The sequence below is a fragment of the Caenibacillus caldisaponilyticus genome, from assembly GCF_002003465.1.
GTDB classification, from domain to species: Bacteria; Bacillota; Bacilli; order Bacillales; family Sporolactobacillaceae; genus Caenibacillus; species Caenibacillus caldisaponilyticus.
Genome location: NZ_BDDQ01000035.1, coordinates 1 through 57,671, shown reverse-complemented (window position 1 = coordinate 57,671; position 57,671 = coordinate 1). Strand labels below are relative to the sequence as shown.

Below are 57,671 nucleotides of genomic sequence, written 5' to 3'. Positions count from 1 at the left end.
TACTTGGAATGGCCTCTTTTTGAGCGGGTTGGCTTACGGCGCCATCCTCGGCATTCCCGCGGCATGGCTCGCTTACATTACCCTTATCAACGCCGGCGAGGCGAGCCGGGTGGCCGCGTTCACCTTCCTCGTGCCTTTGGTCGCCGTATTGTCGGGCACGCTACTGTTGCACGAACCGCTCACCGTCTCCTTGATCGTCGGATTAATCGCCATCGTCAGCGGCATCCTTCTTGTCAACCGCTCGCCTAAACCCGTTCCAAACACCAAGGAGAAAAGCGTCGGCCAAGGTTCATAGAAAAAAGTGAACGCGATGCGGTCCGCGGCGGAAAATGCTCGCGAGCAAAGGTAAAGCTCCTCCTAAACATTTAAAATAAAGCCATTTTTTTGCCGACTTTTATCATGTTATAATCATTGTAAAGCGGATGTTACATACCCGCACCGTCAATCAACGGGAAGGGGATGGACCATGGACGTGAAAAACAAAGACATGAAAGAGATCAAAGGCCCGAGGAAGCTCATCCTCAACACGTATTCGGCCTGGGAACGCCTATATTATCGGTTAGCCAAAGTCCAAGCGGACAATAAACAAGAAATGCTATACATAAGGCCGATCATTTATAAAGGGCCGACCATTCGGCTGGATGACGGCGTCACCATCGAAAAAGGTGACCCCGTGCTCCAATTGCATTTTAACAACCGCCTGCTCCTCGAAACGGCGCTGCAGTCCAAAAATACGATGCATATGATCACGACGATGCTCAAAATGCTGAAGACGACGTTTCACCATCTGAGCGAAACGGTCGCCCGCCCGGAATACGCGCACTACAAAGGATTGTACGGCATCTCTTTGATGCATCGCGGCGCCACACAGTTCGGGTTCAGCGTCATCGATCTGCCGAAGGGATTGGGGCGATCCTATCAGCAATTTTATTTGCGGATGTTGATGGGCATCATGCATCCGAACGGCCGGAAGCGATTGCGGCAAAAAACCGAACTGCTGTCGCCGAAAATCGTCGCCGTTTCCCGCCAACGTTTTTTGGAATACGCCGGCAAAAAAACTTCCGAACCGCTGCCCAAATCCAACCCCCCGATTAATTAACCTGTTTTGCGCCCGGTTTGCACACCCGGCTGTTCACAGCCGGGTTTCTTCTTGTTCGCCGCGCAAGATGGACCGGACTCTCGTGAACAAGCAGCAACAGCCGTCGGTCGAACGGATTCACCCTCATTTCAGCTCCCAAACCGCTTTTCAAATGCGTTCCTTAACCGGATATTGATCACATGCTTTTCCGATGAACGAGCGCTGATGCGATATTGACCACATTTTCTCTCCGGCGAACGAGCGCTTTTGGAAGCCGCCCGTTTCTCCGCCATCCGTCCCGATCATCCATTCCCAATCGGTCGAGCATACCATTGACGGTGCATCCGAATGTAGCGCCGAAGGATGCATTCCGACGACCATAGCCGCCCCCGCATCCGCTCGTTTCCGTTGCTCCTGATAGTTTTCAATGCTCTAAACGCCCCTTCTTGTATGTTGCCGAAGCCCTGCACCGTTTTGCCCCACGCTTTTCAATTCTCCACCTGTTCGCCTGCGCCATTTATCCAGAGCGTGGCCATCTTCTCGCCGGCCGGCACCGGCTTCTCAAGCCATGGGTGATACCGCCTTCCGCCCCACGTTTTTTAATATTTTTAAACAACATTGGCATACTAAGACAAGGATTCATCCACGTTGACGCTTTAGCGTTCGCGCTAGAGAGACGGGAACATCTCGCGGTATTTCCGACTGAAAGGAAGATGGCCATGACGGGAAGCAACTGGCTTGACGCCTTCAAAGGCAAACCCAAGCAACCCCTGACCGTCGCAGAGTTGAGCAATCTTTGGATCACCTATATGCGGGGTACCATGACCTTGTGCGGCTTGAAATATTTTCTCGCCAAAGTCGAAGATCCGGATATTGAAAGGATATTACATGAAGCGAAAAACCTTGCCTTATTTGATGTCCAAAAGGTGACCGATTTTTTTAGCTCGGAAAGCATCACCTTGCCCAATGGCTTTACCGACAAAGACGTCAATACGGATGCGCCGCGCCTTTATTCGGACGCTTTCTTTCTCGATTATATCTTGGACATGGCGAAATTTCTCTTGACGCAGACCGGCCTCATGCTCACCCAATCGGCGAGGCTCGACATCGTCGACTTTTACTCCAAAAGTTTGGTCATGGCGAAGGACTTACACCGTAACGCGAAAAAAACGGCCTTAGAAAAAGGTCTTTACGTTCGCCCGCCCTACATCACAAATTCGAAACAAAATCAGACTGTTGAAGAAAAGAGTTTTTTAAAGGGCTTGATCGGAAAAGCCCGGCCGCTCATGGCGCAAGAAATCACGAGCTTGGTATACAACATTAAAAGAAATACGATCGGAAAAGCCTTGTCGATCGGCTTCAGTCAAGTCGCGCAATCCGATGATGTCCGGGCGTATATGATCAGGGGCCGCGATATTTCCAAAAAACATATCGATGCCTTTTCGGATGTGTTGAACAAAGAGTTCCTTCGGGCCCCCATGCCTTGGGACGAACAGGTTTTAGATTCTACGGAACCCCCTTTTTCCGACAAGCTCATGATGTACCATATCGGCGCGCTTTCTGCATACGGAATCGGTGAATACGGCATGTCCATCGCTCAAAGCCCGCGCCCCGACCTGACCTTGCTCTATGCCCGGCTCGCGGCGGAAATCGGACGATTTGCCCACGATGGAGTGAAAATCATGCTCGATCACGGTTGGTTCGAGCAACCGCCGTTAACGGTCGATCGCGATGCTTTGACACTAAAAAGAAAAAATTGGTGAATGCCTGAGAACATTATTATTCAGGGGAAAGTGACATCCCTTTCTTGCACAAACGGTGGATTCAATCGGTAAAAGGTGAGACGCCGCCAATTTCGAATCATGCATTTAAGCCATTCGTCCTTTGCGAGGGTGAACCATGTTAGTAGCCGCCATGATCTACTCAATGTTTCCGATGTTTATACTCTTTTTCGTCGCGGTCCAATTCCGATGGGACGCTCTCGCCACCGCCTTGATCGTCGTCATCTCACTATGGCTGCTGGTTGTGCCGTTCCTGATGGTGCTCGCCGATGAATTGTCCAATCCACCGGAAAAAAGGAATAAGAAGGGCGGACACTCATGATGTGGTTTACGCGAAAAAGGAAAAAAAGGTCTATGGGCGATGAAACAGCCGGCCGGCAAGCGCCTGCCGATTCCGAACGCTCGCTCGCTGACTTGTTCAACGATTTGCGCCAATCAAAGGACTTCGTTTCCCGGGACCATGCCTTAAAAAATATGACGGTGCGCATTTCTTACGTCAAACCGCTCATCGACACCGAGACAATGCACCGCGATGTCACCCGCTATTTATTAAAATCGGAAGCGGCAACGCTCGAAGACTTGATTCCGGATTTGCCGTACACAACCGTCATTCACACCAAAGACGTCAAAGAAATGAAAGAAAAGCTGTTGCGGGGATACGTTCTGATTCAAGAAAACCAAAACGAGGCAAACGGGATCTTGTTAGAAACGGTCGCCAAAAGCGGCCGGCAAGTCGATGCACCGGAAGTGGAGTTCAGCGTCATCGGCCCGAAGGAAAGTTTCGTTGAATCGCTCGAGCCGAATTTATATTTAATACGCAAGCGCCTCCCGATCTCCGAGCTCAGAATCAAAGAAGTCGTCGTCGGTAAATTGACCAAATCGCGCATCGCCGTCATCTACATCGAAGGGATCGCGAATAAAGAAAACTTGAACACGCTCACGCAACGGCTCAAAGACATCCAATACGATCAAGTCATCGACAGTTCCTTCATCACGCAAATGGTCGCCGACAACAACCATTCCCCCTTTCCGCAGCTCCTCGACACCGAGCGGCCCGACCGGGTCGTTTCCGGACTGGTGGAAGGAAAAATCGCCATGCTCGTCGACGGCTCGCCGCTGGCGCTCATGGGTCCGACGACCATTGTCGAATTCTTCAGCGCGTTTGACGATTACGCGCTGACGTGGTATTTGGCGTCGGCGTTCCGCATGATCCGCCTGGCCTCTGTTGCGTTTTCGGTATTGGCGACCCCGCTTTATGTCGCCGTCTTAACCTATCATTATCAATTGATCCCGAAAAGCTTGATCGGCACGATCATTTCCTCGCGCATGGGCATTCCGTTTCCGCCTTTTGTCGAGGCGTTCTTCATGGAAATCACCATCGAAGTCTTGCGGGAAGCCGGTGTCCGCTTGCCGACCAAAGTCGGGCAAACAATCGGCATCGTCGGCGGCATCGTCATCGGCACGGCGTCGGTGCAAGCCAACTTGACGAGCAATATCCTGCTCATTCTCGTCGGCATGGGGGCGCTCGCCTCCTTTACAACGCCGAACTACAAGATGAACAACACCGTCCGCTTGCTGCGCTTCCCGTTTCTCATCGCCGCGGCCTTTTGGGGATTGATCGGCATCGGCGCTTGCTTCGGCCTGATCGTCGCGCATTTATTGACCTTGAAATCGCTCGGGCGCCCTTACATCGAACCTTTCTTTCCATATCGCGTCCGCGACTTAAAAGACGCCTTTGTCCGATTGCCTTACAACCAACAAGGCATCCGTCCCCAACAGCTCAGGCCCCTCGATACCTGGCGCTTAAGCCATAAAAAGAAAAAGGGCCGCGATATTGATGAATGACCGATCGCCCGGCATCCCGGCGTACCGCTCTGGCGCCTTCACCATGCGATGATCGACTGAGAACGCCTTTTTAAAAATGGAGTGAACATGGATGCGTGTCAAAGTACCGGAAGATCATCAAGTATCGCCGTTCTTTCTATTATTTCTCTTTGAGTCGGTCCTCGTAGGTGTCGGTATATTGGGTTACCAACGCGTGCTCAGCCAAGTGACCGGGAGCGACTCGTGGATGGTCGTGTTCATCGCCGGCTTTTGCGTCCAGATCATTCTCTGGATGATGTTTCGGCTTCTGGAAAGAGGCGGCGGCGATTTGATCACTCTCCACGAATCGCTGTTCGGCCGCTGGATCGGCGGTTTCCTCACTCTAGCGGCGGCCGGCTATTTCGCCCTCTCCGGATTGGTCGTGCTGCGCACGTATGTCGAAATCGTCACGGTCTGGATGTTTCCGAAAATGTCTTATTGGATGTTGAGCATCATCGTCGCCATCGTCGCCTATTCTTTTATTGCCGGCGGTTTTCGCTCGATCGTGGGCATCAATTTTTTAAGCGTCATCTATACGATGCCGTTGTTGTTCACCCTTTTCTTTCCGCTGAAAAACGCCGATTATTACAATCTCTTGCCGTACTTCAACCATTCCGCTGCCGATATGCTGAAAGGCGTGCAACAAATCACGTTGTGTTATGAAGGCTTCGAATTCTTGCTGATGTTTTACCCGTTTTTAAAAGAACCGAAGCAGGCAAGGAAATGGGGGCATTACGGCATCTGGACGGCCATCTTTCTTTATGAGCTCGTGCTGATCGTCCCCCAAGTTTATTTTAATGAAGAAGAACTGAACCATATTGTCTGGCCGTCGCTCGCACTATGGGAGATCGTCCAGCTGCCCTTTATGGAGCGGTTTGAATACATCGGGGTGACGATCTGGTTGTTCACCATCCTGCCGAACTTATGCTTGGCCATATGGTCGGCGTCGCGGGCGACGAAGCGCTTATTCGGGTTCAATCAACGCGTGACCGTCCTCATCATGCTCATCGCGATCGTCATCGCCGGCTATTTCTTTAAAAATCGCCAACTCGTCAACCAACTGAACATGACGCAAGCACTGATTGGATTTTACCTGCTGTACGCTTATATCCCCATCCTGTTCATCTATCAAACCATTCTGCAAAAAGTGAGGAAACGACATGGCCAAGGTTAAAGCCGCCCTGGCGATCCTGATGCTCATCCCGGTTTTGGCCGCATGCGAAGAACCGAAAGTCATTGATGACATCAAACTTGCCGAAGCCATCGGTTATGACTACGCGGGACAGGATAAAGTTTACGGCACGGTCGCCACGCCCGTCTACGCCCAAACCGGCGGGAGCGGACAAGTCCAATCGATGATCGACAGCTTTTCAGTCATCGTCTCCAAAGGCGTACAAGACCGGTCTCTGTTGGACTCCGAGTCGGAATACCCGCTTGAGATCGGGAAACTGCTCGTCGTCCTGTACGGAAAAGACTTGGCCAAACGCGGCCTTTATAAATACGCGGATCTCTTGAACCGTAATCCGGATATCGGCCGGGCATTAAATCTCGCCATCGTGGACGGCAGCGCCGGCGACATGTTAAAGGGACAGTACCGATCGGATCCGCTCGTTTCCATTTACTTAAGCAACTTGATCAGGAACAACATCAAAAGAAATTTCCCGTCGAACGACCTTCATGATTTCCTTTACAGTTATTACGGAAAAGGCATGGATCCGTTCATGCCGCTTCTCGAAAGGAAAGGCGACCATATCAAGATCAAGGGGATCGCCCTTTTTAAAGGCGACCGGTATGTCGACTACATCCCATTCGGAAAAGCGATGATCTTTAAGATGCTTTTCGAATCATTCAGAAGCGGATCGTTCGCCATTCCTTGGAAGAAGAAAGAATACATCACGTTTGAAAACATCGGTTCCAAGGTCAAATACCACGTCAAAAACGCCGATTCCCCGGCGCCGCTCATCCGTGTCGATATCCATATGCAGGGTTATTTACGAGAAACGGCCGTCCATTTCACCCCGCAGAAAATGAGGATTCTGAAAAAGAAGATGGAACAGACGCTCGAAAAAGAAGGCTTGAAAATGATCCGGCAGCTGCAAACCCTCGACGTCGATCCGCTCAGAATCGGCAACTACGTGCACAGTTATTCGCGCCACTGGGATCCGAACGATTGGAGGGATCGTTATAAAAACTGCCGCTTCGAAATCCACATCGACTTTAACCTAGCCCACGCCGGTCTCGTCGAATAAGCGCAGGCAGGCTGCGGTGCGATTCATTTTCGGAAGGGGATATTTTTATCCAGAGATCACATAATAAAAAAAAACGGAGTTTTTCGGGGGAATCGCACATCGATGCTTCGCTGCGGTCCCCGCATGATTCAAGAAACTCGCGCTGTAGTGCGCCTCCGGCGACCGAACACCACTAGCAAAGGATCATGGTCGTGAAAAAGTTCGAAAGATTATTTTGGTCCATCGCCTTTCCGGGCTTTGGTCAATTATTGAACCGCCATTTTTTCAAAGGCATCGTTTTTATCGTATTGGAAATGGTCGTCAATACCAACGCCCATTTTAACCGGGTGATTCAACTCAGCTTTAACGGCGAGATGAGAATGGCCGTTGCGGCAGCCGACATCGATTGGCTCATGTTTTATCCATGTATTTACTTTTATTCCATGTGGGACGCGTATAAAAACGCGGGCGAGCCGGTCGCGCCGCTCAGTTTTCTGCCCTTTGTGTTTTCCGCCTACAGCGTGACCGTCGGCCTCATCTATGCGGCGAGGGACAATTGGATTAGCGGGGCGATCGGTCCGGTATTTTTCCCGATAATGTGCGTCCTACCCGGCGTGGGCATCGGCCTTTTTTTAAAATGGCTTTTGGAAAAAATCACGGCGCCATCCCATCGCGATGGATGATCGCCTCGCTGCGGAAACCGTTCGTCGTTACACATGGAGTCGGAGGTCATTAAAAAACGGCGGACGCCTTTCTATCAGAATAAAAAATAGCCCTTCCGCCGGCTCGGAAAGGCTGTCCAAGATGAGTGACGGCCTGGCAATAGGTGATGATTACGCTTCGGTGAGGCGCCGCAAAAATTGCCGTGTCCGTTGGTTTTGCGCGCAGTCAAAGATATCTTCGGGCGTGCCCTGTTCGACGATGCGCCCGTCATCCATAAAAATGACGCGGTCGGCGACTTCACGGGCAAACCTCATTTCGTGGGTGACGACGATCATCGTCATCCCTTCGTTTGCCAAGTCTTTCATCACTTTGAGCACTTCGCCGACAAGTTCGGGATCGAGCGCCGACGTCGGCTCATCGAAGAGAATGACATCCGGATTCATCGCCATGGCCCGGGCGATGCCGACGCGCTGTTCCTGGCCGCCCGATAATTGGTGCGGATATTTGTCGGCATGCGCTTCCAGCCCGACCTTGCGCAAAAGGTCCATGGCGATTTCGCGCGCTTCTTCCTTCGGGCGCTTGAGGACGACGATCTGTCCTTCCATCACGTTTTCCAGCGCCGTTCGGTGCGGAAATAAATTATAGCCTTGAAAGACCATGCCCGTCCGCTGGCGAAAAGCCGTCACTTCCTTCGAACGATGGCGAATCCCCGGCTGAAACGTCAAAGCGCGGTCGCCGATTTGAATCGACCCGCTATCCGGAAATTCCAAAAGATTGATGCAGCGGAGAAACGTCGTTTTTCCCGAACCGGACGGGCCGATGATCACGACCGTCTCTCCTTTTTTAACCGTTAAATCAATGCCTTTGAGGACTTCATGGCCCTTAAAGGCTTTGTGCAAGTCGTGAATGGCGATCATGAGCGATGTCCTCCCATTTATTTGGCAACATGGCGGTCCACCCGTTTTTCCATTTGGGCTTGCATCACATTGAGGACCGAACAAAAGATGAGATAGATGAACGCCGCTTCAATGTACAGCCAAAACGGTTCATATCGTTCAGCGGCGATTTCTTGTGCTTTGCGGAACAGATCCCCCACGGTGATCGTTGCCGCCAGCGACGTGTCTTTGACGAGCGCGATGAAAGAATTGCCGAGGGGCGGAATCGCGACGCGCACGGCCTGCGGCATGATGATGCGCCACATCGCCTGCCTTTTCGTCATGCCGATGGCATACGCCGCCTCCCACTGACCGCGATCGATCGACTGAATCGCGGCGCGGATGATCTCTGAGGCATAGGCCCCCACGTTCAACGAAAATCCGATCACCGCGGCGAGAAAGGGATTCAGGAGGATGCCGATGCTCGGCAACCCGTAATACAAGATGAACAGCTGCACGAGCAGCGGGGTGCCGCGGAAAATCCATACATAAAATCTGGCGATGGCGGCCAGCGCCTTAAACTTCGACAAGCGGGCGATCGCCGTGAAAAACCCTAAAATAAGGCCGAGAATAAAAGTGATGAGGGTCAGCGGGATCGTAAAAACGATGCCCGCTTTTAACAACGGCCAAAACGAGTCAAGCAAAAGATGCCATACCTGCGTCGCGCGATCACTGAAGAACATGGCCGACCCTCACTTATTTCGACACGTCGGTGCCGAAATACTTTTTGGAGATCTTTAAGTAAGTGCCGTCTTTTTTCATCTCGGCAAGCGCTTTGTTGACTTGGTCCACCAGTTTTCCGCTTCCTTTGCGGAACATAAAGGCGCTTTGTGAGGCATGGCACAATTCATCGACCTTTTTCACGCCGATATTCGGCTGTTTTTTCAAAAGATCGTAATACGAGAGATTGTCGTTCACCGTCGCATCGACCCGCCCCGACGTGACCAGGCTGATCGCTTGGTCGAAGCCGTCGACCGGGGTGTTCACCGCCCCGTAACTCTCCGCGATTTTCACAAAGTTGCTCGTCAAGGACTGGGCGACCTTTTTCCCCTTCAAATCTTTAAACGAATGGATGGTGTGATTGTTTTTTGCGACGATCAACACCGCCCGCGATTTGATGTAGGGATCGGAAAACTCGTATTTTTTCTTTCGGTCCGGTGTAATGCCGACTTCATTGGCGATCATATCGTATCGTTTGGAATCGAGGCCCGCGATCATGCCGTCCCATTTCGTTTCGACGAACTTCGGTTTGACGCCGAGCCGCTTGGCGACTTCGCAGGCGAGCTCCACGTCAAATCCCGTAAGTTTTTGATGTTGGTCGCGGTACGTGAACGGCGGGTAGGTGCCCTCCGTTCCGATCGTGAGAACCCCTTTTTCTTTGATGGTATCATATAAGCTTTGTCCGCCCGTCTTGGCAGCGTTTTGACCGGCGTTCCCGCAGCCGGCGAGGCCGATGACGAGGAACAAAGCGGCGACAAACGGCATGAATTTTTTCATTCGTCTACCTCCCAGCAAACAGATAGGAATAGTGACTTTTAAACACACCCATCCAGAATAAACCGAGACACCCCCTCAGTCAAGGAATTTGAACACACCCATGCTGTATTAGGGTAACCTGAGCCTCCGCGTTTTATCGTCCGCCCGTTATCGTAACGGCGCTCCGCTTTGGCCGGGCCCATCGTCCGCACTCGAACCGTACAAACCACATGAATGTTACAAGATGACAGGCTTGTCATCGGAACGTAAACGACTTGTAAATGGAACGACCCTCAGCGATCCGGACGGGGGACGTATGATTATGACGGGTGATGCATAATGAAAAAAACAAAACCAATCATAGCGATGGCACTTGCTGTCGGTTTGCTGGCTCCCGGCGCCTCCGCGTTCGCCTATACGGCCAAACCGGGAGATTCGATGTGGAAAATCGCCAATGCGCACCACCTGACGCTTGACCAAATCATCCATCTCAATCCGCAAATCAAGGATCCCGATTTCATCATGGTCGGGGAATCCATTAACCTTGATACGAACAAAGTGAAAAAACCCGCTGGTGTAAATAGAGAAGCGCAAAAAACGGCATTATCCCCGTCTGACCGCCAACTGCTTGCCCAACTCGTGCACGCGGAGGCCGGCGGCGAGCCGTTTGAGGGGAAAGTGAAAGTGGCCCAAGTGGTCCTCAATCGCGTCAAAGACCCAAGATTCCCCGACACCGTCAAAGCGGTCATCGAACAACCCGGTCAGTTTACACCGGTGGCGACCGGCGCAATCCACAACACGCCGGCGCCATCCGATTACGAAGCGGTCGACCGGGCATTGGCGACCGAAAACCGCACCGATGGTTCGCTCTATTTCTACAACCCGAAAATCGCGAAAACGCGCGTCTTCAACAATATGACGACCACGGCGGTCATCGGTCATCACGTCTTTAAAAAATGACGCGGGCGCCCGGCAACTCTTGAGTTTCGAGCCGGGGCCGCAGCCAAACGCAAAGGGATTCAGGCAGAAGCTGCCTGAATCCCTTTTTTATCAGGTCCATTTAGTCAACCCCGCCGGCATTTTCCCATGGAAAAGCGAGGATTTTTTTACTCGCGGCTTACCGCGGTACATTTATAATACATTGCTATTAGCGCATTGCTTTCTTGTTGCGTATTATGAGGCCGGACAGGTCCCATCCTACTGCTTTCCATAAGCGCCGCGCGGCTCAGCGCCCCGCCGGCGCCGATTCCTCTTCGCCTTCGCGCAAGGCATCGCTTTCGCCTTGTTGCAAGGTGTACATTTTATGATACAACCCTTTTTTCGCGATCAATTCCTCATGCGTGCCGCGTTCGACGATTTCACCTTTGTGAAGCACGAGGATTTGGTCGGCATCGCGAATCGTCGACAGCCGGTGCGCAATGGCGATCGTCGTCCGCCCTTTTCGCATCTTTTTGAGCGCCTGCTGAATCGCCTCTTCCGTTTCCGTATCGACGCTCGCCGTCGCTTCATCAAGCACGAGGATCTTCGGTTGCAGCGCCATCGTCCGGGCAAACGACAGAAGCTGGCGCTCGCCGCTCGACAGCGTCGCCCCCCGTTCACCGATCGGTTCGTCGTATTGCTTCGGCAATTTTTGAATGAAGGCGTCGGCCTGCACGAACTCCGCCGCCCGCCTCACTTCCTCATCGCTGATCTCTTCATTGTTTAAGCGTATGTTGCTTTTAATATCCCCGACGAACAAAAAGGGATCTTGGAGCACGAGCCCGATTTTTTTCCGAAGCTCCTTGTCGTCGAAGCGTTCGAGCGGGACGCCGTCAATCGTAATGCGTCCGCGTTCGACCGGATAAAAGCGCATGAGCAGATTGACGATCGAACTTTTGCCGCTGCCGGTATGACCGACCAGCGCCACGGTTTCGCCGGGGCGGGCGACGAAAGAAATATGTTTTAAGACGTCGGTTTTCCCGTCATACGAAAAAGAGACATCATGAAATTCGATGAGCCCCTCGCGAATTTCCGGATGGTCGTGCCCGATTTTTTGCGGGGCCATATCGTCTTCGTCGAGAAGACCGAAGACGCGCTCGGCGCTGACGATCGCTTGTTGGAATCGGGTCAGCTGCACCATCATCGAGTTGATCGGCTCAAAAAAGCGGTCCAAGTAATTGACGAAAGCGTACAAGGTGCCGATTTCAATGACACCGCCGATAGAGCGGACGCCAAAAATGGCGAGCACAATGATGAGCGCGAGCAAATAAACCGAATAAACCGCTTGCCGTAAAAGCAAGCTGTTCAATCTTATCGCCCCGCGCTCCGCGAGGTAATGTTCCTGGTTGATCGTCCCGAATTCCCGGCGCAATCGTTTTTCCTGGCGCATCGCCTGAATGATGTTCATGCCTTGCAAGCATTCATTCAGTTTGGCGTTCAATTGGCTCAATTTTTGCCGGGTCGTCCGGTAAACCTTTGCGCTGAAATGCCGGTAAACCGCCATCTGCGCGATGATGAGCGGCGTGATCAAAAAGCAAAACGCCGCGATTTTGACGTCCAGGACGAACATGCCGATAAAAATGCCGACCATGAAGACGATGCTTTGCAGAAACGTCGACAGCACGTTGACGAACAAGTCTTTGATCGCTTCCGTATCGTTCGTGATTCGCGAGACGAGGCTGCCGCCCGGCGTCCGGTCAAAGAAGCGGAGCGCAAGATGTTGGACTTTGCCGAACACGTCGATGCGCATTTGCTGGACGATTTTCAGCGCCACTTTTTGAAAAAGGATCGTCGAGTAATAGCGCAAAACGACCGAGACGACATACAAAAGGACGAACGAAACCGCAAGCGCCGTCAGCGGGAGCGGATCAAAACGGCGCGGGGCCAGATAGTCGTCGATAAATATTTTCATCAAAATCGGTCCGAGCACGTCGCGCCGGTGCCGAGGATCAACATGATAAACGCGTAGGCCAACCCTTTCTTATGCGGCACCGCATAGCCGAGCAGTCGGCGAAAGACGCGCTGGCTCGTGATTTTCTCCTCTTTGAAAGCCGTGGTCATTCCGCCACACCTCCTTTGGCGACGAGCGATTCGAGCTGTTGCCGGCGGTACATGGCGCTGTACCAGTTGTCGCCGCGCATGAGCGTCTCGTGGTCGCCGCGGTCAACGATCCGCCCGTTTTCCAACACGATAATCAAATCGGCGTGTTGCACCGCGCTCATCCGATGAGCGGCGATCAGCGTCGTTTTATTGCGCCTCGTCGCCTTTAACGCGCTCAAGATCGCTTCTTCCGTATCGGCGTCGACCGCGGACAGCGAATCGTCCAGAATCAAAATTTCGGGATCCATGAGCAAGGCGCGCGCGATCGAGATGCGTTGTTTTTGCCCGCCCGACAGCGTCACGCCCCGTTCGCCGACGATCGTGTCGTAGCCGTCCTTGAAGCCGAGGATATCGTCGTGAATGCACGCGAGTTTCGCCGCTTCTTCAATCTCGGCCCGCGTCGCGCCCGGTTTGGCAAAAGCGATGTTTTCCGCGATCGTCGCCGAAAACAGGAAATGATCCTGGGGCACGTATCCGATCGCTTCCCGGAGCCTTGCCAGTTTATATTCGGTAATCGGCACGCCGCCGATAGCAATCGCGCCGTCATGCGCGTCAAACTCCCGGAGCAAGAGCTTCAACAGCGTCGTCTTGCCGCTACCCGTCTTGCCGACGATGCCGAGCGTTCCGCCTTTTTCCAGTTCAAAGCGGATATCAGACAAAGCCGGTTCCGCCGCCCCGCTGTAAGTGAAAGCGTTCAAATTGTAAGTGATCTTTCCGGACGGCACTTCGTCGCGCGCCCCTTCTCGATCGGCGATGTCCGGTTCTTCAGCGAGCAAGGTTTGGATGCGGTCGTGCGAAGCGCGGCCGCGTTCCACAATGTTGAAGAGAAAACCGAAGGCGAGCATCGGCCAGACGAGCTGGCCCAAATAGAGCGTAAAACTGGTGAGCTGGCCGATGGTCATCGTGCCGTGGACGACGAAGACCGCTCCGAAAGTCAACGACAAAAAGTAACTGATCGCGACGATGAAGGTGATGGTCGGATCGAAAAGGGCGTCGATTTTGGCGACGGCGATGTTTTTCTTGACGACATCTTCGGACAGCGCGGCGAACATCCGTTTTTCCGCTTCTTCTTGGCCGAAAGCCTTGATGACGCGCATGCCGGAAACGTTCTCCTGAACCTTGTCGTTCAAATCCGAAAACGCTTGTTGTGCCAGGTGAAAGCGTTCATGGAGCATCGAGCCGTACTTGCTCGTCGCCCATGCCATAAAAGGCATCGGAATCAAGGCGATGATCGTCAATTTCCAATTGAGAAGACCGGCCATCGCTCCGATGACCATCGCGCCCATGGTAAACGAATCGACGAGCGTCAAAATGCCGTCGCCCGCGGCGTCTTCGACCGCGCGAATGTCGTTGGTCGCGTGCGCCATCAAATCGCCGATGCGGCGGTGATGATAAAAGTTCGGCGACAAGCGGGTGAACAAGTGGAACAACTTATTTCTAAGAAGTTTTGAAAGCCGGACCGCCGAACCAAAGATCATCTGCCGCCACGCATACCCCGTCCCGTAGTAGACGGCGCCAACGGCGGCAAGAAAAAGAAGCCATTTGGCGAGAACCGCTCCCGTCAACGTGCCGGAGCGCATCTCGTCCACGACGAGCCCGACGACATACGGCGGGATCATTGACAAAAAACTGGAGCTGATCAAAAAGATAATGCCGAGAAGATACTTCCATTTTTCTTGTTTGAAATACCACCAAAGATCAAGAAATAAACGCATAGGAACCTCCTGACAGAATTTCTCTATATTTAAGCGACTTTTTGCCGCCGGCAAAAAATCGGCACGCCCCGCGTGCTTCCTAGAAAAAAATAACGCCACGGGTCAAAGCAACCCCGTGGCGAGAGACACCTAGCACCGATCTTCGGAATGCGGACGAGGACACATGTTCTCATCCGCCGGACGGCATGGGGGTTGCGCGGAACAGACCGACCATTTTCATGCTTTTTTTTGCGTCTGCGTGAAGTAAAATCATGGCACAACACCCCCATCGCTTGATTTGCTTAACTATTATATAAAATAACAAAAGAAAAAGTAAAGGATTTTTTTATATCTTTATTCCTCTTTTGCATTGGCCTCCGTTTGTCCCGCCGACTTCCTCCCGGCCGGCGCCCCGTTAATCAAATTTTAAGAAAGGGCGGATAGACTGGAAAGCGATGAAAGGAGAGATGGAGGCGAGAACATGAAAAAACTGCGCAAAATCCATTTATGGATCGGACTGGTGACATCGGTGCTCTTGCTGGTGGAAGCGATCACCGGCTTGATCTTGGAAGAGCCCGGCTGGTTCGGGATGAAAGGGGAACGTCCCGCGTTCAACCGCAACAATATCCAAACCGAACCGTTTATCGGCAACCCTTCAGACGGGGCCACGGTCAATAACGGCAGCCAAAACAACGGAACGGATTCAGGGACAACGGGCCGTTCCGGAGACGGAAATTGGCTAAACGGGCGGGAGAACATGGGACAAGGCGTTTTTCCCGGCCGCAGGGAAGGCGGATCGTTTCGAAGTTTTGTTGAACAGCTTCATCGCGGTGTCATCAACGGCGTGGATGTCCACTGGCTCATGGACGCGGCGGCTATCGCCATCATTCTTTTGACTTCCACAGGCATTTATTTGTCCATTCGCCTGTTGCTTGCCGAAAGGCGAAAACGAGCCGTCCTGAAGCGCCGCAGCACCCTTCAAGCCACCGACGGACAAAATTGAGGTTCCCCTTTCTTAGTTTTCATGTTGCGAGGTCTTACTTTACAAGCCTATCGATTTTAAAAAACAAAAAAACACCCCCGGAATCGGGTAAAACATCCGGAGTCGACCGGGGGTACTTTCGTATATAAAAATCGCGTGATTTCGCGGCAAGGCCTTCGCCGCTTGACCGCCTCGTGCACGCGCTTGGATTAGCGAAGCGGTCATGCTTTATATTTGGGAAAGGCGATTTGAAAACGCGTGCCCTTGCCGGGTTCGCTTTCCACCGAAATTTTCCCTTTATGCTGATCGACGATCCATTTGGCAATGGAAAGGCCAAGCCCCGTTCCTTCGCGGTCCGTCCGGGACGGATCCGCTTGAAAAAACCTGTCAAAAATGCGCGGAAGATGCTCCTTTTTAATGCCGATGCCGTCGTCGGCGACGCTCATGAGGACCGCGTGGTTTTCCAATGTGCAAGTGATCAAGATATGGCCGCCGCTCTTTGTGAATTTCATCGCGTTATCGACGAGAATGACGAGCAGTTGATGGATTTTTTCCGCATCCCCGAGAATGGTCATCGGCTGATGGCCCATGTTAAGGGACAGGTTTTTGCCTTGGAAATCGGCGATTTCGGCGAAATGTTCAAAGACTTGCCGGACGATGTCGTTCAGAAGCACCGGTTCTTTTTTGATTTCCTGACGGTCGGCGTCGGAGCGCGCCAAGGTCAAGAGATGGGAGACCAGCTTCGACAACCGCCTCGTTTCCTTTAACGTGGCCGAGATGTCCTGAACCCTGTCCCGGATCGTCGCCTGCGGCGCTTGAAGCAGCCGTTCTATGCGCGTCTGAATGATGGAGAGCGGCGTTCTCAATTCATGGGAAGCGTCCGAGACAAACTGCTGTTGTTTTTCCCAAGCCGTTTGGATCGGTTCCAACGCCCGGCGCGCCAGGAAAAAGCCCGCAGCGACCGCCAAAACCGTCCCGGCGCCCAAGCTCGTTAAAATGATGATCAACAGCGTATTCAACAACGCTTTTTCCGGGTTCACGTTGGCGATAAACTGAACGATGACGAAGCCTCTTGGCGTAAAGGCGCGGGTGGCCAGCCATCGGTAATGGACGTCGTCGACCTTGCGTTCCTCCATGCGATCGAGCGCCCCGGGTTTTAATTTCGCGATCACTTCATCCGATATGGGAAATTGCCCTTCCGGACCGATGAACCGTTTCTGGTCGTCCCAATAAAGGACCCATATTTCCCTGGGGCCCTGAAAACCCGGGATGCGCGCGCGCAAGGTCATGTCCTCGGCGCGATGGATCACGCGATCGACCGAGCGATACAAGACGTTCGCCGTATAAAGGTAAACCGCCGCGCCCAACACGCTGATTAAGATGATGAAAATGCCGGCATTTAAAAGCGTCAACCGGATCAATGTTTTTCGAAACACCCGTTTCGTCTCCTTAGGTTTCCGACAACATGTAACCGATACACGGCGGAGTCCTCCCAATCATAGATTCGATAGAGACTTAGGTTTCCGACAACATGTAACCGATACCCCGGATCGTTTGGATGTCTTTGTCATAATGATAAGGGGCCAATTTACGGCGCAGATGATGGATATAGACCTCGACGATCCCGACCGTCGTTTCGGAATCGAATCCCCAGATCCGGTCATAAATTTGCTCCCGCGTCAAAATTTGATCTTTGTTCTGGATCAAGTACTCCAAAAGCTCGTATTGCTTAATCGTCAGCGCAATGGGGTCCCCATCGATCGTCACTTTCTTTTTCTGCAAATCCATCACAATGCCTTTATAAGACAACGTCTGATCGATCATCATGCTGGCGGTTCGGCGGAGAATCGCCCGGATACGCGCCTTTAATTCCATGTTTTGAAAAGGTTTGACGATGTAATCGTCCCCGCCGAGATTCAACCCTCTGACGCGATCTTCTAAAGCATCCTTGGCCGTCAAAAACAGCACGGGGGTGTGGACATGGGCTTCTCTCAAGGCTTTTAGCACTTCAAACCCGTCCATTCCCGGCAGCATCACATCAAGCACAATCAAATCATAAATGTTTTGTTCGGCAAGAAATAACGCATCGTCGCCCCGTGTCGCCGCATCAACGGAGTATTCATCCGACAACAATTGAACAATGGAATCCAACAAGACTTCGTTATCCTCAACGACCAATAGGCGCAAAGCCAAACCTCCCTCCCTTTTATTTTTGAATAAATAAAGCAAAAAAGCCACCGTATAAGCGAAAATATACGATGCTTTTTTGCTCGATGCCCATCAGTCGAAGCGCAACGCCTGAATCGGCGGGAGCTTCGCCGCCTTATTGGCGGGAAAGACGCCGAAAATCACGCCGATCGCGACGGAAAACAGGAAAACGAATCCGATAACGGATAACGAGAGCGATGGCGCCGTGCCAGTGGCCATGCCATAGAGTTCAGATGCGAAAATGCCCAGTCCGACGCCGATGAGCCCTCCTAGCGCGCTTAACACGCTCGCTTCGATCAAAAATTGGAGGAGGATGTTTTTCCGCTTCGCCCCGATCGATTTGCGAATGCCAATCTCTTTCGTCCGTTCGGTGACGGAGACAAACATGATGTTCATGATCCCGATGCCGCCGACGATTAAAGAAATGCTCGCGATGCCGCCGAGCAAAAGCGTCAATGTCCGATTGACGGAGGCCATCGTGTCCATGACGTCCTGCTGATTGAAGACGCTGTAATTGTCGGTGTCATAATTGAACACTTGCGCCATATATCGTTCGATATTCAACATCGCAAAATCCAGGCGCTTCGCGCTGTCGGCCTGCGCGTAAAACTGTTGAATGTACGTCGTATTCAAAAACCTCTGTGCGGTTGTAAACGGAATGATCACCGTTTCATCGATGTTTTGCCCCATCGAGCCCCCTTTTGAAGCGAGAACGCCGACTACGGTATAGCGATCGCCGTTGATAAGCAGGCTCTGGTCAATGGGCGAGCGGTTGCCGAACAAATTTTGTGCGACGGTCGAGCCGATGACGGCGACCTTTTGGCGGAACTTCATATCGATGTCGGAAATAAAGCGCCCTTGAGACACCGATAAAATCCGGATGTCTTTATAAGCGGGATCGGAACCGAGCAGGTTGACCTCTTCGGTCGTGTCTTCATTATTATTTTTTAACGTGACGCGTCCCGACACGACGGGTGAAACGTTTTTCACCCCGTTGAGCTTTTTGATGGCGTTGATGTTGTCGAGCGAAAACGGTGGGTCGGTCGTCGTGATATTCACGGTGATGAGGTTGGTTCCCAGATTGTTGATGCTGTCGGTGACCGACCGGGTGGATCCTTGTCCGATGGCGACGAGGACGATCACGCTCGAGACGCCGATGATGATCCCGAGCATCGTGAGAAACGCGCGCAGTTTATTCCCCTTAATATTTCGCAACGCCATCTTAATGGATGTGATGAATCCCATGATCCGCCTCCTCTCCGGCATAAAGGCGGCCGTCGACGATGCGCACCGTTCGCTTGGCCCGCTGGGCGACCTCCATATCATGCGTGATCAAGATGATCGTATGCCCGTCCGTATTCAGCTTTTCTAAAATGTCCATGACTTCCTTTCCCGTTCGCCGGTCGAGCGCGCCGGTCGGTTCATCCGCGAGCAGAATCGGCGGCGTCCCGGCCAGCGCGCGGGCGATGGCCACGCGCTGTTGCTGACCGCCGGATAGCTGGTTCGGCAAATGGTTGGCGTATCCGGCGAGTCCGACTTGTTCCAAACAGGCCAAGGCGATTTCCCGGCGCTGCTTCGCGCCCCATCCTCTATAAATCAAGGGAAGCTCCACGTTCTCCAAAGCGTTCAAATTGCTGATCAAATTAAAGTTTTGAAAGATAAACCCGATTTTTTGGTTGCGAATGACGGCCATCTCATTATCTTTTAATTGATTCACCTTCCGCCCTTCCAAGATGTACTCGCCATCGTCCGGCAGATCCAGGCAGCCGAGAATGTTCATCAAGGTCGACTTTCCGGAGCCGGAGGGACCGGTAATGGAAAGAAATTCACCTGAATGGACAATCAGGTTGATATGATCCAAGGCTTTCACGACATGATCGCCCATCTTATAAGTCTTCACGACATCCTGAAGGCGGATGATTTCGTCAGCCATTTACCGATCCCCTCCTCGGTTGGTTCCCCCGTTCATCCTGTATTGCCCGCCGAATCCGCCAAATCCGCCCATGTTTCCGCCGAACATGCCGGGCATCCTTTGGCCGTTCGACGATTGATTTTGATTGGCATTGCGGACGATCTTCGGCAACAAAACGACTTGCCCTTGCTTCAAGCCGGAAACGATTTCGATATAGTTGTCATTATGCAAGCCCGTTTTCACAACCACCCGGCGCCCGTTCCCTTCATAATCCGCCGCGGAGCCGCTGGCCGCCGCAGATTCAGTGTTTTGTTGGGCAGTGTCTTGGACATACACAAAATACTTTCCGTTCAAAGAATGGACCGCTCCAATGGGAACGTAAAGGGCGTTTTCCTTCTTGGCGATGATGATGTCTGCCGTGGCCGTCATTCCGGCTTTTAGATTTTTGGAAGACGACAGATGAACGGTCACATCAAACTTCGACACCCCGTTGGTCACCGTTCCTTCTGAGGCGATTTCCTTTACAACGCCCTCATACTTTTGCTCGGGAAAGGCGTTGACGATCACCTCGACGTTTTGGCCCGCTTTGACTTTGGGGATATCCAATTCGTCCACTTGAACGACCATATTGAGATCGCTGTAATTCGTCAAATGCGCGATGACCTGGCCGGCGTTGACGCGGCTGCCGTCATAGACGTTAACGGACGTGATCGTGCCGTCGTGGGGCGCCTCCAGCACGCTGCCGTCGGTAAAGGTGACCAAATCCTCGCCCTTTTTGACCTTTTCGTCTTTTGAAACAAGCACTTCGTTCACCGTTTTGTTTTCCGCCACTTTCAGATTTTCATCAATCGCCGGAGACAAACTGCCGGAACCGCTCACTTTGGATTCCAGCGGACCTTTTTGAACGACGGCCGTGGGAGTGATGGCCTCCGGTTGCTCCGCCTTGCCTTTGTTCATATACCAGATGATGCCGCCGCCCGCGGCGACCACAACCACACAAAGAACGATGATGAACCACTTTTTCATGCGCGAACCTCCTTGACCCCGTTTTTGGACGTTTCCACAACCACCCCCAATTATGAGCGGCGATTCTTAAATTTTTCTTAAAATGCCCGTCCAGCCTTTTCTGCCTAGACAAAGGAAAAGGCGGTGTTTTCTCCAAAATAAAAAAACCTGGCGCATGCCAGGTTGTAAAAGGAGCGGATTGATCCGATCAAGCGGATCGGATCCAGTCGATGAATTTGTCGATGACGCCGTCCAGGAAGTTGAGCGTATTCTCGTCGATGAGCCGCCCGTCGGCATCGAATTTTTCACTCGCAAAGTTCACCAACACTTCATTGCCGGCCGGCGGCAGAACACGCGCCGACAAGCCGGGAGCGGAGAGAATTTGCCGCAAGTGCAACTGCGCCCGCACCGTGCCGAGGGTCACCGGCGAAACACCGGCGGTCATCACCGGCTTGTTGATCAGCACGCGATCGACGCGGGACAACCAATCCAAGGCGTTCTTGAGCACGCCCGGAATCGACCAGTTGTATTCGGGCGTAATGATGATGACGCCGTCCGATTCCGCCACTTGCTTTTTAAACGCTTTGACGACTTCCGGCGGGTCGAGTTCCTCATCTTGGTTGTAATGCGGCAATTGCCCGATATCCGCGATCCGGACTTCCAATTTATCTTTGTAACGCTCTTTTATGTTTTGAGCGAGCCACATATTGTAGGAATCTTTGCGCAAACTGCCGACGATGGCCGTGATTTTCATGTTCCATCAACCTCTATCTTTCTTTATTTTGACTGACTTGTCGCCCCAAAATGACGGCGACAACGAAAAAGGGGCACCGTAAGCACGGACACCCGTTTTTCAAGCGGTGCATACCGCTCGGCCGGCTGAACCGCTCCCCTAACCGTTCATGAGGAGGCCGGTTCATCCGCCGCCCTCAGGAGATCCCTCAATGAGAAAGCGGAATCCACATGCGGGCGACGCATGCTCTGGAGCCGGCTCAGCCTTTAGCTTTTGCCCCGAAGCGTCTTTCCCGTCCGATCAGGCGGCTCGGGACGCTTCGATAACGATGGAGATTTGGACTTCGTCGCCGATCAAAAATCCGCCGGTTTCAAGCGGCGCGTTATAGGTCACGCCGTAATCGCTGCGCTTGATTTTTCCTTCGGCGCTATAACCAAATTTGACATTGCCCCACGGATCCTTGCCTTCGCCGAGGAACTTGACTTTAAAGGTTTCTTTGCGCGTGTTGCCGCGAATCGTCAAATCGCCGGTGACGTCGTATTCGCCTTCGCCCGTTTTGACGATTTCCGTGGCGCGGAACGTCATTTTCGGATAATGTTCGACGTCAAACAGATCCGCCGAACGCAAATGATTGTCGCGATCCGCATTGCGGGTATCGATCGAGGCGATGTCGACCGAAAATTCGATGTCCGCGCCGGTTAAATCGGCGGGATCGGCCGTGATGTTCGCCTCGAAGTCGTGAAACGAACCTCTGACGGTCGCGAACATCATGTGTTTGATCGAAAACTCCACGCTGCTGTGCGCTGGATCGATGTTCCATTTTACTTTGGCCATTTCGACGCCTCCATTTCAGCAAATTTAAATTTACTCACTTACTTTAATATAGAAACTAAAAATAATATATTTAATATTGTTCGGATTGTCAAGAAGATTCTCCAAACCGCCATACGCTCTGGCTCAAGGTGCCGTAACGGAAACTGCGGTGCAACAATTCAGCCTTTCGCTCGTCATCGGCGGCGCCCATTGCATAGAAAAGGGGGATAAAATGCTCCTGCCCGTGGAACGGAACGGCCCGTTCCGCATGCGGGGCCAATGTTCTGAACCGAAACAGACGCTCCACATCCCATGCGGTGACGGCGTCTTCCAACCAGTTTTCAAATTCGAGAGCCCAGGCTTCCGGGACGTCGGAGTGGTTCCGCATGTCAACGGCCGCCAAATTGTGAACGGTCCCGCCGCTGGCGATGATCAAAACATCCCTTTTCCGCAATTCCAACAGCGCTTTGCCGATACGGTACTGCTCCGCCGGAAGTAGATGGGGATTGACAGACATCGCGACAACGGGGACATCGGCGTTCGGATAGAGCCTCTTTAGAACGACCCATGCGCCGTGATCGAGACCGCGTTCTTCTTCCGAACGGTTGGCGATCCCCGCATCGCCAAGCCGTTGCATAATGTCATCGGCCAACTCAGGAGCGCCTTTGGCCGGATAAACGATCCGGTAAAGTTCTTCCGGAAAACCGTAAAAATCATAGATCGTCGAATAGGCGTCCACACGGCTTACCAGCTGAACCGGGCTTTCCCAGTGTGCCGAAAAGAGCAAGATCGCACGCGGCCGGCCGAGGTCGTTGCCCAGCCGGTCGAGAAAACGCGTGTACGCATGATCTTCCAACGCGAGCAATGGCGCGCCGTGGGCGACAAATAAAGCCGGCGTCAAAAACACCCCTCCTTGAAAGTGAACGAAAAGCGCTCGGAAAAACGATGACGCCTGTTTCCCGATCGTTGACGTCTAACTTTTATTTTTAAACAGACTTACTTAATGTAAGTAATGGCTGCAAGAGTTACGATAATATAGTGACTTACTTTTGTCAAGAACAATGTTATAATGAAGAATAGAGAATGGAGGTTTGACACATGGTTGATCTTAAGATGTGCCCCAAATTCGAATCGGCTTTTGAATTGCTCGGAAAACGGTGGACCGGTCTGATCATCCACGCGCTTCTTTCCGGCTGCCGCCGGTTTTGCGATATATCCGAAATGATCCCGCACATGAGCGACCGCATGCTCGCGGAGCGTTTAAAAGAATTGGAAGCCGCCGGCATCCTCAAGCGGATCGTTTATCCCGAAACCCCCGTCCGCATCGAATACGAATTGACGGAAAAGGGGCACGAGTTAAAGCCGGTGATGGATGCAATCCAAAAATGGGCGGAACAATGGATTTCGCCCGAAGAAAAACAAGACGCTTCCACATGAATATGAACGTGTTTTGATTTTCGGCCGCTTAAGCGGCCGATTTTTTCATTGATCGCCGTCTGTGCGCTCCTCTTCAAAAAACTCCTGGCTCCACGCCGCCCGCGCCCACTCGTACCGTTTAAACAGTCGTTGCCAATAGGCTTCAAGCGCCTGGACGACGTGGACATCGGACCGGCCGGGCGTCATGTCCATCAGGCGCAATCGGTAGTCCGGATCATGAATGACTTCCCCGGAACGCTGTTCGTCGGGGTAAAGCCCCCACACTTCAAGGACGGGGTTGATCCCGAAAAAAAAGGGATGATCGGGCGCTCCAAAAAGAAACCGCGACCGACACGCGTTTCCGTAATCGATCAGCTGGGCCATGACTTTGGGACGGACTCCCGTTTCAAGCTGCTCAGGTTGCCAGATATAAGCGCGGGGACGGTATTTAAAATCCACCAATAAACTGCCGATATACACCGCTTCCACGTAAAAATCCAGGCGCGCATCCGGACGGTTGTGGCCGTGGGTCATGAAAAGCGGCAAGCGGTTCGGATCCGTCGGCCCGCTCGTCCTCGGCAGTTTTTCATCGTAGACCAAATGAATACGGGCCGCGCCCTTCTCAAAAACAATGCGCGTCCCCTCCGGCAAATCCTGAATGGCGCCGGAGTCCTCCTTCCCGTCGAACAACCATCCTTCAATCGGCCGGAAGCCGAGAGGACCTTCGCTCAAACAGCGAATCAATTTGATGACGCCCCAAATTTCATAAAGCTTGTCGGTCCGTTTCCACGGCCCCGCCGCCTCGCGAGGCGCCGCAGGCTTGAACCATTCCTCGTACAATCGGACCATGACTTGGTAACGGCTGTCGCTGAGCGCATGGGGCGAGGCGGAGACGGGTTTCGTCGCATCGACTTTTTTCATCCAAGGGGCGTTGTAAAGCCGCTGCAAGGCCTTTTTCATTTTTAGAAGCCGATCCGCCCATTCCTGCTCGTCAATGCCGCGGGCCGGATCATCCGTTGCCCCCTCCCTCGCGCCGGGCCAGTCGTCCGGTTCCGTTCCGTTTCGCTTCCCTTGTCCGGGATGGTCCGCCAAAACGGCCATCCAGGCGCGGATCAAGCGTTTTAACATTTTATTTTCGATGAGATCGTAGTCGATTTCCCGTTGCGGCACTTTCAAACGCCGCATTTCTTCCGGATGGCGAAGGCGATGGCGGATCGTCGCTTCATCATAAACGGCGAACCGTCCGGCCGGGACGCGCGTATAAATTTTTTTGATCTTCCCGCGCGGCGCCCTGTAAATGTCGTGAATGGCGGCCATGATCGACGCATAGCGCTGTTTGACGGTCGTCAGCATGCGAACCGCTTGCGGCGACAATCCCTCTTCTCCGAGCGGGACGCCGACCGTCGCTTGGCGCCCGAAGTCGCGGGCAAGCCCCGTCAAAACCGCTTCGATTTCATCGCGCATCGCCTGCCACGCCGCCCGGTCGACTTGTTTCGGCGCAATCGTCATCCACGAGTAATACGTGCGGCCGCGCGCCGCAACCTCGATGCGATAATGGCCAGGAATAAACGGATAAAAGGCTTCGGTGTTCTCATAAAGAACGACGGGGTGGGGCGACGGCGCGAGATACGCTTCGCCGGTTTCGTCATCTTCACGAATTTGCCGAACCGGCAAAGCGTCAAGGCCGTCCATGTAAAAACGGGCTTGATCGTCGTCGGATTCGAACAGCACCGTGAGCGGCACGTTTTCATACAAAACGGTTTCCGGCAGGCGGTCCACCGCGTCGTTTTCGCTGAAATCCAAGACCGGCACGACCCGGTACCCCTGTTTGAACGTCACTTTAAAGGGTAAAGCCATTGTCGTTCAGTTCCTTCATTTTTTGTAAGGCCACCCGGCGCGTCTCCTTGAAATCGGACAGCGCCTTGAATTGATCGAGCCATTCGATAAACCGGCTCACCGCTTCCGTCAGCACCCCGTTTTTCTTCGGGCCGAAAAAGCGGCCGAGCATTTCATCCGTCCCGCGCACTTTCGTGAGCACGCGTTGCACGACTTGCAAATCCAAGGCTTCCGCGCGCGTCAACACGCCGTTCTTCGGGATGTTTTTTAAATAAGCGTCAATCTGGCGGATGACCCGCGGCCCGATCCCGAGCTTCGTCGACAGATTTTGCAATTCTTGGTGCAGCGACCAGAAAAAATCGATTTCCGCTTCGGTCAATTCAAAAGCGGCGCTTCGGTTTTTCATGCGTTCATAAGCCGCCGAATCAACCGCTTCCCACGATTCCAAACCGCTTGTCCGCGGCTCTTTTTTCAACACCGAATACGGCAGCACTTTTAATTCAATCACATTGGCGCGGTCCAAAACTTTATCGGAAAAATGAAACGTCGATTCATCGAGATTGACCGTGCCGACGAACAACACGTTGTCGCCGATGGTCACCGTCGGTTTGTAATGGGCGGCGTTTTTTTAACGCGCCGGCGAGCTCGTCGTTGTACAGCCGGAGCACGCGGTTTGGACCGTCCATTTCGAGCACGGACAAAAATTGGGAAAAGTAGTGTTCGACGCGGGCCAGATTCATTTCATCAAAGCAGACCATAAACAATTTATTGCGGTTTTCTTCTTTCTCCGCTTCAAGCAAAAGGTTGACGAGATCGGCGTCACCGGGGCGGTAGACCCCGTGAAGCGTGTCGGGATAGCCCAGCAAATCGGCATCGTCCGTCCATGACGGGCGGACCGGGATGAAGGCCAACCGATCCGGTTCGAGGCCGAGCGCCTTGGCGTAAGCGTGAACGAGCCGCGATTTTCCCGTCCCGCTCATCCCCGACAAGATGACGAGGCCGGAGACCTTCATGGCCGTATGGAAGTTGTACAAATCCTTCTCTTCATAAAACAATCCTTGCGCGCACGTCAAAGCGACCAAACGATCAAGAAATGCCTGTTCGAGCTCATCGTCTTCCGTCCTTGGAAAGGCGCCTTCTTCGGAAACGCGGGCGGACGCCGGCGGCAGAGCCGTCGCCAAACGCCCCGAAAACGCCGGATGTTCGGCGCTTTTTTTATCGATGGCCTCAATAATTTTTAACGGGACATAAAGAAGATTTCCAATCTGGTAAGATTTAAACAACCACTCTTCCTCAAAAGGGATGACCTTTATCCGGCCCGCCTCAATGAATTTGAAGCCGCCGTAGGCGTGATGATGGTGCTCGAACCGTCCGCACGCGTAAAAATTGTCGTTTTCATCCTTCCATAAAATATAAGGCGGCGTATCTTCCGGTTCATTGGATATGAAATCGATATGGCCGAGATACTTGCGGTTTTTTAAACGATCGAAAAATTCATCGGTTTCATAACCGTGCGCGGCCCGGCTGAAGACGGGCAGGCCGACGAGCACGTCTTCCGTCCGGTAATCTTCGGATTTCGGGATCACCCGTATGTTCTGTGCTACGAATACGGTTTTATTTTCTTGCACGAGGCGCCGTTCCGGTTGAAAGACCACGAGCATATCGTCCAAAAATGACCGCAGGCGGGCGATGCGCGCTTCGTCTTTAAGATAGACATTATCTTCAAACCCCCATTTTTCCAAATCATGACTAAATCCCGTAAAATATTCCACATTGGGAAATTGGTTAGGCGGTCGGCTGATCATTTTTAAATTGAATTGAATCACATTCATATGATTGCGAAAGACCGAATGTTTTCCGAATTTTTCCTGAAAACGGCGATCATCGGGCAAAACGCCCACCATATCAATCGGCCACAGTTTGTTATTCATCAGACAATCCTTTCTTCATATGTTTTTTTAAAGCGATAAAATGATTAAAACTGACGAGGCGGTCGACCTTGACGCGGCGCTTGACCATCCGCTGGTAAACGAGCGGCGTCCGATAGGTCAAGAGCCACACTTCATCGACGTCGTCAAAGCGCTTTTCCGCCAATGCCTTTTCCAGTTCCGCCGGTTCGATCATTTCAATGTCGAAACCGGCGGTTTGTTCGATGGACGGATTTTTCGGGTTGCCGATCATGGCGATTCGGCGCACGGTCCGCTGAGACCGGATATCCGCGCTCTCCAGCGCATCCTTCGCCGCGGCCACTTCTTGCTGCCGCTCCCATTCTTCTTTTTTGTCTGCCGTTCGGCGCATTCGTTCGTCATTGGCCGCCTTCAACCGCTCGTTTTCTTCTAAAAGTTTGGCGACTTCATGATGAAGGCGCCCGACGGTTTGTTCGAGCCGGATCATTTCCTGTTTCAAGGCTTTAACCTTTTCGGCGTTCTCCCTTTTCAACTGGAGGTAATCTTTTTCCGTTTCCTCCAAGCGCTGCTTTAACTCGAGGTTTTTGGCTTCCGATTTCTCCCACATCTTTTGGAGCCGCTGAAAGGCGTTGGGATCCACCACCTTTTCTCCCTTGTGTTTCTGAACTTGCTCCCGCGAGGCGCTGGCCTCCGCAAAACGGCGGGCCCATTGCGACAACTTCAAAGGCGTGATCTCGTGAAATAAGCGTTGCGCCCGCTCGCGCGTTTCCGCGTCTTCGCCGGCCGCCAGCGCCGCCATGGTCATCACTGGTTCCAAGTGGCCTTCTTCAAGCCTTTTCTTTATGATGGACAGCTCTTCGCCTCGGAGGCCGTCTCGATCTTTCGCGGTCACTTGTCGAAAACGTTCGATGAGCTTTTCCCGGTTGGCGCCCTTGACCGCTTCCGCAACAATTTTTTTCTTCGCCTTGCCGATCGTCTTCGGCGTGATCCTTCGAAAACCCGGAATCGTCAGATCGCCGCGGTTGACTAACGCCATGAGCCGGCGGTCGTCCATGTGCTCCAAAATCCATTTCCATAAGTTTACGTTCATCCCTTCCCCCCCTTGCTTTTGCCTGCCCCTCTGCGGCCCGCCCCGTTCAACGCGCGGTCAAGGAGGCTTTGCCGCATCGAACGGCGGTCAAGTCTGGCCGCACCCCTGCGCCTGACGCCGACGAACCAGAAGCCGCGCAGACGTTCAGGCCATGGCCACGATAGAGAATCTACCGGCGCGCCATCCCATCAAGCCGCAGGCGCGTGCCATCGCGAAAGAATAACGCCATGATCGAATTGTTTTTTTTTATGGTATTCGTATTCTTATAAACATTCGCCATGGCCTACCGCGAACCCTTTCTTATGGATGAATAGAAAAAACCGGAAAGCGCGTTCGATTGCGCAAAAAAACAACGCCGGGTTACCGGCGTTGGGTGTTTGTCGCCTTTTGCGCCTGCGCGATCCGCCAAATTCCAAAACGTTACGCGGATGCATCGGTCAGTTCCACGATGGCGACATCGTTGACGATAAAACGAACCTTGCCTTGAAGCGTTTCCTCAAACGTGTCATAAATCCTTCCGGCGCTATGGCAGCCTCTCGGCACGGTATGGACGCTGTTGGCAATATAGCCGACCTTGCCGATCGGAACGATTTCCGCTTGGATCGCTTCGGCGTCGTGGACGTTCTCTTTATCTTTCCGCAACACGACGGTCTGATCCAGTTGAAACACTTTGGCGCCGAAATAATACTGCGTACCGACAATCGCCACGAATCGAGCAGAAGCCATCGCCATCCCCCCTCGTTTTCTGCCGTTTTTACGAAGATGGGCCGATCGCAAACCTTTATCGGCCTGTCGCTTCCTCGATCCTACGCGCATGTCCCGGAAACAGCGAAGGCGCGCGAAACCTCGCGATAACAACCTCCGCCCGGTCTGCTTTTATTTTAAAAAAACAGCTGATCCGCTTTTGGATCAGCTGTGATAGAGGTGATACATTTTTTCCGTCCGTTCCTTCAGCCGTTCGATCAGGGCGTCGGGCGCGAGCACCTTGACGTCGCTGCCCCAGCTGAGCAGCCATCCGATGAGCCCGTCGCTCATCGCCGCCTTGGTTTTAAAGACAAAGGAGTCGTCGTTCTTCTGCGTGATGTTGATGTCGAGTCCGAACCGGTCCAACATCACGTTGAACAAATGGTTGGAGACTTGGAGTTCGATCCACTCTTCAGGCCCGGTAAACATTTGAAACGACTTCTTCACGTATTCGCCAATGTTAATCGTCGGCCGCTTAAAGGTTTCTTCCTTGACCGTGACGCGGCGCATGCGGTCGACCCGGTAATGCCGCACTTCCCCAAGTTTTTCGTATTCGCCGACCAAATAATAAAAGTCGTTATACCAGATGAGCGAATACGGTTTGACCGAATACCATTCCCCGTCGCGATGAAGCACGAACTTTTTGTTCACGTCATAGGTGCCATACTGAAACAACACCTTCTTGTTTTCCGATATGGCGTTGTGGAGCTGGTCAATGTCGTACTTCAACGTGTCGCTTTCGCTTTTTACCGTGTCCTCGACGTACAGATTTTGATTGAGCTTTTTCGCTTCGTGACGGCTTGCCAATTTTTTGATTTTCGAAATCAACCGTTTCGCATCTTTCTTCGTAATAAATCGGGCGCTTACGACCGCGTCGATCAGCATGCGCAACTCGTAACGTTCGAACAACCTTTCTTGGAAACTGTAATACTTTTTCCCGTGCGGGCCGTTGTTGACCGTCAGGGACATGAGCGTTTGGCTGATCGCATCGAGATCCTCCCGGAGCACCGAATCTTTCACATGGTAATCCGGGCCGAACTGCAGCTTTAATTTTTCTTTAATGTCTTGCAAGGACAATTGGTGGTCTTCGTCGGTTTCGTTCACAAAAATATCGATGAGCGCCAAAAGCCGGCGGCGAATGTTCACCTCGGCCACACCGATCCCCCTTCCTAAAGACGGTTGTTTCATTCCCTTCGCGAACATCTGCTTGCAAAACCGGACATTCCATCGCTTCGTCCGGTCAAGCCTTGAAGATGGCCAAAGCGAAAGCCGTTCCCCCGAGAGTGTCCGTCTCCGTGACGCTGCGGCGATGACGGGAAGACAAACGGCCGAATGCCAAGGGTTATCCTTTCGAAAACCTCGTCAAAACGCAAGGTAAAGCGGCCGATTACGGTGTCGAGATCTCCGGAAAGCGGGTAAAAAATCTGGGGCATTTTTCCAACCTATTCGGATCCGAGTCCATTTTAACAAATTCTTCATCCGACAGTGTTTTCCCTTTTTTCACAACGATGTCGCTCTATGGCGATTCCCCACCGTGTTCTGGACGGACAAGCAAAATCCGAGAAGCGCAGCCCGCATGATGCGTGTTTTGAAATAGTGCCCTCCTCCTTGAAGATGTTTCATGGCAATCTTACAAAAAAACCCATGCCATAAAGGGGATAACTATCGTCGTCAACGCTTTCAAAATAGGGTCCGTCCAAAGGGCTTGCCCCGTTTCGCGGGGGATGTTGCTTTTTCGGCTCCGGCATTTTCCCGCCATTTCAAATCAGGAAAGAGTGAGGCGAGCGCAAACAAAATGAGGGGAGACCGAAACGAGCCATTCGATCTGCCCCATTAGAATGAAAGCGATTGGATCCAAAGTTTTGCGTTGCCCCGTGCCGTTTGCATACAGATAGGCGCCCGGCTGGAACGCCTCGGCCCCTTTCGGCACCGGACGGCAAGGCTACTTTTAGCTAGACGATGGACATTCTCATTTTTTAACATCGAGGTACGCCATCGCGCCTTTCTCCGCATCGGCGAGCGAATGATCCAAGATCGTATAGCGGCCCGGTTCCTTGACGGTAAACTCGACGACGGCGCTTCCGCCCGCCGGAACGAGCACCGTTTGCAAATCCTTCATATGGTTTTCGGGCGCCCCATTGACATACACATCGCCGAAAATCGTGCCGACGACGTGAAAAGCGCTGGAACGGTTCGGCCCCATGTTCGCAAAATAGATCCGCACCCGGTCCCCGGCTTTAGCGGTCAGCGGATGATCTTTAAGCGTGAACGTGTCGCCGTTCGTGTTCGGATCTCCGCTTTTCAACGCCTTCGTCGAAAAGACGACATCTTTGGGCATACCGTTTAACATGTCTTGATAGTCATTCGCCTTGTACCACTCGTTCTGGATGATGACATATTCCCGGTCAACATCGCGATCCGTTGGATAACCGGCCTTCGGCTTCACGATGATCATCCCGTGCATGCCGTTCGCGACGTGTTGCAAGACCGGAGCGGTTCCGCAATGGTACATGTACACGCCCGGCCGGTCGGCGCGATAAGTAAAGGTGACGGTTTGCCCGGGCGAAACGTCCGTGAAATGTTTGGAAGGCGCCCCTTCGATCGCGTGCATATCCATGCTGTGGGACATAGCGGGATCCTTGTTGGTCAGCGAAAGAAGAATGAGATCGCCTTCGCGGACGACGAGGAGCGGCCCTGGGGCTTGCCCGTTGAACGTCCACGCTTTATACTCGGTACCCTTGTCCACCCGGATATCGGTCACTTGGGCCGTCAAGCGGATATGTACCTCATGTTGTCCCATGCGCTCCATTTTGACCGGGACGGGTTTCTGATTGAGCTTCCGGTGGGCCTGGACCGCATGGGACGCCATATCGTCCGCCGTTGTCGACATTTGTGTTTTATCGTCGTTCGTCGCCTCCGCATCACCGCGGTTGCCGCAACTGCTGATCAACATGACCGCCGCAAGGCCCATCATGCCGAGCACCAGCCAAAGGTTGCGCGTCTTCTTTTTCATACATCTGCCTCCTCCCGATCGTCTTCAAACCCATCCTAAAAAAACGGGAGGGGCAAATGGGTGAATCCCGTCACAGATGCCATAACTTTTTTTGAAATCGCTTCGTTCAATTTTCCCACAAAGCCGAAACTCGGTGGAGGTATTTTTTAATTTGCTCCCAATTGGTTCGGTCTTTTATGATAAAGAGTGAACGCCACCCGATCGGAAGCATGAGCTTGAGAATCGGAAGCCGCACGGCGCGTTTCCAAATTAAGGTTTTCATTTTGAGAGGAGCAACGGACATGAAATCTCTCGTCCTAGCGGAAAAACCGAGCGTCGCCCGCGATCTCGCCCGCGTACTCGGTTGTAAACAAATGCATAAAAGCCATATCGAAGGTCCGCGCTACGTCGTTACCTGGGCGCTCGGCCACCTTGTGGAACTGAAAATGCCGGAAGACTATGACCGCCGATATAAAGATTGGCGGATGGAAGATTTGCCGATCATCCCGAACCAAATGGGCTTGAAAATCATCCGGGAAACGAGCCGGCAGTTTCGCGCCATCGACGAACTCGCCAAACGGCGCGACCTAAAAGAATTGATCATCGCCACCGACGCCGGAAGGGAAGGCGAATTGGTCGCGCGTTGGATCATCGAGAAAATTCGCTGGCGAAAACCGGTGAAGCGCCTTTGGATCTCCTCGCAGACCGATCGCGCCATTCGCGAAGGTTTTCAGAAGCTTGCGCCCGCCGAAAAATACGATCGCCTCTATCAATCGGCCGTCTGCCGCGCGCAAGCCGATTGGCTCATCGGCTTGAACGTGACGCGGGCGCTCACGACCAAATACAACGACCCGCTTTCCGCCGGGCGCGTGCAAACGCCGACCTTGGCGATGATTATCGAACGGGAAAAAGAAATTCAGGCATTCAAACCGAAAGCCTATTGGACGATTACGGCCGACGTCGGCCCGTTTTCGGCCGTCTGGGAACGCCGCGGCGAAAAGCGCTTGTTCGACAAAGAAGAAGCGGAAGCCATCATGGCGAAAGCCGCGGGCCAAACCGCCGTCGTCCGCACCGCGGAGCGCAAAGAAAAAACAGAATCTCAGCCGCTCCCCTACGATTTGACGGAACTGCAGCGCGACGCCAACCGCCGCTTCGGCTTCTCGGCGAAAAAGACGCTCTCCACACTGCAGCGGTTGTATGAACATTACAAGCTCGTCACCTATCCGCGCACCGATTCGCGCTACTTGACGAAAGATATGGCCGCGACCATGTCCGAACGGTTGAAGGCGGTCGCCGCCGCTTATCCCGACGAGGTCCGCCCCGCCCTTAAACGGAAAGGCAAGGTTCTGGCGGGAAAAGTGTTCAACGACGCAAAGGTGACCGATCACCACGCGATCATTCCGACCGACGAACCGGTTTTCATCGAGGATTTAAGCGCGGATGAGCGTAAGTTGTACGATCTCATCGTCCGCCGTTTCCTGGCCCTTTTCTATCCGCCTTGCCGGTATGAGCACGTGCAGACGGTGTTTGAAATCTCCGGCGAAACATTCGTCGTCAGAGAAACGGTTTGCACGGACCCGGGATTCCGCCTCGTCACGGGCAAAGAAGAGGGCGATGCCCGTTCCTTGGAGACGCTTGAACCCGGAAGAACCTTCCGCGTCAAGGATCTCCGCATCGAGCAGCATTGGACGGAGCCGCCCGAGCGGTTCAGCGAAGCCGATCTGTTGCAGCGGATGGAAAAGTACGGACTGGGTACACCGGCCACGCGCGCTGATATCATTGAAAAATTGCTGCAGTCCCAAGCCATCGACCGCCAAAACGGCCGCCTTTATCCGACGCCCAAAGGGAAGCAGCTCATCGAACTCGTCAATGACCAACTCAAATCGCCGGAGATGACCGCGCGCTGGGAGCAGGAATTGGAAAATATCGCCCGTGGCAAAGGCAATCCCGGCGCCTTCATGAAAGACATCCGCAAGCTCACCGAACGCCTCGTCGCGGAAATTAAAGAAAGCGACCAGACGTACCGCGCCCACAACATCACGGGATCCAAGTGCCCCGAATGCGGGGAGTTTTTGCGGGAAATCAAAACGAAAGACGGGCGCATGCTCGTCTGCCCCGACCGTTCCTGCGGCTACCGGCGTCGGAAAGACCCGAAACTGTCCAACCGCCGCTGCCCGCAATGCCACAAGCGGATGGAAATTCACGAAGGAAAAGCCGGGCTTTACTTCAAATGCCGCATGTGCAACATCGTGGAAAAAGCCGAGGAGATCAAGAAAACCGTCTCCAAGCGCGAAGAACGGGAACTGCTGAAGAAATACAGCAAAAAAGATGAAGCATTCGGCAACCCCCTCGCCGAAGCGCTGAAAGCCGCCTTAAAAGATCAGTCATAAGCGGCACGCGCACCGCCGCATACCTCCCGGCGCGCGCTTTACTCCAACGAAACATGTTTTCCCGGGCAATCTCATTCAACCAACCGGACAGGGCTCCCTGTCCGGTTTTTTAGGTTAATTTACAACGCGGGCGGGCAACCTATGGTTATCAACTCCCAAGTAAAGAAAGGCGGATCCGAATGGGCAGAGGACAAAAACATCGCGTCAATCAAGACAAAAACCGGTTAACGTTGCCGCAAACCCCGGCGGAGTGGAAACGCCCCTCCATCGACGGAGAGGAACTCGAAGTGGCGAAAGCCGTGGACGATCGTTATTCATTGAAAGCCCGTCCCGGTTTGTCTCCTACGGAAGTGGAACGGCACGATCCCGAGCCGCGTTCCTGAACGCATGTCAAACAGCGGCGTCCCGTCCTTGAGCCGTTCACGGCTCAATAATGCGCGCAAAAACAACCGCCGCAGAGAACGCGGCGGTTGTTGTTCATTTCATGGTGTGAGGCGCGACGGACGATAGCAAACCGTTTCCGGATTTTTGCCGAAAACATCCCTTTTAAGTTTAAGCATGGCGCCCCCAGGCCGATTATTTACGCAGTTTTTCTTTCACCTTTGTCAGCATGTCGGCGGTCATTTTTTCAAGATCATATTCGGGGCGGAATCCCCATTCTTCACGGGCCGCCGAATCATCGAGCGAATCCGGCCAGCTTTCGGCGATCGCTTGCCGCACCGGATCGACTTCATATTCGATTTCAAAATCGGGAATGTGTTTGCGGATCGCCGCGGCGAAATCCTCCGGCGCCGCGCTCATCGCCGTAATGTTAAAGGCGTTTCGGTGGACCAGCTTGCTCCCGTCCGCTTCCATCAAGGTGAGGATGGCATTTAAAGCGTCGGGCATATACATCATGTCCATATAAGTTCCCTCGGCGATGTAACTTGTATACCGCCCTTCCTCCACGGCTTTATAATAGATTTCCACCGCATAATCGGTCGTCCCGCCGCCCGGCGGCGTCACGTAGGAAATCAAACCGGGAAAACGAACGCCGCGCGTGTCGACGCCGAATTTATGAAAATAATAATCGCACAACAATTCCCCGGCGACTTTATTGATCCCGTACATCGTCGTCGGCCTTTGGATCGTATCCTGCGGCGTTTTGACCTTTGGCGTCGTCGGTCCGAAAGCGCCGATGGAGCTTGGCGTAAAGAATTGACACTTCAGTTCGCGCGCCACTTCCAAGGCGTTCACCAGCCCGCCCATATTTAAATTCCAGGCGAAAAGCGGTTTTTTCTCGGCGGTCGCCGAGAGCAAAGCCGCCAGATGAATGATGGCGTCGACGCCGTACTTTTTCGCGGTGTCGTACAACGCCTGGCGGTCGGTCACATCCACCAATTCAAACGGTCCCGAATGGACAACCGGGCTGTCCGCCGTGCGTATATCGGTGGCGATGACGTTGTCCGCGCCGTACACGTCGCGGCATTTCATGACGAGTTCCGACCCGATCTGTCCCAAAGCGCCGGTGATCAATATTTTTTTCATCCCTGAACCCTCCATCCTCTGGCCAATGAAAAACCGGTCTATTTTCTTCCGCCTTGCAACGTCGCGGAAAACCGTACACCGTCTCCATGTTTCAACGCAAAAAAGTTGGCCGTAAGCGGACCGACAGCATTATACCATAATTGCCGGCACGATAGCATGTGCTCGTAAAGTAGCAGACAAGGCCTCTTCCATATGCAGGTGCGCCAAACACCCATCGCAACGGCCAACGGGAACGTAAACATACCGTTTCTGCCGACCCGCCTGCAAAAGACGCCGCAAGGCTTTCTCCTACCCACCCATCGCCCACGGCCGTTATTTTCCGCTTGTTTGCGAGAATTCGTCCCACGCGTGCAATCTTTAAACGCATGCAACGAATGAATTTAATAGGAAACAAGAGAGGCCGATGCGTTGGACGAACCGCCCTTGAGGTTGGCCGTTCACTCCGTGCCGGATGTGACCCGTTTTTTAACAACTTATGTCGCGGCACCCGGCTCGGATCATTGTTTCCTTTCCGTCCGACTTGTGGCACACTGGGGGTAAGGTGTCGATTTTTGTAGTTTTCAAGACTGGCACACCGCTCCACATGCCATGATTCTTCATTTTTTAATCTGCAGGTGATCACTCTATGCTCTGTCCACATTGCGGAACCGAGGCCCTTGACGGCGCGCGGTTCTGCCCGTCTTGCGGAAAACGATTGACCCGGACGAAAGCGGAAGGCGGTCCAATGCGGCGCATGTGGCTGCTGCCGCTCGCCGTGTTGATCGCGGTGGCGGCGGCCCTCGCCGGAAAATACGTTTATGAACGCGCCGTCACGAAGGCCGCCCTCCGGGATGTGAAAAAAGGCGAGGCCCTCGCGTTGAAAGGCCGTTATCAGGATGCCGAAGCCCTTTTCCAAAGCGCGTTGAAAAAACGGCCGAATTTTCCGGGCGCGCAACTGGATTTGAAGATCGTCCGGATCGGCGAAACGATTCAAAAAGATCTCGCCGCGGCCAAACGTTTAGAAAACGCGCACAAGTATGATGACGCGCTCAAGCGCATCGATCAGACGGAACGCCATTTGCAAAACTATCGCGGCAACCTCGTCAATCAACTGCTTGAATCCATTTCCAATGCCCGAATCACCGCGACGGTCGGCCAGCTCCACGAAGAAATGAAAGGCAAAACGCGCATGGACGAACTCGCACCGATCCTCCGCCGCGCCGAATCGCTCGGCGTCCCCGAAGCCAAACAAATCGCCGATGAAATCCGCAAACAAATCATCGCGATCGCTTACGCCGACGCGACCCGAGCGTTGAACGAGAAGCAATTTTCCGATGCCTTGCAAAAGGTGGAAGACGGTTTGCAATACGCTCCTCAAAACGGGAAACTGCTCGCATTAAAGATGGCGATTAAAAAAGCGAAAGCCGCTTATGAAAAGCAAGAACAAGAGCGCATGCAAGCCGCTCTCGCCGCCGCCCAAAGCGAATACGACCACAACTCGACGGACGCCGTCGAGCTCATCGACGTCCAACCGGTCTTAAACAAATACGGCGACTTGACGATTAAAGGAACCGTCAAGAGCACGGCAACGGTGCCGATTTCCACCGTATCGGTACGCTACGAATTGTATGATAAAGACGGCCATCTTTACACGCGAAACGAAGTCTATGTCACACCCGACACGCTGAATCCCGGTGACAAAGGCACGTTTTCCTACACGCACCTCATGGCGAACGGCCCGAAAACCGTGAAGGTCACCGGTTTCAAATGGTATTTGAACGAATAGGAGGATTCTCATGCGCCCAAAACCGCTCAGGCTGCTCCCATGGTTCACGGCCGTCATTCTTCTCATTGCCGGGGGGTTAGCTTTTTCTTGGCTGAATGACCGCTTCGACGGTGCGCGCGTCTCCAAAGCTTCCGGTTTGGCCGAATGGGTCGGCGCTTCGAAACCGTCACAAACAGCGAAACAAAGTTTGAAAACCATCATTCACGAAAGCCAAAAGAGCGTCGTGCAAATCATCGTCATGACCGGAAATGAGGAACGCATCGGTTCGGGGTTTCTCTACAACGACCAAGGCGACGTCATCACGAACGCGCACGTCGTCGCCGGCGCCAAAACGGTCACGGTAAAAACGTCGGAGGCCAAAAACTACGATGGCACCGTCATCGGCATCGGAGATTCCATGGACGTCGCCGTCGTCCGCGTCCCGCCGCTCGCCGGCGAACCGCCCCTTAAAATCGACACCGCCGGAACCGCTGACATCGGAGACGAAGTGATCGCGATCGGCAGCCCCCTCGGGCTGCAAAACAGCGTATCCACGGGCATGATCAGCGGCACGAACCGCGCGTTTCGTCTGGATCCGTACACCTATAAAAACATGTACCAAATCACCGCGCCGATCACCCACGGAAACAGCGGCGGGCCTTTGCTGTTGAAAAAAAACGGCCGTGCGATTGCCATCAACTCGGCGGGCACGGACGACGGCAAAATCGGTTTCAGCCTGCCGCTCGCCGATTGCATCGGCCAAATCAAAGCGTGGTCGGCGCATCCGCAAGCCGTCGACGGCATCAACGGAACGGCGGCCGGAGCGGACGGAAGCCTGTTGGCCAACGCGAAATATGTCGTCAACTATTTTTATGAAAGCCTCGCCGCCCACGATTACGTCACGGCTTACGCGCTTCTCGGCAGCGACTGGCAAGAGAAAACGCCGTATCAAACGTTCCGCAACGGCTATATGAAGACACTCGATATCCGCGTCCAAGCAATAAAAAGCGCTCCCGCCGAAGACGGGCGCGCATCGGTAACAGCAACGGTCATCGCCGAAGAACAGGCAGATAAGGGGCGCGTCGTGAAAACGAAATATCAAGCGGTCTACGCCGTCGGCTATGAAAACGATCAATTGAAACTGCTGTCCGGTCGACAGGAAAAGGCCAAAAAATAAGCGAACGAAAAATGGGCGATCCGGGCGCGCGCTGTGAATCGCGCCGCTGACCGATCGCCCGCACGGCCGGCGGCCCGCTCCTTAAAAGGAAACGGGCCGCCGCTGTCTTCTATTGAGCATTAAAAAGCAGCGCATGCGTTGTTTCCATCTTTGGCTACAACCGCCGCGGCGACGGGCAATTCCGACACGCGGCGAAAAAACGGGCGGCGCATCCGCCAAGCCTACCCGAAGCCGCGATGGGTTGGCGCACACTCAGACGCACGATCGTGCCGCCCACCTGCGGCGTCGCCATTAAACCCAAGGCGTTCACCGATTCCGGCCTTTTGGAAACGGCGCTTCGACCTCAAGGCGCCGTGCGGTCGGACGTTTTTTCTTTTTGCTTCGCCTCAATTTCTTTTCGCAACTTCTCGTCCGATTTCCCCTCGGTGGGAATCCCGAGCGCTTCGGCCCGCCTGATCAATTTTTCATGCATTCTTTCCTTCAATTTTTCCCGGATCGCCGTTCGCAGCTCTTCGGGAGATTTTCCTTTCACGTCAATGCCGAGCTTTTCCGCAAAATCGCGCATATGTTCCTCGTGTTTAGCCTTAAGCGTTTGATGGACTTCGCGCCTCAATTCGGCCGGTGATTTGCCTTCGGTGCGGATGCCGAGCGCCTTGGCCTTTTCGATCAGCCTTGCTTTTCTCTTCTCGGACAGCGCGGCCTTTAACTCTTCATCGCTTTTGCCCGCAGGATCGATGCCGAACCTTTTCGCTTTCTCAACCAGGCGGGCGTGCTTGGCTTCTTGTACGGCCGAAAAGAGCGCCTTCTCATCTTTTCCGTCGGCCGGGATGCCGAACCTATCCGCTTGCGCCTTCAACCGCTCAAGCACCTTTTCATGGATGGCGGAAATCAGGGCGTCCGAGGTTTTGCCCTCCGGATTGATCCCGAGCCCTTCCGCCGTTCGCGCCAATTGTTTGGATGCCTCATTGCTGAGCGCGGCGGACGAAGAAGCGGTATCGGCGCGGCCATGATCCCATACGAAAAACAGGCCTGCCGCAGCCAACACCATGATCGACATCGCTCTCCATAATCTCATACAGAAACTCACTCCCTCCTCATTTCGGTGGATGAGCAGCAACCATCCGACAGCTTCATTTTTTACGATTCTCGTTATCGGCAAACATGGCATAAGCGGGGGAACGCTCAGGTGCGGGGTTGCGGAAACGCTCGGCGATCCGTTTCTTCCGGCCAATGACGCTCGCCGTCAAAAGTTTCGTTTTTTTGTAGATATTATCATAAAGACCGTGTATAATAAAACACAAATATCCTCTAATTCCAAGTATTTTTATGGAATTAGTCTATTTTAAAATTATGGAGGTGTCCAGCTTGTCCGGAACGGAAGAAAGAGTATCGATGCCGCTGTTGAACGAGCCCGCTCCCGATTTCGAAGCACAGTCGACGCACGGTCCGATCAAATTGAGCGATTACAGGGGCAAATACGTCGTGCTCTTCTCTCACCCCGGCGATTTCACGCCCGTTTGCACGACGGAGATCGGCGGCTTTGCCAAATACCAGGAAGAATTTGAAAAGCGAAACGCTCAATTGATCGGCTTGTCCGTGGACAGCGTTCCGGCCCATTGGGCATGGATTCGCGACATTGAACGGATTTTTGATGTCAAAATCAATTTCCCGCTCATTGCGGACTTGGACCTGAAAGTGTCCCGCTTGTACGGCATGATACATCCGGCCGCATCGAACACGTCCACCATCCGCGCCGTCTACATCATTGACGACAAAGGCATTTTGCGCGCCGTGATTTATTATCCGATGAGCGCCGGGCGGAACATTCCGGAAATTCTGCGGGTGATCGATTCCCTGCAAACGACCGATACGACGGGATACACCACGCCGGCCGACTGGCAACCCGGCGATCCCGTGATCGTGCCCGTGACGCCGACGAGCGGCGCCATCGAAAACGAAGAAGAGGCGAAAGCCAAAGGGCTCGACTACAAGAGCTGGTACTTGCGCTTTAAAGACGACGGTCGTCATTCATAACATCACTTCTCGATCCAAAGCATGAAAGGAACCTCCCCATTCATATGAAAAAGCCATCTCCCTTCCGTCAGGGAGATGGCTTTTTTGTCGTCGAATGTTGTGTGCGCATGTCAATTAATTATAATTCGATTGCCTCGCCGACCCGGCGCCCGGTCGTTTTCCGTTAAAACGGCTTCAAGATCATCAAAGAGATGATAATAACGAAAATGAGGCTCAGAATGTTTTCATGGCGATAAAGCCGCCTCGCCAAACGGTGATATTCTTCGGGGATGTCGTCCCCGTCATATTCGGCGAGCAACGCTTTGATCGGCTTCGTATCCGGAACGAGCACCGTCGGCCCCATGATCAACGTGACGATGAACAGCGCGAGACTCGTCACATACCATCCCGCATGGAAAAGCGCCGGATTGAGCGCACCCATCGACAATCCCGTCACGAGGAGCAGCGTCCCGCCGATCATGACATAATTATGCAGGCGGCGCTTCAACGCGTACGCATGCCTGAGCTCCGTCATGGTTTTCGCCGATTTGGCGATGCTGACGAGAACGAAACCCGGGCCGATCCCCAATATGGCCGAAAAAACATGGATGAAAACGAGGCATTTATAAAGAGTCACCATTTCAAACCCGCCTTTCATGACCTTATGTCCACTTCATATCATACCTTTTTCCGCCGTCCGTTTGCCGAGACAACTATGAAACCTTCATGAAATGTCTACCCGCCAAAGCTAGCCTCTTTTACCGGCCGGAAAGGCTTTTCGACAAAAAAATGAAACGGGGCGACGTCTGAAGCAGTCAAGCCTCTCCCTCGTCAATGGCACATTCCGGCGTTAGACGGCAACCTTGAGCTAGGCCTGTCTTTCTTTTTAGCCTCCCCCCTCATCCGATCGGACATCCGCCTTCCGGACCGCATCGATTCAGAGCGTCTACTTGATGCCAGGATTATGATGTCCAAGAGAAGAAAAAAGCGCCGAAAAAGCAGTCGGCGCTGATGGTATGAACACCGTTTCGCACGGTGACCGTTTTTCGGTCGGGAGGAAACATGGCTCGGCTAAAAAATAACGAGATCAACTTTTCTCCCGAAAAACCGGAGAAAAGTTGATCCCGCATTGATCAAACGCCGAGCTCCTTGATCAAGTTTTGGTACTTATAAAACGCCGGTTTCGGTGTGTAATCGTCGCGCATGATACCGAACTGATGAAAAATATCGTCTTTAGAGCTGTCGGCGTCGCGCAAGCCGAACAAGGAATAATGCGTAATATTCAACTCCCCGCGAAGGCGATGGACAGACCGGATGACGGCCTCCAGCACTTCCGCCTGCCGCTCACCGGTTCGCAACTCGCCCGTTAAAGGATGTCTGCCGGTCGGCCAGCCGTTCTCGCCGATGCGTATCGGAACGGCCGGCGGAATGCCCGCGGCTGCGAGATGTTCCTCACGCAGTTTGCGCAACGTGCGTTCGACGGTCACCGGAATTTCAGCCACCGGGAGAGGCGCTTCGAACATGTCGACATAAAAATTATGCGCCACATAATCCACCGATTCGACGAAAGTGTTTCCACCGGTTTCGGCGAGGTCTTCCCAAAAATGCGGAACGGCGTGCTCGGAATCCGGAACCGAACCGAATCCGATTTTCACGTGAAGATTGCCGGCGCGCGCTTCCTCCTTGGCGGTGATCACGCCCTCGACCAAGACTTTACGGATGTTCGGGTTTGCGCCCTCCATGAACGACAGATTCGGTTCGTTCGTGATCTGAAGCGACGCCAACTCAGCACCATATTCCCGGACGATCGTGCGGACGAAGGCGAGCCAACCCTTCAGATCCGAATTCGAACCGTGAACGCCGATGGTCAAATCCCCCAGAAGTCCGGCACGGGCATAACGCTCTGCCGCCGCCAACATTTTTTCTACGGTATCCTCGCCCATGTAGACGATATAAGTCCGTACCAAGAGCGTCTTGCCTTCGCCTTTCAATGCCTGCAACGCTTGTTGGATTTTTTCGTAATCATCTTTGGGGCCCACGGCCAATCCGGTGGGAGTGCCCGCCACGCCCAACGGATAAATGCCGAACGTCAACCCGGTCATGCTCATCGCTATCCCTCCAAATGATCGGCCTTAATGGGGTCAAACTCTTGCTCACTGAATCGGCAAGCATTGGATCATCCCGACCGGCGATTCCGCTTGGCTTCCACATCGCGTCCCCGCACGGAGGTCAGATCCTTCTTTTGATCCCAATCCGCTTCGGTATTTTAATGAGCTTCCCCTATTTTAACACGCATCGGCTCTTCTTAGCGCGGTTTCGTCATGTTTGGACGCCGAGAAGCCGCCTATTCCTTCAACGCTTTATTTAAACTTTTATTGGAGAATGAGCGAAAAGATCAATTGCGCTTCAACCAAACGGTTCTTTCGTTAAATGAGTGTCCCTGTTTTCACCGTTTCTAGGGTACACTATTATTGTTAGAGAATTCGTGCATCCTTGGCATGTTTGATCTTCCTCACGGAGATTCACGGCGACGCTGTCCCGGAAACGGCCGCGGGAACTTCACGGGAAAAGGGCACCCGCCAACACGATAATCCGATCGGTGCCCGTCCGGACACGTTTCTTCGGTCCGGTTTCATTAAATAGGGATGGAAATTAAACATGAGGAGCTGAAACGATGAGAAAGCTTGTGATGTCGGAGTTCGTTTCACTGGATGGTGTGATGGAAAATCCGGACTGGACGTGGCCGTTTAACACGGAAGAACAGCAACAATTCAAATTTGATGAACTGAAGGCCGCCGATGCCCTTCTTTTGGGGCGGGTCACTTATGAAGGCTTCGCCGCGGCCTGGCCGAACATGACCGAAGCAGGCGGCGAATACGCGGAGAGGATGAACAACTATCCGAAGTATGTCGTATCAAAAACCTTGAATGATGCGGCGTGGGCCCCTTCGCATCTGATCAAGGGAAACGTCTGCGAAGAAGTGGCGAAATTAAAAGAAAAGCCCGGAAAGGATATCTTGATTTTCGGCAGCGCCGACCTCGTCAACGAACTGCATCCGTCCGGTCTTATCGACGAATATCGGCTCATGGTCTTCCCCGTCATCGTGGGGACCGGAAAGAAACTCTTTAAGGACGGGCTTGTGAGACGGTCTCTGAAACTCGTCGAAACGAAGACGTTCCGTTCAGGCGTCGCCGTCCTGATCTACCGGAAGGAAGAGGGATAAGGCACAAACGTCGAAAGACAGAGCCAAGCGATGAGTCGTTTTTTCGCGTCTCAAAAGGAAGTCCGCATCAATCAAATGTCATCCGCACGCGTGTCAAACCCTTAAAGGCAAAACACGAACCGGCTCTTTCCACTTTTGGCTCCGAGGAGGTTGTTAATCGCCCCCTGATAAACTGTACCGCCCGATAATGGAGCTTTCCTTTTACCCACGCGCCGAGTGCAGAAAGCGGTAACCGTACGATCCCAGCCGTCGACCGCCGCAGCGATTTCTTGCGCTATAATTAACCTAGCGTAGTTCTTACCGTGAAAGAAAGTCATTGATCGGCTGATGCGCAAAACGTTTTTTAGGGCAATGGATTGTTTTGATTCAGCACCCTTTAAATAACAAGCAGCTGTTGTTTCCAGGAGGATCGCCAAATGACTGAAGTCAAACATTCCAACATCCAAGTCAAGCGCATTTACGAACCGCCTTCCCCCGATGACGGCGTTCGCATCCTCGTTGACCGGCTTTGGCCGCGCGGCATATCCAAAGAACGGGCCGCGGTCGACGATTGGATGAAAGATATCGCTCCGAGTCCCGAACTGCGCAAATGGTTCGGCCACCGTCCGGAACGGTTCGAGGAATTCCAAACCCTGTATGAGCGAGAATTGGATGAAAATCCGATGAGTCTTGCGCTCGCCGATCAAATTCGCGATTTGGCGAGCGAAAAAACCGTCACGTTGCTTTACGCCGCAAAGGATCCGGTGCACAACCACGCCGTTGTTCTGGAACGATGGCTCAAGCGCAGAAACCATAGAAAACATGCGGCGGATCAATAAGTCACGGCACTTTCCTCGATTACTAGGAACTTGCACCGGCTCCAGCAACGGTGCCGCGTAAACGCCATCCGCTCATCGCGCGAAGGGCCGCACCCGATAACGGGGTGCGGCCCGAATGATAATGAAAGGATAAAGACCATTTCCGTTTCTCTCCACGACCTGCCAAACGCTGAGCGCCGCGCCAATCCGGCTAAATCGTCTTTACCAAAATGCTGGCGATGACGACCGACGCGATGGTGACGGTCGTAAATCCCCCGACAAGCATGGGCGTCAGGATTTCGTCAAAGATGTTTTTCCTTTCTTCCTCGTTATCGGCCACGCTGCGGCTCACTTCTTCGCACAGCAAATAGTCGCCCGGAAACCCGAACAGGGCGGTCAAAGCGACGGCTACCCCTTTATTCGGGTTCCATCTCAGGGCCTTGGAGGCGAAGTAACCGCCGACCAAGAGACCGACGACCCCGACGAACATGATGACCAACACCCTCGGCAACGTCTGGACGAACATTTGGACGGTCACGTTGTTCATCGAAGCCATGGTTAAGAAAATCAAAGCGGCCATGGCAATGCCGAACGAGTTGGCGCGTTCCAACATTCTGTCGCGGTAAAAACCGACCAAGGCGCCGACCAAGCCGATGAGAAGCGCCCAGATGCTGTAACTGATCCCCGTCCATTTGCCGAGCAGAACGGCAAACGTCCCGCCGAGAAAAATTTGCAAGAGATACACCGTTTGCGTTTGAAACCGTTCCGGAATCCAGCCCTTCCGTTCGGGCGCGGGCGCCGCTTCCGCTTCAGCGGTCGCCGCGATTTCCTGATGCGTTTTGGAAGCTAACGCCTTCTTTACAGACGACGCGTGGCGGCGGAGAAAAAAGGAAGCGAGCGGCATGCCGATCAAACCTTGTATAGACAAAATCAGCGCCGCGACAGGAACGAGCGTTTCCAACCCAACGTTTTGCAGCTTGCCTGCCGTAATCAGATATGCGATCGTGCCTCCGGTTAAAGGGCCCGTCCCCGCAACCGCCGTACCGTAGTCGAAAATCGGCGTGACGATCAACAAAATCAAGATGCTGGCCGCAATCACGCCGGAAAGCGCGATCGCCACCGCCCGGATCTGCGCCTTAATGATTTTGAGCGGGACAAGCGTGCCCATATGGACGATCAATGGCGCGATCATCAAGGAACCGAAAGTGGCGAGCGTCGACTTTTCCACGATGTTTTTCGGAAACACGCCGGTCCAAATCAAAAGCAAATATCCCAACAAAACGACGAGCAACATCGGTACGCGCGCCCGCGTCAGGATGGAGACGACTTCACTGGCGACCAACAGGACGAGCAAGAGCAGCGAAGCAACAACGGGTTCGCTGAACATGAGAACCTCCCCCAAAATCTTTTTTCAAAATGAAATCACTTGCATGGCTTTCATAAAAGGTGAATCGGGCCATCGGGTCCCTGCAATGCGTCTATCGGGCGGCGAAGCGGAACTCCCCATCTCCAACTAAAATGAATAAACGACCGCCGCTGCGCTGCCGATCCGCTTGGCTCCATTCATATGGGCGACTGTAAGCCCCCGCCGCTTCGGCATGGCTTTTCATCCCATGCGGGACAGACCCGCTTTCTTGCTTTCTCTCCATTTTCCAAACGGTCAGTAATGGGCGGCGGCCACTTTCGCGCGGATGTCTTTTACGGCTGTCCCGCCCTTGATGACCACGACGATGTTATCGGTGTTTTCCAACGAACGAATGTCGGCGATCGGATCGGTCTTCGCAATGACGAGATCGGCGAACTTGCCCGGTTCGACGGTGCCGATTTTATCGTCCCAGCCCAGGCATTCGGCGGCGGTTTTCGTCGTCGCAACAATCGCTTCCATCGGCGACATCCCAATGTCGCACATCAAACCGAGTTCGCGGAGATTGGTGCCGTGGGGCATGACCCCGGCGTCGGTCCCCATCGCGATTTTCACGCCGGCCTTATATGCTTTTGTAATGCTCTCTTTATGAATCTCCACGACTTCCCGGCATTTTTGCACGCCGTAAGCGGGCATGGAATCGTTCTTTTCCGCCGCTTTCAAAACGGCGACCGGCGCGAGCAACGTCGGTACGAGATAGGTGCCGCGCTCAAGCATGAGCTCGATCGCCTCGTCGTCAAGAAAGATGCCGTGCTCGATGGAATGGATGCCGGCTTTCACCGCGTTTTTAATTCCCTCCGCCCCTTGGGCATGCGCCATGACCTTCAGACCGCGGCGGTAACGCGCTTCCTGAACCATCACTTCCAACTCTTCGCGGCTGAACTGAGTGAATTCCGGATGATCCGTCGGGCTCAACACCCCTCCGGTCGCGTGGACTTTAATGATGTCCGCCCCGGCGCGCAACACTTCCCGCACTTTTTTCCGCACTTCCTCGACACCGTTGCAAATGCCGTCCGGACTGCCGGGATACCCGCCGAGATTTAAATCGATGCCCGAACGCATCCAACTGTCGCCATGCCCGCCGGTGATCGTGAGCGCCGTGATGCTGATCTGCATGCGCGGGCCGGCCACAAGCCCGTCTTCCACGGCTTTTTTCACGCCGGCATCCGCCCCGCCCGCGTCGCGGACGGTCGTGATCCCCGCATCAAGCGTCCGGCGCATGTACTGCACCGCCTTATAAAAGTTATAGGAGAACGGGGTCGTCAAACGGTCTTCCAATCGTTCTACTTCCATCATCAAGTGCACGTGGGCATCGATGAATCCCGGCAGGATGAAACCGCCGCCGGCATCGATCTCTTCGGCTTGCCCTTCCGGAACCGGCACGGCGGCTTTCGGGCCCGCGGCCACGATTCGGTCGTCTTCAATCAAAACGGCCGCGTCCTTGACCGGATCCGCTCCCGTTCCATCGATCAAGGTTCCGTTTTTAATCAACTTGTACGCCATGACTGATCCCTCTCCTTGATTCAAAAATTTCGCCAAGGCACAACGGCTTCAAAAACGATTAATGACCGCTTTGTTTCGGGAGGCCGCACCTGCCGCAAAGCTTTTCGCGAGCGCACCCGCCTTCGTCCCGGCGCACGTTTCCGTCGGTTCGCGTCAATTGCGCAGCCGTGCCATCACCTCCGAAGTTATTGGTCTTTGTAATTTTAGGATTCTAGCACAGCCTTCAATGTTTGAACAGGCTGTTTTTTGCCAAAGTTTTTAATAAAGAAAATGTTTGTAAGCGATATCATCCGCGCTGGATGCGGCAAATCGCGAATCCGAACTTTAAAGAAAAAATAGTACAAAAGATTGATGGATACAGACCAGTTGGATGGGTTGGAAAGAGGAAACTTGAAAGGGATATCATGTCGTCATCCGGCTTACTCATCGCTGTCCTTACTCAATTTGGTGTCTTCCAATAGAAAAACCCTCGACGATTTCACGGTCAAAAATGCGATGGCGAAGCTCGGTGAGGCCCACTGTTTCTCATACAAGCCTTCTTTTGCCGACCAAGCGGCGTCGCCACAATGCGTTGAAAAATGGCCATGGATTGACTAAAGAAAAAATCGAAAGGGAAGCAAAGTTTGCCGCTTTGCTTCCCTTTCGATTCTCGTGATTTTCTCCGGCCACATCCAGTCGGTCACTAAAGCGAATATTTTATTGTACAAACCGGAGTGAGCGCCACCCTGATGGTTAACGGACATGGCGGGAGGCCAAGTCGACCTCAACCGCCGTGATGCGTTTATTCGTGTAATCGCAATACCATAATCGGCCGCCATCCCAACACAAGCCCGTCGGCTGGCCGGGCAACGGATATCGCGCCACCTCCGTCCGGCGCTCCAGGTCAAACGCGACCAACGCGCTGGCCGGAAAGTCCGTATACCAGATGACCCGATCCACGAGGGCGATGCCGTGGACGGAGCCATCTGTTTGATAAGCCTGGAGGACGGCGCGCGTGTTGATATCCCGTTCTTCCACCCGCCCCGTCGTTTTCGAGCCGAGCCAATAAGAGCTTGAACCGACATATAGAGCGCAAACCGACTCGGCGTCATCATCGAATGGAATTTCCCGCACCATTCGCCCATCCAATGGATCCAGCACCCGGATTCGTTTCGGGTTCCCGGCAATCTGCCAGAGTCTTCCCTCTTCGTCAATGGAGAGGCACGTGCGAACGCGTTCACACGGTATGGACCCCAATACCGTCCCGTCACCCGGATCGATGCGGTAGAGGCGATTCGTCGTTCCGTCTGAATGCCACAACGTTTCGCCGTCCCAGGCCAAACCGCATAAATGGCGGCCGGGGGAAAGCAGATTCGCGACCATTTTGAACCCCATCATGTCTCTCCCTCTTCACGCCATGCATCCGGCGTTCTTGTAAGCTGACGGAACTTTTTCCATCAAAACGAAATCGCCGGCTTCACGGCATTCTCTTTAAGATCGCCCGTTCGATCCACCGCCAAGGCAGAATGCGTTTCAACATAAGAGCCGTTTTTACGCCGCGGCCGATGGGATAGCGGAAGCGAGGCTTTTCCTCCAAGGCAATGCGCACCACGATTTTGGCCACCTCCTCGGGAGGACCGGCGGTGTTGGCTGTATGCCGAACCATCTCTAACAGGCGTTCGGCTTTGTCGCCGTACGGTGAGTCGGGATCGGCGCGGAAGGCCGCCAACCCTTTCGCCCAAATCTCCGTTTTATAAGAGCCCGGTTCAACGAGGACAACGTGAACGCCGTAAGGTTGCATTTCCAACCGCAACGCTTCGCTGAATCCTTCCACCGCAAACTTGGACGCCGCATAAGGTCCGAGGCCGGGAAACGCGATGCGCCCGCTGATGCTGCTCATATTGATAATCGTGCCTCTTCCCGCTTCCCGCATGTACGGCAAGACCGCCTTTGTGACGCGGATCAGCCCGAAAACATTGGTCTCAAACTGTTTGATCCATTCATCCATCGGGATGTCTTCGGTGAAACCGCCGGACGCGTAGCCCGCGTTGTTTACGAGCACATCGAGGGTGCCGATTTTCTTCATCACCGCGGCGACGATGGCGCCGGCATCCTCGCGCGTGACGTCCAACGGCACGGTCTCCACGCGCTCGCCGACGCCCAGATGTTTCGCCGCTTCCAGCAAAGCGCCTTTCTTCGTCTCATCGCGAATGGTGCCGATGACATAAAAGCCTTTTCGGGCGAGTTCAAGGCAGATCAGGCGTCCAAATCCGCCGGACGCCCCGGTGACCAGTGCCGTGCGCCGCCGTGTTTTGTCCACTTCGTCCCCTCCCCTCCCATAGACTTGGAACAATGGTACCATGAATGGGGAGTATTTAAAATAGTGTTACTAATAGATGCATACGTGAAAACGTATTAAAACAGGGTATTGACATTTCCGAGCGGCCGCCGCATAATACTAAAAAAATAACGGGAGCGACGATGAAGAGGCCAACCGATCGACGCCCGGGCACCAGAGAGTGGAATCCTCAGGCTGCAAGGTTCCACGCCCATCAGAGCGGATCGGACCCACCTCGAAGTCGCCGGGCAAAAACCGGCCGCATCCGCGTTATCGGATCAGAGCGGGCACGCTAACGGCGATGCCAATAAAGGTGGTACCGCGGAATTCAACCATTCCGTCCTTTTGCAGAGGGCGGAATGGTTTTTTATTTCGAAAGGAGGCAAAGGTCATGCGACACATCGCTTTCATCGGCGCCGGGGCCATGGCGGAGGCGATCGTCTCCGGCTTGATTTCCAAAGGGATTTTCCAACCTAAACACATCTGGGTCAACAACAAGGAAAATCGCGAACGCCTGGAGCGTTTCCGAACATTATACGGCGTCCGCGTGACGCGGGATAAAGGAGAAGCTCTTTCAGGCGCCGGCCTCGTCCTTCTGTCGGTCAAACCCAAGGATGCCCGCGAGGCGCTGGAAGCCATCAAACCCTACGTAAGATCGGAGCACATCATCGTGTCGGTGATGGCCGGGATCACAACCGATTCGATCGCCCGCGCGCTCGGCATCAAAATTCCCGTCGTCCGTGCGATGCCCAATACGTCGGCCGCCATCGGCCAATCGGCGACCGCGATAGCGGCCGGCCGCTACGCGACAAAAGACCATTTGTCCCAAGTCGAACGCCTCTTTAAAGCGATCGGCACCACCGCCGTCGTCAGCGAACACGAGCTTCATGCCGTCACGGCGCTTTCGGGCAGCGGACCGGCGTACGTTTATTATTTTGCGGAAGCTTTGGAAGCGGCGGCTAAAGAAGCAGGGCTGAAACCGGACATCGCACGCGAACTCATCCTGCAAACGCTGGCCGGCGCCGTCGGCATGTTGAAAACGTCCGGCGCCGAAACGTCCGAATTGCGGCGGCAAGTTACGAGCCCCGGCGGCACAACGCAAGCGGGCTTGGAAGTTCTCGAACAATACAAAACAAAGGAAGCGCTTTGCGCCTGCATCCGCCGCGCCATGGTCCGCTCGGCGGAACTCGCCGAGCAATACGAAACGCGGGCGTGAGCTTTCCGGCCCCCTCAAATCGGTTACCCAAGGACTGCCACACCGCCCGCCAAACACGGCAACCCTCGGATTTCCCCTTCTAAAGGCAGACCCCCGCACCGCTTGCGCGATGCGGGGGATCGTTCGTTCTGCGATCAAGGTGCCGATTAAGGACACACAAAATTCGGTAAAGCCGACAGCGCATGCGCGGCGGCCGTGTCACCCTTTTCGATGCATCCTGGATGCTGATAGCGCCGGGGGAACGGGGCGCGTGATCATCCGAGCCATTCGGAGATCATCGCTTCCAAAGACTCTATGCCGATGATGTCATAAATGTCTTCGTTGTCGGCGTTCGGGTAAAAAACGGGCCGAAGACACTTTGACCGCAGGGGTTGAAGGGATGCGCGGGGGCGCTTGGATAGACGCAAACGACATTTACTCCATTGGCCTGATCCTACTCCTCCCCGCCTGCGACATCGACATATCATTAGCCATCTGTTCCGTCGCTTCCGAACAATGTACGTTTGATGTTGACAAAAGGGCGATTGGTGACTGCCGATATGAACGACGGCCGGAACCGCTTGGTCTGCATTCCTTGGATGGATTCGATCTTGGCTGCGAAGTCACGCGCGAATGATTTGATACGTCCCGTTGTCCTTTTTCCGGATCAAAGCGTGCAAATCCGGCAGCCGCTCTCCCGCTGCCGGCGGGCGCGAAATTTGATAGCGGGCGGTATGTTCCCGCAACAAGCAACGGTATTGGGCGGCGCGGCACGCTTTAATTTCAAAAGCGGTATAACTGATATCGAAAGTAAAGGTTTGATAGTTGCTGAAGCGCACGACGGTCGCATTGCGGCCCGCCTCGCCCCAGCTTTCAACATTGAGGTGAACGAGCCAAGAACAATCGCGATTTTCCGGCGAGGCGAGCGGGAAGATGATCAAATCCAGTTCAGAAGATACGGCGAGCGGCGGCATGCGCGTGATGCCCGTCACCGCCCACGCCCCTTGTTTGGCGCCGGAAAAACTGTGCCCAAAATATCCGCAGGAATCATCGATGATATCCAACGGCTTTTTTTGAACCACAACGATGCCCGTCTTTTCTACGACAATCGTCCACCATTCGCCATACGGCCCGTCCATCGGCAGAAGCGCCATCGTCAACGGCTGAATGATGTATTCTTGCACCGTTTCCAATCAGTTCGCCTCCCTTTTAGAAACTAAACGGTTTTCTCACTTCCACCTCTGATGATGAAGGAACCTTCTCCCATTGGACGGGCATCCCAACCGTAATCCGCTCCTTGATCGTTTCCGGCTGCATTTCACACGGCCGCTTCAAGCCGCCGTTCCCGCATTCTCGCAGGTGATATGAATTCACCTCTATAGCGATGATTTTTAAAGGAAAGCAGCCCTTTTGCACGTTATCTGGAAAAAAACGGACATTGCAACCGATTTATCATACAAGGTATAATTTTCATTAAAGTTGGGATGCCCAACTTACCTAATCCCTTAAGCGCACGCTGACCAGGCCTTCGCTTAAGGGATTTTCTTGTGCATCCATCGTTTCACATCGCCCTCACCCCTTTCACTTACAAGGCGGTTTGCCAATCCCCCTCGCTGACGGACATGAACCGGATGGAGCAGGCCCCAGCCTCCGCCTAAGGCCCCGTCCGCCACACACATGTGTTGCAAAAGAGGCGATCCAGAAGCCATAAAGCGCTGAAACGGCCGGACAACGCGATGATAGCCCCGCCGATGTCCCGTATATTTTGGTTTGGCAGGCAAACGGCTGCCACAAAACCGCTATGCCCCAATGAGACACGAACAACCATAAAAAAAGCGTCGCCATGTGCCGGCCATGGGACGCGGTTTAAACGGTTCCTTTACACGCCCGCGTCATCCATGAACATCTATGAGCGGTGCATGCCGTTTCATTGCGGAAGGGATTTTCATTTTTCCGTCGTTCCTCTTGCAACCAAGCAAAAAGAAAAATCCGGGATGTCCTCTTGATGTGAGAAGGGTAAATACAATGAAGTGCGGTGATGGAAGGGACCTGTTGACTTGAAATGAATCAGGTATGATGGAAAAGCATTGTCGTCCTTTTGATCGGAAGCAAAACGCCGCAAGCGAAACCGTTTTACCAAAATGGTAAGCCGAAGGGCCAACCGATCGCCCCCTCCGTTGGTTAAATTTAAAAAATAATGTTATTTAAATCCATTATAACCTTTAGATGCCTATATTGCAACTTTTTCGACATTTACTTGGCCTTTTTGCGCTTTTGCGGAATTCAACCATGGTTTGCTGATGGTCCCCGCGCCGAAAAAATAGACCGGCCATCCATATGGAATGGCCGGCCGTTTTTGCGATGGTCCGGATCCCTGAATCTCCCGCGCGGAAACGAAAGCTCCTGCGTTTGGCGTCAAAACGCCCAAACGCCGTTGCGGAAGACCGGTTCCCGTTCGCCGGAGCGGGTTTCGCCGTCGATTTCCAGTTCGGGAGAGCCGATCATAAAATCGACATGCGTCAAGCTCGAGTTGACGCCGCGCGCTTCGAGCTCTTCCCGCGTCAACTTTTCGCCGCCTTCCAAGCACGTCGGATAGGCCGCGCCGATGGCGAGGTGGCAGGATGCGTTTTCGTCGAACAGCGTGTTGAAGAAAATCAAACCCGATTCGGAAATCGGCGAATTGTACGGGACGAGCGCGACTTCGCCCAAATAACGCGAGCCTTCGTCGGTGTCGAGCAATTTTTTCACCGTATCATAGCCTTGTTCGGCACTGAAATCGACGATTTTCCCGTCCTTAAATACAAACGATAACCCTTCGATCAGCTTGCCTCCGTAGTTCAATGGTTTCGTGCTTTTGACGGTGCCGTTCACGCCGGTCTTAAGCGGAAGCGTGAACACTTCTTCCGTCGGGATATTCGCAAAAAAGTCCGCGCCCGCTTCGTTTTTGGACGCGCCTCCCGCCCATATGTAACCGTCGGGAAACTCAATCGTCAAATCGGTTCCCGGCGCGCGGTAATGGAGCTTTTTGTATTTTTTCTCGTTCAAATAGCGCACTTTCTCGGACAAATTCCTCTGATGCTCTTTCCAGGCGGCGACCGGATCTTCGCGGTCGATGCGCGTCAGCTTGAAGACTTGTTCCCAAAGCTTCTCTAGGGCCTCCTGCCCCTCGGTTTCAGGAAACACTTTTTTCGCCCATTCCTCCGTCGGATAAGCGAGAATCGACCAGCTCACCTTGTCGGCCATGCGATAGTTGCGATAGGTGTGAAGCGCTTGCGAGACGGTTTTGTTGCTCAGGGCGATTCTTTCCGGATCGATATCCTTCAGCAAGTCGAGTTGCGGCGTCGTGATGTCGAGAAACGCCGCCCCTTCTTTGGCCAATTGTTCCAGGCCGTCGGCTTCCCACTTCGGAAATTCCTGAAGCGCTTCATCCGGAGCCAGTTGGAATTTCGTCAGCGTGAGCAGATTGTCCGTCCAACGATGATAGACGTTTTTCGCTCCGGCTTCATAGGCGATCCGCGTCACTTTGCGCACAAAATCGACCGCCACCACCGGTGCGTTGACGACGAGCGTCTGCCCTTTTTGCACGTTCACCCCGATTTTGACGGCGAGTTCCGCATATTTTTCTAATTTTTGTTCAAAGTCCGTCATAAAATCCCTCCGTTTTCTTTCTATTTTACCACTTTAGTTATGGAAAGTGAGGAAAGTTTTAGACAATCGGGAGGACGGCGGGATGGGACCGTGGTCACCGCAGTCTTCATCTTTCGGTTCATAATCTGACGTACACACCTTTTCCGTCATCCCGTTTTTAGGCTGCTTCTGTCCTTAAACCGCCGAGCCTCGGAAAACCGGTGTCATGAAAGGCGACCGTCCCCCATCCTTTCATACCGTACCATAAAATGATGAGAGTAACGATTTCCGAGCGGCTCTTTACAGGTTAAACTCCCCCGAAGGAGCGGGATGTCGCGCGTTTTGATCAAGTAAAATAGTCCAGACGCGCTTCGGGAAAATATGTTTTTAAGTAGCGTTTAAGTGTGTCTTTGATTTCTTCTTGTTCTTCGGTTTTATAGACGTATTTGCCGATGCCGTAACGCCCCCACTTCCACATGCGTCGCGATTCATTCAGTTCCAGCTTCGTCATCGGGTAGTTTTTTTGAATGACGCGTTTGGCCGGCTTCGTAAAACGGTGTTGGATGAATTCAAACGTCAAATCTTTTCTCGCGTGAGCGGGCAGCGTCGCTTCCAGTTTTTCAAACATTTCCCGGTAGCCCGCCTTCCAGCCTTCATGGAGATAGATCGGCGCGACGATGAAGCCGAGAGGATAACCTGCCTCCGCCACCTTTACTGCGGCTTCAATTCGTTCGTCAAGCCGAGAAGTGCCGGGCTCAAAAAATTTGATAACGTAATCGTCGTTCACGCTGAAGCGGAAGCGCGACTTCCCGTTATGGCGCGCATCCAACAGATGATCCACGTGGGCGAATTTCGTGACGAAGCGAAGCCTCCCATATGTCGACTGGCCGAAATATTCAATGGCGTGTTTGAGCGTGTGGGTCAGGTGGTCGATGCCGACGATGTCCGACGTGCACGATGCCTCAAAGCGGGTGATTTCCGGGGCACGTTCCCTCATGTACGCTTCGGCCGCGTCCAGGATTTCTTCGACATTCACGTAGGTGCGGATGTACGGTTTGGATCCCATGGTCGTTTGCAAATAGCAGTAATGGCAATGGCCCATGCAGCCGGTGGCAAACGGGATCGCATACTCGGCCGAAGGCTTGGACGTATCGAATTTCAGCGTCTTCCTGACGCCGATGACGAGCGTTGACTTCGCGAGACGGTAGCGTTGAAAATGATTTTCCCCGGGAAAATTACGAATTTGGTTGTGGGAAGTCGTTTCGCGGATTTCGATGCCCATATCCTGGAAACGACGGGCGAGCTTGCGCCCAAGCGGATAGTCCAAGGCGCGCGGTTCAACGTAGACAAGCTGGGGAACGAACGGCTTAACCATAAAACGTATCCTCACTTGCGCCGCCGAAATAATAACGGTATGCCGCCTCGGCTTCTTCTTCGGTTTTGAACACGGCAATCTCATCATCGAGCGGGTAATACGTCTCATAGATGAAAAGGCACAGCCGCCCAGGCTCGCCGGGATGTTCCACAACGGCAGCCGCCTGTATATTGGCGACATCCTGGGCGTGCGGATTCCGAATCATGACATAAACGATCTCTCCTGGCCGGTACGCTTCATTCCCATGCACGATCCTGTTCACCTCTTGTTGGCGCGTTTACCCCTCTTTTTCCCAATCGATGCCGGATTCATTCTTTGCAGCGCGTTCGGGTTCTGACCGTTTACCGGCGCAAAAAAGCCGGCATGGTCATGACGAACCGGAGCTTCGTTTAAAGGCGGCTAATCGTCTGGCAGGGCTCGACCGCGCCCGGGCTATCATGATTTTCAGACTACAGAAAAGTTGAGGCGATAAGATGAGACCGGCCACTTTTATCCCTTGTTGTTAAAGAATATGATTGAGGACATCTCGGCCGTAATGGGCCGGAAATTTCCCGATTCATTCCATTAAGTTGAGTCCGTAAAATTGTGTAAAAAGGAAATGTAAAAAGAGCCACGTTGCTTTCCCTTTGATAGAATGGACATTGACCAAAACAAAAAACAAAAAGGAGGAAAGCAACTATGGCTCAATACAATATTACAATAAGCGATGAAATCCTGCACGGGTTCTTGTCGCAAGATCAAGGACTGGCCAAACTGTTGGAACAGGTCTTGAATCAAATCCTTGAAGCCCAGTTAACGGATCAACTTGGCGCCGGCCGTTATGAGCGCACAGAGGAGCGAAAAGGCTATCGAAACGGGTCTTATCCCCGGCAATTGACGACTCGGGTGGGACGGTTGACCTTGCGCGTGCCGCGGACAAGGGATGG

Annotated in this window: 52 protein-coding genes and 2 pseudogenes (1 of these 54 running past the window's edge); 21 read left to right on the top strand and 33 right to left on the bottom strand. The window is 53.4% G+C overall.

Features of this window, described 5'->3' with window-relative positions; all coding sequences use genetic code 11:
• From CCB157_RS11135 to CCB157_RS11100, 8 genes are all read left to right on the top strand, one after another.
• A protein-coding gene (locus tag CCB157_RS11135) for a DMT family transporter (protein ID WP_143287016.1) crosses the window boundary here: on the top strand, positions 1 to 295 show its end. It extends 620 nt beyond the left edge of the window; 295 of the gene's 915 nt are visible here — the last part of the coding sequence; its start codon lies off the left edge, out of view; the stop codon is at positions 293 to 295.
• A gap of 171 nt (positions 296 to 466) precedes the next feature.
• Positions 467 to 1,099: a YkoP family protein gene (locus CCB157_RS11130; protein ID WP_077615964.1), complete on the top strand. Its 633-nt coding sequence runs from the start codon at positions 467 to 469 to the stop codon at positions 1,097 to 1,099.
• 698 nt (positions 1,100 to 1,797) lie between these two features.
• The gene (locus CCB157_RS11125) at positions 1,798 to 2,841 is read left to right on the top strand and encodes a DUF3231 family protein (protein WP_158077287.1); all 1,044 of its coding nucleotides are present in this window, start codon (positions 1,798 to 1,800) and stop codon (positions 2,839 to 2,841) included.
• A 136-nt stretch (positions 2,842 to 2,977) separates the two neighbouring features.
• Complete coding sequence (locus CCB157_RS11120; protein ID WP_077615962.1) at positions 2,978 to 3,181, top strand: hypothetical protein; 204 nt, start codon at positions 2,978 to 2,980, stop codon at positions 3,179 to 3,181.
• A 32-nt stretch (positions 3,182 to 3,213) separates the two neighbouring features.
• Positions 3,214 to 4,704, top strand: a complete 1,491-nt coding sequence (locus CCB157_RS11115) for a spore germination protein (protein WP_238594674.1) — start codon at positions 3,214 to 3,216, stop codon at positions 4,702 to 4,704.
• Between the two features lie 91 nt (positions 4,705 to 4,795).
• On the top strand, positions 4,796 to 5,896 hold the full coding sequence (locus CCB157_RS11110) for a GerAB/ArcD/ProY family transporter (protein WP_077615961.1): 1,101 nt from the start codon (positions 4,796 to 4,798) through the stop codon (positions 5,894 to 5,896).
• The gene (locus tag CCB157_RS11105; RefSeq protein ID WP_077615960.1) at positions 5,883 to 6,971 is read left to right on the top strand and encodes a Ger(x)C family spore germination protein; all 1,089 of its coding nucleotides are present in this window, start codon (positions 5,883 to 5,885) and stop codon (positions 6,969 to 6,971) included. Before CCB157_RS11110 ends, CCB157_RS11105 begins: the two co-directional genes overlap by 14 nt.
• Before the next feature lie 191 nt (positions 6,972 to 7,162).
• Positions 7,163 to 7,633: a hypothetical protein gene (locus tag CCB157_RS11100; RefSeq protein WP_077615970.1), complete on the top strand. Its 471-nt coding sequence runs from the start codon at positions 7,163 to 7,165 to the stop codon at positions 7,631 to 7,633.
• Between the two features lie 150 nt (positions 7,634 to 7,783).
• Here the strand turns inward: CCB157_RS11100 and CCB157_RS11095 are convergent, their stop codons facing one another.
• From CCB157_RS11095 to CCB157_RS11085, 3 genes are read right to left on the bottom strand one after another with little or no spacing between them, the layout of a single operon-like run.
• Positions 7,784 to 8,530 (bottom strand): amino acid ABC transporter ATP-binding protein, encoded by a 747-nt coding sequence (locus tag CCB157_RS11095; RefSeq protein WP_077615959.1) that lies wholly within the window; start codon positions 8,528 to 8,530, stop codon positions 7,784 to 7,786.
• Positions 8,531 to 8,547: 17 nt separating this feature from the next.
• Complete coding sequence (locus CCB157_RS11090) at positions 8,548 to 9,231, bottom strand: amino acid ABC transporter permease (RefSeq protein ID WP_077615958.1); 684 nt, start codon at positions 9,229 to 9,231, stop codon at positions 8,548 to 8,550.
• 13 nt (positions 9,232 to 9,244) lie between these two features.
• On the bottom strand, positions 9,245 to 10,045 hold the full coding sequence (locus CCB157_RS11085) for an amino acid ABC transporter substrate-binding protein (protein ID WP_077615957.1): 801 nt from the start codon (positions 10,043 to 10,045) through the stop codon (positions 9,245 to 9,247).
• A 318-nt stretch (positions 10,046 to 10,363) separates the two neighbouring features.
• On the opposite strand from CCB157_RS11085, the gene CCB157_RS11080 reads away from it, so the two are divergent.
• Complete coding sequence (locus CCB157_RS11080; RefSeq protein ID WP_077615956.1) at positions 10,364 to 10,984, top strand: cell wall hydrolase; 621 nt, start codon at positions 10,364 to 10,366, stop codon at positions 10,982 to 10,984.
• A 265-nt stretch (positions 10,985 to 11,249) separates the two neighbouring features.
• On the opposite strand, the pseudogene CCB157_RS11075 reads toward CCB157_RS11080, so the two are convergent.
• Both CCB157_RS11075 and CCB157_RS11070 read right to left on the bottom strand, forming a co-directional pair.
• Positions 11,250 to 13,063 (bottom strand): annotated as a pseudogene (locus tag CCB157_RS11075) (ABC transporter ATP-binding protein).
• A complete protein-coding gene (locus CCB157_RS11070) occupies positions 13,060 to 14,817 on the bottom strand; it encodes an ABC transporter transmembrane domain-containing protein (protein WP_077615955.1) in 1,758 nt (585 codons plus the stop codon). The pseudogene CCB157_RS11075 and the gene CCB157_RS11070 overlap by 4 nt, the downstream one beginning before the upstream one ends.
• A gap of 460 nt (positions 14,818 to 15,277) precedes the next feature.
• Here CCB157_RS11070 and CCB157_RS11065 point away from each other — a divergent pair, with 460 nt between their 5' ends.
• The gene (locus CCB157_RS11065; protein ID WP_077615954.1) at positions 15,278 to 15,799 is read left to right on the top strand and encodes a PepSY-associated TM helix domain-containing protein; all 522 of its coding nucleotides are present in this window, start codon (positions 15,278 to 15,280) and stop codon (positions 15,797 to 15,799) included.
• A 200-nt stretch (positions 15,800 to 15,999) separates the two neighbouring features.
• Here the strand turns inward: CCB157_RS11065 and CCB157_RS11060 are convergent, their stop codons facing one another.
• From CCB157_RS11060 to CCB157_RS11025, 8 genes are all read right to left on the bottom strand, one after another.
• Entirely contained in the window at positions 16,000 to 17,214 is a 1,215-nt protein-coding gene (locus tag CCB157_RS11060; protein ID WP_077615953.1) for a sensor histidine kinase, read from the bottom strand.
• A gap of 79 nt (positions 17,215 to 17,293) precedes the next feature.
• On the bottom strand, positions 17,294 to 17,965 hold the full coding sequence (locus CCB157_RS11055) for a response regulator transcription factor (RefSeq protein WP_077615952.1): 672 nt from the start codon (positions 17,963 to 17,965) through the stop codon (positions 17,294 to 17,296).
• A 93-nt stretch (positions 17,966 to 18,058) separates the two neighbouring features.
• The gene (locus CCB157_RS11050; protein ID WP_077615951.1) at positions 18,059 to 19,231 is read right to left on the bottom strand and encodes an ABC transporter permease; all 1,173 of its coding nucleotides are present in this window, start codon (positions 19,229 to 19,231) and stop codon (positions 18,059 to 18,061) included.
• The gene (locus tag CCB157_RS11045) at positions 19,209 to 19,919 is read right to left on the bottom strand and encodes an ABC transporter ATP-binding protein (protein WP_077615950.1); all 711 of its coding nucleotides are present in this window, start codon (positions 19,917 to 19,919) and stop codon (positions 19,209 to 19,211) included. Before CCB157_RS11045 ends, CCB157_RS11050 begins: the two co-directional genes overlap by 23 nt.
• Positions 19,920 to 20,924 carry a biotin/lipoyl-containing protein gene (locus CCB157_RS11040; protein ID WP_077615949.1) on the bottom strand — a complete coding sequence of 335 codons (1,005 nt, stop codon included), beginning with the start codon at positions 20,922 to 20,924 and terminating at the stop codon, positions 19,920 to 19,922.
• A 187-nt stretch (positions 20,925 to 21,111) separates the two neighbouring features.
• Entirely contained in the window at positions 21,112 to 21,657 is a 546-nt protein-coding gene (locus tag CCB157_RS11035) for an NADPH-dependent FMN reductase (RefSeq protein ID WP_077615948.1), read from the bottom strand.
• A 279-nt stretch (positions 21,658 to 21,936) separates the two neighbouring features.
• Positions 21,937 to 22,470 (bottom strand): YceI family protein, encoded by a 534-nt coding sequence (locus CCB157_RS11030; RefSeq protein WP_077615947.1) that lies wholly within the window; start codon positions 22,468 to 22,470, stop codon positions 21,937 to 21,939.
• Between the two features lie 88 nt (positions 22,471 to 22,558).
• Positions 22,559 to 23,350, bottom strand: a complete 792-nt coding sequence (locus CCB157_RS11025; RefSeq protein WP_077615946.1) for a DODA-type extradiol aromatic ring-opening family dioxygenase — start codon at positions 23,348 to 23,350, stop codon at positions 22,559 to 22,561.
• Positions 23,351 to 23,547: 197 nt separating this feature from the next.
• Here CCB157_RS11025 and CCB157_RS11020 point away from each other — a divergent pair, with 197 nt between their 5' ends.
• A complete protein-coding gene (locus CCB157_RS11020; protein ID WP_077615945.1) occupies positions 23,548 to 23,886 on the top strand; it encodes a winged helix-turn-helix transcriptional regulator in 339 nt (112 codons plus the stop codon).
• Positions 23,887 to 23,931: 45 nt separating this feature from the next.
• Here CCB157_RS11020 and CCB157_RS11015 read toward each other — a convergent pair whose 3' ends face one another.
• The 7 genes from CCB157_RS11015 to CCB157_RS10985 form a co-directional block, all read right to left on the bottom strand.
• Entirely contained in the window at positions 23,932 to 25,722 is a 1,791-nt protein-coding gene (locus tag CCB157_RS11015) for a DUF2357 domain-containing protein (protein ID WP_077615944.1), read from the bottom strand.
• Complete coding sequence (locus CCB157_RS11010; protein WP_077615943.1) at positions 25,706 to 26,281, bottom strand: DUF8727 domain-containing protein; 576 nt, start codon at positions 26,279 to 26,281, stop codon at positions 25,706 to 25,708. The genes CCB157_RS11015 and CCB157_RS11010 overlap by 17 nt, the downstream gene beginning before the upstream one ends.
• Positions 26,253 to 27,632, bottom strand: a complete 1,380-nt coding sequence (locus CCB157_RS11005) for a hypothetical protein (protein WP_077615942.1) — start codon at positions 27,630 to 27,632, stop codon at positions 26,253 to 26,255. The genes CCB157_RS11010 and CCB157_RS11005 overlap by 29 nt, the downstream gene beginning before the upstream one ends.
• Positions 27,625 to 28,698, bottom strand: coding sequence for a hypothetical protein (locus CCB157_RS11000; RefSeq protein ID WP_077615941.1), 1,074 nt, complete (start codon positions 28,696 to 28,698; stop codon positions 27,625 to 27,627). Before CCB157_RS11000 ends, CCB157_RS11005 begins: the two co-directional genes overlap by 8 nt.
• A 420-nt stretch (positions 28,699 to 29,118) precedes the next feature.
• Entirely contained in the window at positions 29,119 to 29,424 is a 306-nt protein-coding gene (locus CCB157_RS10995; protein ID WP_077615940.1) for an HIRAN domain-containing protein, read from the bottom strand.
• Between the two features lie 183 nt (positions 29,425 to 29,607).
• Positions 29,608 to 30,597 (bottom strand): helix-turn-helix transcriptional regulator, encoded by a 990-nt coding sequence (locus tag CCB157_RS10990; RefSeq protein ID WP_158077286.1) that lies wholly within the window; start codon positions 30,595 to 30,597, stop codon positions 29,608 to 29,610.
• A gap of 814 nt (positions 30,598 to 31,411) precedes the next feature.
• Positions 31,412 to 32,455 carry a multicopper oxidase domain-containing protein gene (locus tag CCB157_RS10985; protein WP_077615938.1) on the bottom strand — a complete coding sequence of 348 codons (1,044 nt, stop codon included), beginning with the start codon at positions 32,453 to 32,455 and terminating at the stop codon, positions 31,412 to 31,414.
• 281 nt (positions 32,456 to 32,736) lie between these two features.
• On the opposite strand from CCB157_RS10985, the gene CCB157_RS10980 reads away from it, so the two are divergent.
• Both CCB157_RS10980 and CCB157_RS10975 read left to right on the top strand, forming a co-directional pair.
• Entirely contained in the window at positions 32,737 to 34,824 is a 2,088-nt protein-coding gene (locus tag CCB157_RS10980; RefSeq protein ID WP_077615937.1) for a DNA topoisomerase III, read from the top strand.
• A gap of 179 nt (positions 34,825 to 35,003) precedes the next feature.
• Positions 35,004 to 35,207: a YfhD family protein gene (locus CCB157_RS10975; protein WP_077615936.1), complete on the top strand. Its 204-nt coding sequence runs from the start codon at positions 35,004 to 35,006 to the stop codon at positions 35,205 to 35,207.
• 193 nt (positions 35,208 to 35,400) lie between these two features.
• Here the strand turns inward: CCB157_RS10975 and CCB157_RS10970 are convergent, their stop codons facing one another.
• A complete protein-coding gene (locus CCB157_RS10970) occupies positions 35,401 to 36,351 on the bottom strand; it encodes an L-threonine 3-dehydrogenase (RefSeq protein ID WP_077615935.1) in 951 nt (316 codons plus the stop codon).
• Positions 36,352 to 36,976: 625 nt separating this feature from the next.
• Between CCB157_RS10970 and CCB157_RS18365 the strand changes: the two are divergent.
• From CCB157_RS18365 to CCB157_RS10960, 3 genes and pseudogenes are all read left to right on the top strand, one after another.
• Positions 36,977 to 37,042, top strand: a pseudogene (locus CCB157_RS18365) (zinc-ribbon domain-containing protein); the annotation flags it as partial.
• A 33-nt stretch (positions 37,043 to 37,075) separates the two neighbouring features.
• Positions 37,076 to 38,116, top strand: a complete 1,041-nt coding sequence (locus tag CCB157_RS10965; protein ID WP_238594673.1) for an FxLYD domain-containing protein — start codon at positions 37,076 to 37,078, stop codon at positions 38,114 to 38,116.
• Positions 38,117 to 38,126: 10 nt separating this feature from the next.
• A complete protein-coding gene (locus tag CCB157_RS10960; protein ID WP_077615933.1) occupies positions 38,127 to 39,272 on the top strand; it encodes a S1C family serine protease in 1,146 nt (381 codons plus the stop codon).
• 343 nt (positions 39,273 to 39,615) lie between these two features.
• On the opposite strand, the gene CCB157_RS10955 is transcribed toward CCB157_RS10960, so the two are convergent.
• The gene (locus CCB157_RS10955) at positions 39,616 to 40,347 is read right to left on the bottom strand and encodes a hypothetical protein (protein ID WP_143287014.1); all 732 of its coding nucleotides are present in this window, start codon (positions 40,345 to 40,347) and stop codon (positions 39,616 to 39,618) included.
• Between the two features lie 281 nt (positions 40,348 to 40,628).
• Between CCB157_RS10955 and CCB157_RS10950 the strand changes: the two genes are divergently transcribed.
• Positions 40,629 to 41,306 (top strand): peroxiredoxin, encoded by a 678-nt coding sequence (locus CCB157_RS10950; protein WP_439951321.1) that lies wholly within the window; start codon positions 40,629 to 40,631, stop codon positions 41,304 to 41,306.
• A gap of 163 nt (positions 41,307 to 41,469) precedes the next feature.
• Here CCB157_RS10950 and CCB157_RS10945 read toward each other — a convergent pair whose 3' ends face one another.
• On the bottom strand, positions 41,470 to 41,925 hold the full coding sequence (locus CCB157_RS10945; protein WP_077615968.1) for a DUF2269 family protein: 456 nt from the start codon (positions 41,923 to 41,925) through the stop codon (positions 41,470 to 41,472).
• 493 nt (positions 41,926 to 42,418) lie between these two features.
• Positions 42,419 to 43,393, bottom strand: coding sequence for a glycoside hydrolase 5 family protein (locus CCB157_RS10940; protein WP_077615931.1), 975 nt, complete (start codon positions 43,391 to 43,393; stop codon positions 42,419 to 42,421).
• A 566-nt stretch (positions 43,394 to 43,959) separates the two neighbouring features.
• Here CCB157_RS10940 and CCB157_RS10935 point away from each other — a divergent pair.
• Positions 43,960 to 44,508 carry a dihydrofolate reductase family protein gene (locus tag CCB157_RS10935; protein WP_077615930.1) on the top strand — a complete coding sequence of 183 codons (549 nt, stop codon included), beginning with the start codon at positions 43,960 to 43,962 and terminating at the stop codon, positions 44,506 to 44,508.
• 101 nt (positions 44,509 to 44,609) lie between these two features.
• Here CCB157_RS10935 and CCB157_RS10930 read toward each other — a convergent pair whose 3' ends face one another.
• On the bottom strand, positions 44,610 to 44,942 hold the full coding sequence (locus tag CCB157_RS10930) for a hypothetical protein (RefSeq protein ID WP_143287013.1): 333 nt from the start codon (positions 44,940 to 44,942) through the stop codon (positions 44,610 to 44,612).
• On the opposite strand from CCB157_RS10930, the gene CCB157_RS10925 reads away from it, so the two are divergent.
• Complete coding sequence (locus CCB157_RS10925) at positions 44,925 to 45,326, top strand: DUF488 domain-containing protein (protein ID WP_077615928.1); 402 nt, start codon at positions 44,925 to 44,927, stop codon at positions 45,324 to 45,326. The genes CCB157_RS10930 and CCB157_RS10925 overlap by 18 nt on opposite strands.
• Positions 45,327 to 45,516: 190 nt before the next feature.
• Here the strand turns inward: CCB157_RS10925 and CCB157_RS10920 are convergent, their stop codons facing one another.
• The 4 genes from CCB157_RS10920 to CCB157_RS10905 all read right to left on the bottom strand — a co-directional run bounded on the left by CCB157_RS10920 (position 45,517) and on the right by CCB157_RS10905 (position 50,530).
• The gene (locus CCB157_RS10920) at positions 45,517 to 46,692 is read right to left on the bottom strand and encodes a hypothetical protein (RefSeq protein ID WP_077615927.1); all 1,176 of its coding nucleotides are present in this window, start codon (positions 46,690 to 46,692) and stop codon (positions 45,517 to 45,519) included.
• A 273-nt stretch (positions 46,693 to 46,965) separates the two neighbouring features.
• Positions 46,966 to 48,231, bottom strand: a complete 1,266-nt coding sequence (locus tag CCB157_RS10915) for a metal-dependent hydrolase family protein (protein WP_077615926.1) — start codon at positions 48,229 to 48,231, stop codon at positions 46,966 to 46,968.
• Positions 48,232 to 48,963: 732 nt separating this feature from the next.
• On the bottom strand, positions 48,964 to 49,608 hold the full coding sequence (locus tag CCB157_RS10910; protein ID WP_077615925.1) for an NHL repeat-containing protein: 645 nt from the start codon (positions 49,606 to 49,608) through the stop codon (positions 48,964 to 48,966).
• A gap of 79 nt (positions 49,609 to 49,687) precedes the next feature.
• Positions 49,688 to 50,530, bottom strand: coding sequence for an SDR family oxidoreductase (locus CCB157_RS10905; protein WP_238594671.1), 843 nt, complete (start codon positions 50,528 to 50,530; stop codon positions 49,688 to 49,690).
• Positions 50,531 to 50,939: 409 nt separating this feature from the next.
• Between CCB157_RS10905 and proC the strand changes: the two genes are divergently transcribed.
• Positions 50,940 to 51,764, top strand: a complete 825-nt coding sequence (gene proC, locus CCB157_RS10900; RefSeq protein ID WP_077615923.1) for a pyrroline-5-carboxylate reductase — start codon at positions 50,940 to 50,942, stop codon at positions 51,762 to 51,764.
• A 602-nt stretch (positions 51,765 to 52,366) separates the two neighbouring features.
• Here the strand turns inward: proC and CCB157_RS10890 are convergent.
• The 4 genes from CCB157_RS10890 to CCB157_RS10865 all read right to left on the bottom strand — a co-directional run bounded on the left by CCB157_RS10890 (position 52,367) and on the right by CCB157_RS10865 (position 56,995).
• Positions 52,367 to 52,927, bottom strand: a complete 561-nt coding sequence (locus CCB157_RS10890) for a competence protein ComK (RefSeq protein ID WP_238594676.1) — start codon at positions 52,925 to 52,927, stop codon at positions 52,367 to 52,369.
• Between the two features lie 1,231 nt (positions 52,928 to 54,158).
• Positions 54,159 to 55,391 (bottom strand): aminopeptidase, encoded by a 1,233-nt coding sequence (locus tag CCB157_RS10875; protein ID WP_077615918.1) that lies wholly within the window; start codon positions 55,389 to 55,391, stop codon positions 54,159 to 54,161.
• 325 nt (positions 55,392 to 55,716) lie between these two features.
• Positions 55,717 to 56,745, bottom strand: a complete 1,029-nt coding sequence (splB, locus tag CCB157_RS10870) for a spore photoproduct lyase (protein WP_077615917.1) — start codon at positions 56,743 to 56,745, stop codon at positions 55,717 to 55,719.
• Positions 56,738 to 56,995, bottom strand: coding sequence for a transcriptional regulator SplA domain-containing protein (locus CCB157_RS10865; RefSeq protein ID WP_439951320.1), 258 nt, complete (start codon positions 56,993 to 56,995; stop codon positions 56,738 to 56,740). The genes splB and CCB157_RS10865 overlap by 8 nt, the downstream gene beginning before the upstream one ends.
• Positions 56,996 to 57,423: 428 nt before the next feature.
• On the opposite strand from CCB157_RS10865, the gene CCB157_RS10860 reads away from it, so the two are divergent.
• Positions 57,424 to 57,671 (top strand): transposase (locus CCB157_RS10860; protein ID WP_193432242.1); only part of this gene is annotated, 248 nt, incomplete at its 3' end.

Excerpts from the sequence above, each read along its gene's own strand:
- CCB157_RS11045 (WP_077615950.1), bottom strand. The coding sequence starts at position 19,919 with ATGGCTGACGAAATCATCCGCCTTCAGGATGTCGTGAAGACTTATAAG.
- CCB157_RS10925 (WP_077615928.1), top strand. The coding sequence starts at position 44,925 with ATGACTGAAGTCAAACATTCCAACATCCAAGTCAAGCGCATTTACGAA.
- CCB157_RS11115 (WP_238594674.1), top strand. The coding sequence starts at position 3,214 with ATGGGCGATGAAACAGCCGGCCGGCAAGCGCCTGCCGATTCCGAACGC.
- CCB157_RS11120 (WP_077615962.1), top strand. The coding sequence starts at position 2,978 with ATGTTAGTAGCCGCCATGATCTACTCAATGTTTCCGATGTTTATACTC.
- CCB157_RS10975 (WP_077615936.1), top strand. The coding sequence starts at position 35,004 with ATGGGCAGAGGACAAAAACATCGCGTCAATCAAGACAAAAACCGGTTA.
- CCB157_RS10980 (WP_077615937.1), top strand. The coding sequence starts at position 32,737 with ATGAAATCTCTCGTCCTAGCGGAAAAACCGAGCGTCGCCCGCGATCTC.
- CCB157_RS10945 (WP_077615968.1), bottom strand. The coding sequence starts at position 41,925 with ATGGTGACTCTTTATAAATGCCTCGTTTTCATCCATGTTTTTTCGGCC.
- CCB157_RS11130 (WP_077615964.1), top strand. The coding sequence starts at position 467 with ATGGACGTGAAAAACAAAGACATGAAAGAGATCAAAGGCCCGAGGAAG.
- CCB157_RS11090 (WP_077615958.1), bottom strand. The coding sequence starts at position 9,231 with ATGTTCTTCAGTGATCGCGCGACGCAGGTATGGCATCTTTTGCTTGAC.
- CCB157_RS10985 (WP_077615938.1), bottom strand. The coding sequence starts at position 32,455 with ATGAAAAAGAAGACGCGCAACCTTTGGCTGGTGCTCGGCATGATGGGC.
- CCB157_RS11125 (WP_158077287.1), top strand. The coding sequence starts at position 1,798 with ATGACGGGAAGCAACTGGCTTGACGCCTTCAAAGGCAAACCCAAGCAA.
- CCB157_RS11020 (WP_077615945.1), top strand. The coding sequence starts at position 23,548 with ATGGTTGATCTTAAGATGTGCCCCAAATTCGAATCGGCTTTTGAATTG.
- splB (WP_077615917.1), bottom strand. The coding sequence starts at position 56,745 with ATGGTTAAGCCGTTCGTTCCCCAGCTTGTCTACGTTGAACCGCGCGCC.
- CCB157_RS11035 (WP_077615948.1), bottom strand. The coding sequence starts at position 21,657 with ATGAAAATCACGGCCATCGTCGGCAGTTTGCGCAAAGATTCCTACAAT.
- CCB157_RS11000 (WP_077615941.1), bottom strand. The coding sequence starts at position 28,698 with ATGAACGTAAACTTATGGAAATGGATTTTGGAGCACATGGACGACCGC.
- CCB157_RS10910 (WP_077615925.1), bottom strand. The coding sequence starts at position 49,608 with ATGATGGGGTTCAAAATGGTCGCGAATCTGCTTTCCCCCGGCCGCCAT.
- CCB157_RS11065 (WP_077615954.1), top strand. The coding sequence starts at position 15,278 with ATGAAAAAACTGCGCAAAATCCATTTATGGATCGGACTGGTGACATCG.
- CCB157_RS11070 (WP_077615955.1), bottom strand. The coding sequence starts at position 14,817 with ATGCGTTTATTTCTTGATCTTTGGTGGTATTTCAAACAAGAAAAATGG.
- CCB157_RS11030 (WP_077615947.1), bottom strand. The coding sequence starts at position 22,470 with ATGGCCAAAGTAAAATGGAACATCGATCCAGCGCACAGCAGCGTGGAG.
- proC (WP_077615923.1), top strand. The coding sequence starts at position 50,940 with ATGCGACACATCGCTTTCATCGGCGCCGGGGCCATGGCGGAGGCGATC.
- CCB157_RS10960 (WP_077615933.1), top strand. The coding sequence starts at position 38,127 with ATGCGCCCAAAACCGCTCAGGCTGCTCCCATGGTTCACGGCCGTCATT.
- CCB157_RS11095 (WP_077615959.1), bottom strand. The coding sequence starts at position 8,530 with ATGATCGCCATTCACGACTTGCACAAAGCCTTTAAGGGCCATGAAGTC.
- CCB157_RS10930 (WP_143287013.1), bottom strand. The coding sequence starts at position 44,942 with ATGTTTGACTTCAGTCATTTGGCGATCCTCCTGGAAACAACAGCTGCT.
- CCB157_RS10955 (WP_143287014.1), bottom strand. The coding sequence starts at position 40,347 with ATGAGATTATGGAGAGCGATGTCGATCATGGTGTTGGCTGCGGCAGGC.
- CCB157_RS10995 (WP_077615940.1), bottom strand. The coding sequence starts at position 29,424 with ATGGCTTCTGCTCGATTCGTGGCGATTGTCGGTACGCAGTATTATTTC.
- CCB157_RS10915 (WP_077615926.1), bottom strand. The coding sequence starts at position 48,231 with ATGGCGTACAAGTTGATTAAAAACGGAACCTTGATCGATGGAACGGGA.
- CCB157_RS11105 (WP_077615960.1), top strand. The coding sequence starts at position 5,883 with ATGGCCAAGGTTAAAGCCGCCCTGGCGATCCTGATGCTCATCCCGGTT.
- CCB157_RS11005 (WP_077615942.1), bottom strand. The coding sequence starts at position 27,632 with ATGAATAACAAACTGTGGCCGATTGATATGGTGGGCGTTTTGCCCGAT.
- CCB157_RS11050 (WP_077615951.1), bottom strand. The coding sequence starts at position 19,231 with ATGGGATTCATCACATCCATTAAGATGGCGTTGCGAAATATTAAGGGG.
- CCB157_RS11085 (WP_077615957.1), bottom strand. The coding sequence starts at position 10,045 with ATGAAAAAATTCATGCCGTTTGTCGCCGCTTTGTTCCTCGTCATCGGC.
- CCB157_RS10970 (WP_077615935.1), bottom strand. The coding sequence starts at position 36,351 with ATGAAAAAAATATTGATCACCGGCGCTTTGGGACAGATCGGGTCGGAA.
- CCB157_RS11015 (WP_077615944.1), bottom strand. The coding sequence starts at position 25,722 with ATGGCTTTACCCTTTAAAGTGACGTTCAAACAGGGGTACCGGGTCGTG.
- CCB157_RS10965 (WP_238594673.1), top strand. The coding sequence starts at position 37,076 with ATGCGGCGCATGTGGCTGCTGCCGCTCGCCGTGTTGATCGCGGTGGCG.
- CCB157_RS11080 (WP_077615956.1), top strand. The coding sequence starts at position 10,364 with ATGAAAAAAACAAAACCAATCATAGCGATGGCACTTGCTGTCGGTTTG.
- CCB157_RS10940 (WP_077615931.1), bottom strand. The coding sequence starts at position 43,393 with ATGAGCATGACCGGGTTGACGTTCGGCATTTATCCGTTGGGCGTGGCG.
- CCB157_RS11040 (WP_077615949.1), bottom strand. The coding sequence starts at position 20,924 with ATGAAAAAGTGGTTCATCATCGTTCTTTGTGTGGTTGTGGTCGCCGCG.
- CCB157_RS10935 (WP_077615930.1), top strand. The coding sequence starts at position 43,960 with ATGAGAAAGCTTGTGATGTCGGAGTTCGTTTCACTGGATGGTGTGATG.
- CCB157_RS11110 (WP_077615961.1), top strand. The coding sequence starts at position 4,796 with ATGCGTGTCAAAGTACCGGAAGATCATCAAGTATCGCCGTTCTTTCTA.
- CCB157_RS10920 (WP_077615927.1), bottom strand. The coding sequence starts at position 46,692 with ATGTTCAGCGAACCCGTTGTTGCTTCGCTGCTCTTGCTCGTCCTGTTG.
- CCB157_RS10875 (WP_077615918.1), bottom strand. The coding sequence starts at position 55,391 with ATGACGGACTTTGAACAAAAATTAGAAAAATATGCGGAACTCGCCGTC.